The following is a 57671-nucleotide window of genomic DNA, read 5'->3' on the forward strand; positions in this document are numbered from 1 at the left end:
TTTAATTCATACTATTTAAAACTCAGTTGTCTGAGAATTATGTCAATGCTACAGCAGTTCCGAAGGCGGCTCCTGCAATAATTGCGACTTCCAGCCAACCCGGGGCCGCCACAGCTTCCATTTCTTCGAATTGCAAGGACAGTTTCTTTTGCATGTCAGTTCACCTCCTTTGCATGAAGTGTATGGTAACCACGCTTTATTAGAGCAGGGAAACAATCGGTTTAACAATTGGAAGGATGATAATGATCGGTCCCACAATCGGCCAGTATGCTGACATTTCGTTCACCTCCCTTTCAGTGAATTTTCTAAAGGAATCTATAAGAATTGCCTGATGTTCGCTAAGGGTGACTTACAGGAAGATAATCGGGATGATTGGAAGAATAGGGAACATAATTGGAATAAGTTTCACCATGCTGCTGATCACCTCCTTACAGAAAATTTGTGAATATGATTAATAATGTCTATCCTGCTTGTTAAACCAGGCTTTCAACCATTGGGGAACCAGATAGCCTTGGAGTTCATTTATCTTGCTGGAGAGATTATGTTTCATCCATAATCACCTCCCTTCAAGCACCTTTTTGATTAACTGCACCATCTTCTCCACCTCATGCTCTTGAATGATAAATGGCGGGAATAGATGAAATCCTGTTGTTAAATCCGGAGTGTTAAAAGGATATACGATGAGTCCCCGGCGTTTCAGCTTGCTCACAAGTTCTGCAAGTCTTTCGGGCGGAAGGCATGCCCCTGTTTCCTTGTCTGCCGTCAGAGCTACCCCTATCATGAGCCCTTTACCTCGGACCTCCAGAAATAACGGGTGGTTACCTAAGGCTTGCTCAAGAGACTGACGAAGCTGCATTCCCTTTCGTTCAATGGATTCCAGCATTCCCGGCTGCTGAAGCACTTTCACGGTTGCCATACCAGCAGCACACGCGATCGGATTACCGTTTTGTGTAGATAGATGCTCTATATGTGATCCGGCAGAAGCAAAAGCTTGCTGAATCGAATCGCTGAACAAGGTTGCTCCCAGCGGTAAATATCCGCTGTTAATCCCTTTGGACAGACATAGAATGTCGGGAACGACACCGCTATGCTCGAAGCCAAACATCTTACCTGTACGCCCCATCCCGGTCGCAACTTCATCAAATACCAGCAATGTATCGTGCTTCCGGCACAATTCCTGAACCTTGTGGAGATACCGGTCAGGCAAGGGTATAATTCCACCAGAACCAATGATAGGCTCTAACAGGATGCCGGCAATTTCAGACCCTTTCTGTTCGAAGAGCTGCTCCAGCTGCAGTATTTTCTGGTCGAGGCATTCATCCGATATATGACCTGGGGTGCAATGGCTGCACACCGGTACGGGATGGAAGTGGAACCCCGGCACTTTGGGTCCGTAGCTCTCAGAAATTTCCTGATCGATTCCACTTGCACTCATCGAGCCGTAATAGCTGCCGTGATAGGATTTATCCATAACAACAATCAAGGTTTTGCCCGGCTGGTTGCGCAGAGAATAATATTTGCGTATGAGTTTGATTGCCAGTTCCACTGATTCGGAACCCGTGCAGGTATAAGCGACCTTTGATAGATGTGGTGGAGTAATGCTGAGCAATGTTTCGGCGAACTCCAGCGTTGTCGGATTGCTCTGATCTACAGGATTGACATATGGAATCGCATCCAGTTGGTCCACAATAGCTTGCCGAATATCCGGGTGTTGGTACCCCAGCGATATATTCCATAGCCCGCTAATTCCGTCTATATACGTTTTTCCATTCATATCCTGCACATAGATTCCATCTCCGACCGCGAGCGGCGTTATTTCCTCTCCCACTCGCACATCCTTTAAGGGATGGACCATTGGATACGAAGACACTGCGCTTGTGGTTAACATAGGGCAACTCCTTCCTTTCAACCGGCTTTAGCCGACATTTTCTTCAAACAGCCTTCCCGTGCAAACATTGCCTCGGCCTGTGATACAGCTGATGCTGCATACTCGGTTTCAACATGGTATTTCTCGGTAATGTACCGGATTAGCTCCACTTCATCCGCTCCGGCCATGTACCCTTCCAGAATGAGCGCGGTTAGTTCATTGAGCTTCAATATTTTTTGATTCACGGAGTGGAACAGCATCGGCTGATCCTGCATGTAGAACAGAAACACAGTATCTTGCACCGAAGAGTTGGCTGCTCCCTCCACCCCGCTATGTTTCGGCCACAGATGCGTTACGGTTGGTAATGACACCTTGATGTCCTGAATGCCGATTCCCTGGAGGGCTTGTGTATATTTCCTTAAGACCTTGAATAATTGCACCATTTGCATATACCGATGAAGCATGACATGTTTCCTACGTAAATCGCAGTATTGCTGACGATTCATATAGCTTGGCAAGAAGCTGCACTTCGAGCAGGTATCACGGATGTCACAGGTTTGGCAGCCCCTGAGCAGCTGCTCCTGATCACTAGCCACAGATACTTGTGTCAGCAAACTATCGAGCGAATCGTACATATCACCGATGGATGAACAGCCTCGGCACGCCGAGATTTGGTCCTGACCATCCACGAACATCCTTGGCAGCTCCCTTGCCCTGCAATGATGTGCTCCTGACCAGCGGCAGCTGTCGACGATATACGACTGGATCTCGAAGCCGTGCTTAAATTTTCCCTGGCGGCTAAAATGATCCACATCGTTCAGAAACAGCTCCAAATCTTCCTCTGAAGTTATTTCCAGAAACTGCAGCCCGACCTCGTCGCCATTCGGCTCTGATTGAGCAGCTTTCATATAATCCATTCTGCGAATGTGCATAGGCTCGATGTGAAGAAAATCATTCATCTGCAGCTCATATGTACATTCCTCAAGAGGTACAATCTGGTGTGCATTGGACAAATAGTATTGTTGTTGCTCTGCAGTCTGCACGAGCTCATCGAACAGCTCATTGTGCTGCTTCCACACCTCGTCTTGGTCAGCGTAGACTATACCATTCTTTTCTTCCCTATTTACTTGGTTATGTTCAAATAAGAGTGCACTATTTACTCCGGAATACTCCCCCAAGCGATGAACCGAGGATGGATTCCAGGTTCCCTCTGTATATCCGATATGCTTCACGCATCCGCCTGTCGATGAACCAGGATAATGTCCTGTCATAAATGCTATATATCCATTCATCAGCGCCGGTTGCGGCTCATCGGCAGCATACTTCAGTAAATAAGAACGTATTGGTTCGGGTAAAATCACTCGTTCTTGCTCCCGGCCTGGCTGATCCGGCTCGATCCGGACATGATTAGCATCAATAATGTTGTTAGCTGTCCAGGCTGACAACAGCCTTGCGGTATGCTGGGAATCAGCGGTAAGGTCATGAGATGCAGCATAGTCAGTCAGTTTCACCGTTACGTTTAGTCTCTGATCCGGCACTTGGGAATCTTGAAGCGTATCCCCCAGTGAAATTCCTTCCTCGGCCTGCTGCTCAGTCATGAGCAGCGGGATTCGGATAGCGATCTCTGTAATTCCAGCTAGCAGAAGCTGCTGCCATATCCCTTCCTTCACCAACCATTCATATTCCACCTCGACCTGAAAGCCGATACTCCCTTTCACCCGCTCCATAGCTTCAAGAATTTCGCTTCTTACGGATCGGTCATGAAGCAGATGGAATCCTACAATCTGAAGCGTCGCTTTGGATCCTGCGGTTCGAGTAGCTGCCTGGATGGCCAGCTCCAGATCCTGCTGGAATCTGCCAGGCGAATGAATTCGCAGCCCGCCTCTTCCACTGTCCCGCCCCAGAGTATCCGCACACTTGACGGTAAGGATCGGGGTCTGTCTTGCTTGAGCCGCTTCCTCCCAAATGCCCTCGTATTGATCGAGTTCGTATAAGGAAGGTGAATGAGATGCCTCCATCGCGTCCAGATTTCCAGCAGCCTCGTTCCTGCCAAGAAATCCTGCGATATCGCCCCACTCTTCCGGCTCCGATTCGGCTAATGCATATATGACTTGTTCAGGCTCCTGATGGATGATACCGTCAGCTTGTGTCCGCTCTAACTGCTCTTTTCCCTTGACTGAGACATATCCCCCAAACCATACGATGTGAATGCTGTCATCCAGCTCCTTTAGCACCGTGGTTAGTCTGTCGCATAACCGAAGGTTCGCTGCGGTGATGTAAAGTGCGATCCGATCATTTCCGAGTGCAATTAAGTCCTCTGCGGCATCATATATATTCGAAAGGTTCGGTTCCACATATTGAGCAACCGTTGCCCCTTGCTGCTTGAGGTAAGCTCTGACATATCGGCAGTCAAGTTGGTCGCTTGCGGTAAATAATCGTGTAGGATGATGTTCAAAGTAAGCCAGGGTAACTCCATTTCCGAATGATAGCTTCAACACTTTCTCATCTCCTTTCAGGCGGATCAGCCTGCTCGACTTGTTCTTGTTTCTTGTTCTTGTTTCTTGTTCTCCTCTGTTGCCGTTTGTCTCTCGTTGTTTTCCTTGATCTAATCTTAAGCTATTTTTTCCAGTTTTACACCGAAAACCCATATACGTAATCCCACAATCATATTGCGTTATTTCACCGCAACAGATCCGCAAACCGGGTATCCGCAGTACCGCAATCCCGTCTTGCGGTGCTCGTGATTTCCCGCAGGCAGGTCTTCATATGTCTTCATTTTGATGGCTTTGCCAGGCTTTACTTATCCCACGGGAACTTATAATCTGGGAAGCCGCACATCTGGGGTCTAAGCGAATCCCCATTCCAGTTGATTACTTTATAATGGTTCTCACGGGCCCATCGAAATTGCCTTTCATTAATAAATCCGTACGACGGGTGAATAAGATGTGGTGTGACGCCTATTATGGTGTAGAGAATCACATGCTGATCCTCAAATAAGACGAAACGTTAGCACGATAGAAGGCCCCCTCCAAGCTGTACCATGCTGACCGCCTCCTCTGTATCATCTGCACAGCATAGCCTTCCACCGTAAACATTCCCTTCAATATATGTTCTTGTTCGATTACCTTGCAGTGACAACCAACTATAATCAGTAAATAGGTGGATAGGTCATCAAATGTTAAAGCTTGTTGATTTTTTTGGTAATTACCCTAAAATAGGGATAGAACCAAGAGAGTAAGCTCCTAATAAATCGAATAATGTAAATAGAGAGGATTACTAGGGGGAAATAACATTCTTCGTAATACCCGCTGTCCGATTCTTGTATACCATTATTTTTTTGAGGAGTTGTATGTTTCATGGAGGCAAGGAGACTTAGAAGAAGTAAAAAAAGCAGTAAAAGCAATAAAAAGAAATGGATTAGTATATCACTCATAGTCCTAATCATAGCTGGTGCCGGGTTTCTCTTCAGGAAAGAACTATCGTTGTTTGCCTTTAATACGCTGCTAAAAAAAGATGTTAAAACCACATTAGACAAGTCTTACAAACCAGTAGGTTATGAAAAAGAAGATACACCAGCTTTAAAGGGTGAGCCTTTTTCCTTACTTCTGCTTGGGGTTGATCAGCGCGATAATGAGCCTAGTAGATCCGATACTATAATATATTCTGTAATCCGCCCCAAAGATAATAAAGCATTATTAGTATCCATTCCCCGAGACACGTATACAGACATTATTGGTAGAGATGTAACATCTAAGGTCAACTCTGCTTATGCTCATGGAGGAGAGAAAATGAGTATAGACACGGTTGAGAACCTACTAAATAATAAAGTCGATTTTTACGGGACTGTGAACTTTAATGGAGTTATAGACGTCGTAGACGCCGTGGGAGGAGTAAAGCTTCCAATAACCAAATTAATAGAGAATAAAAATCCGCTTCATGAAAAATTAAGGATCGAACCCAATAAACCGATATATTCTGGTCCAGAGGCTTTAAGTTACGTCCGTTACCGTGAGGACTCTGATTTTAAACGTACGGAGCGTCAACGAATTTTTATAAAAGCCTTTATGGAGAAGGTTTTGGAATTAAAAAATATTACCAAAGTTCCTGAATTGATCGAGATTGTTGGTTCCAACTTTTCCACAAATATGGATGCTAATCTTGTATTAGAATTGGCTGAAACGATGTATTTAAATGATACACTACCTGATTTTGAGAGTTATATGTTACAAGGCAATGGGAAAATGAGAGGCTCAACTTGGTACTACGACATTGATTCGGAAGATTTAGAGTACACACAAAACCTAATTTCTAATTGGTTAAACGGGGATATTAATAAACAAGATCTTATCCATCCTAAAGATATGAACTAGGGACTACATATTAAAGAGATAACAATTTATATAGATATGAAAAACTAGTAGGAGCTGTTATGCTTCTGCTAGTTTTTTTGTATCGTCATTGTGAATAATGGATGTTTCTGACTTAGCGATTGTTTCTATTCGCCTTTAGGGTATGGACTTATCTTTTTTGAGCGTCTATAATTACAACTACACTTCAAAAAACGAACATTAAGGCGGTAACCATGAGTAAATATATGTTATTATTTCAAGGGACTTCTTTTTCGAGCAAATCTCCGACTGAAATTCAAGTATTGAAAGACTATCTATACTGCATCAATGCAGATGGCATAATTGAGCGAATTGTGGCTCCGGAAGAGGCCGACTATCAACACCTGCTGGATGCTTACCAAGGCAGCGACAGCTTTCACCGATTAGCAGAAGGGCAGTATTTCTTGCCTGGTTTTGTTGACTTGCATGTTCATGCCCCGCAATGGGCTCAATCCGGAACGGCATTGGACATTCCACTCTATGATTGGCTTAATACCTACACCTTCCCGCTGGAGTCGAAGTTCTCAGATCTTGAATTCGCACAAAAGGTCTACGAGGATGTAGTAAGCACCCTGCTCGCGAACGGAACAACGACAGCCCTTTATTTTGCCACGGTGCATAAGGAAGCCAGCTTGCTGTTAGCTCAAATCTGCGCAAGCAAAGGCCAGCGAGGACTTGTTGGAAAAGTCGTCATGGATGATCCAGAGCAGAATCCGGAATATTACCGCGATGCGGATACATCCACGGCACTAGCCGATACAGAAGAATTTATTATTGCTGTCCAGGAATTGGCCAAAACTACGAAACAAGGCGTATTTCCCGTCGTTACACCACGCTTCATCCCTAGCTGTACCGATGAGGGGCTGAAAGGTTTAGGCGAGCTGGCGGCTAAATACGATACGTATGTGCAGTCCCACTGCAGCGAAAGCGATTGGGCACATGGTTATGTACAGGATCGATTCCAGAAGAATGATGCGTTTGCCCTGCATGATTTTGGCCTGCTGCGGGATAAATCGGTTATGGCTCATTGTAATTTTCTCGATGATCAGGATGTTGAATTATTCGCTGATACTGGCACCGCAATTGCGCATTGCCCGATATCTAACGCCTATTTTGCCAATAGCGTCATTCCGGTTGCCCGCTTCCACGACAAAAATGTCGAGATCGGCCTAGGCTCTGATATATCCGGAGGCTTCTCGCCTAGTCTCTTCGATAATATAAGACAAGCCGTGATCTCTTCGAGAATGCTGGAAGACGGCGTGAACACCTCCCTTCCTGCGAAAGAACGAGGCGTGCCAGAGTCACGCATTACGATTAATGAGGCATTCTACCTGGCTACAGCCGGGGGCGGTGAAAGCCTGAGCTTGCCAATCGGTCGCATTCAAGCAGGTTATGTGTGGGATGTCCAGGTGATTGATACGAAACTTCCGTCCGCCAAGCTGCCGATTTTTGATGAGTTTGAAGATGTACTAGATATTTTTCAGAAGATTATGTATTTGGCAAGACCTGAACATATTCGCGAGGTTTGGGTACAAGGAGTACAGGTTCACACACGTTAACATATAGCAATTAATCCAAACATTCGAGGTGTACATCGGAGTGAAAACACAAGCAGACAATCAAGATCACGTGCAAACCAATTCACCACATCTAACGGTTCAACCGGACGACAAGCTATCCTTCGGAAAATCCGCCATTCTGGGTTTACAGCATGTTATAGCGATGGACGTATATGTCGTTCCTTTTCTGATTGCGATGTTAATCGGCTTGTCGCCCAATCAGTCCAGTGCATTAATTCAGTCCACATTTATTGCGGCCGGGCTTGCCACGATTGTACAAACGTATTTCTGTATGAAGCTGCCGATGGCGCAGGGTCCTTCCTATGTTCCGCTCGGCGCTATTGTCGCGATTTATGCCGCCAGCGGCGGCGGGGAACTCGGATGGAACTCCGTACTGGGCGCGAGCTTGATTGGCGCGGTTCTCGTCGTTATTTTGGGATATACGGGGATCTTCAATAAAATCGTTACCTCCTTCATCCCACCCATTGTCGGGGGCACCATCATTTTCATTGTCGGCCTATCGTTATTGCCTGTTGCCATTCGGGACAATATTTACGGTGCTACGGATGCGACGATTAACCAGAATGTGCTGTTAGCTCTAATCTCCGCAGCTGCACTGATCCTGTTCGTCATCTTGGGTTCTTTGTTCGGTACGCGAGGAGCGATATTCCGAATTACATCCGTTATGATCGCATTGATCATCGGATGTATCTCGGCCAACTTTATGGGTGTGCTAGACTTCAGCGCTGTTGCGAACGCCAAGTGGTTCAGCATGCCGCATATTCCTTTTAAAGATTTTGGCTTTTCGTTCGACTTCTCGGCGATCATCACCATGGTCATTATCTATCTCGTACTGCTCGCGGAAACAACAGGTACATGGTTTGCCATCAGCAACGTCATTGATAAACCACTGACGGATAAGAATATTAACCGGGGGGTCATTGGTGAAGGGATAAGCTGCCTGATTGCTTCTGTACTCGGTTCAACACCGGTCACCGGCTATTCCACCAATGCAGGCATTATCTCCATCACGGGGATAGCCAGTCGTCGAGTCTTTCTTGCCGTAGGCGGATGGTTTGTCCTCTTCGGCTGTTCAGGCAAATTGGCTGCACTGATCTCTTCCATCCCAACGGCCGTCATCGGCGGTGTATTCGCTATCGTCTGCGGGATCATCTCGATTAACGGGATCCAGGTTATGAAGAACGTACAAATCACTGAAAAAGAAATGTACATCATCGCCATCCCGATGATTTTGACGTTAGCGTTAGTGCTCATTCCGAAAGACTTCTTATACACCCTGCCTACATTCGTGCAGTATTTGCTCGGCTCGCCGATTCTGGCTGCTTCGCTTGCAGCGATTCTATTGAATAAATTGCTGCCAAGTAGGAAGTAAGCTGTAGGGAGAGAATATTGGAGTTGTATGTGAGGTAAACAGGGCTGCCCCCAAAGAGACTACGGTTAGCGTAGGCTTTGGGGGTGGTTGAAGAAATTGGCCACATTGTTGGGTCGCCTATCTAAAAGGTGGGTTGGATCCACCATTACCTTTTCAGTGCCATCATGCACAACGGTTGACTATTTTTTAGAACAAAAATAAATCTTGAAGAAAAAACAGCCGATTCTAATAGAGATTCGGCTGTTTTCCATTGCTCTATTCACGGGTTAGTGGATGTTCTAATTCCGCATGGCCCATTAAACTTTCAGCTGCATTTCCGTCAACAAGCAGATCAATACTGGTTACTTCATCAAATTGAAAAAATGTTTCTCTCAGGGCATCGAGGGCTAAAGTCTCTCCTCCAGCTCCTAATCTTGCTTCATCCGGAATATGTACATCTAATGTCAACTTTCCTTGATCAAAACTAGCTGAAAGTAAATCAATGTTATTCCACAAAGGAATCAGTTCTGGTTGATCACTGTTTTGAAGGGCTGCGTAGGTCTTACTGTATTTGTCAGGGTCATCTTCGAATGTAATTTCCTTCCTACTTTGTTCTAGTTGTAATAACTGATCGTCCGCGTAAAAAACCTCAATTTCTTGAGACTCCTCATTCTCCTCGTTCGGGTTAGTTATTGGCGCTGGTGTAGTAGTTGCAGGATCAGAACCCTGCACTGGACCAGAAGAATTAGGTTTGCTACCACAACCCACCACTAGTATGCTTATGGCACAAATTGCGATAGCCAGATAGATTCCTTTTTTCATAGAAGCACATCCTCTTAAATTATTCGCTGTTCTATAATTTCAGATATTCTTTTATTCCATCAACAATGGCTTGCGCCGCTTTATTTTGATTGGTTTCTGACATCATAGCCTCCTCCTCAGACTTGTTACTTAAGAATCCGACTTCCAAGAGTACCGCAGACATTGTGGTTTCTCGGATGACCTGGTAGTTTCCGTTCTTAACTCCACGATCTATAAATCCCAAGGCCGCGATCAATCTTTTATGAATGAGGTTTGCTAGTTCTTTACTACTTTCACGTTGATAATAATATGTTTCAGTTCCCGATATTTGAGGGGCAGCGGTTACGCTGTTCCCGTGTATAGATACAAACACATCTGCCTTTAGATCATTAGCAAGTTTCACTCGTTCCGATCGTGTAGGGTAGATATCCGTTTCACGAGTCATAATCACTTCTATACCAGATTCTTTTTGCAAGAGAGCCTGTACTTTAAGACCTAAAGCAAGAGCAAAAATCTTCTCAGGTTTTTTGGTGAAACTTATAGTACCTGGATCACTTCCGCCATGTCCCGGATCAATAACGACTATTTTTTTGCCACTGCTGACAGGAGTTGCAGGTACAGGATCGTTTACCATACTCAGATCAAGGATGAATTTGCCGGCGATGGTCTGTTGCTCATAATTAACCGAACTAACATTATTTAATTCAATCACGATTCGAACTTGAGCAGGGTCATTTTTGAAAAGAGAATAGCGTATATCGGTAATATTGGGAGAGTTACTCGTATCCAACCTCCCCATGGCTCCGCCAGAGAGTGCTTGTCCCATATCACCCAAGTTGGTAGATGGAAAATCCACGACGATTCGTTCAGGGTTTTGAAGTGTTGTTATGACTGGAGTAACTTCATGGTCTAATGAAACGATAAGCTGGTTATTTGCATAATTTATTTCATGAACTAGATTAGTGGTTGCTTCCATCCCACTCCCATTAGAGGGCTCTGATGGAAGGGATGTATTGCTAGATAAAGTAACAATCTTGTCTTTGTTATTCCAGCCAACTTTCAGCCCCATTTCTTCACTAACAAAACGTAAGGGAACGACAACCGTATTCTTAATCATTTGAGGAGCAATGTTAAGCATCACGGTGTTGTTTTCAACTAGTGCCTCTTCTTTACCAACGGTCAATGATATTGCATTAGAACCTTGTTGAATATGCACATTTTGTGTTTTTTGGTCCCAGTTCACATCGAACTCTAAATTCTCAGCGACTACTCGAATTGGAATCATAATGTTGTTTCGTACATTAACGACTTCTACAGAATTAGGTAACACTAGCTCTTGGCCATCTAAAATAATTTTTGTTTGATTTGTAGCTGCTTGAGTGTGCATGGGAATTAGAAAGAGTAGCAGTGCACTAAACAGTAGCATAATTATAAATTTCTTCATTTTACACCTCGGTTTTAATTTAAGTATTACTAGACTTCTAACTGAAAGACAAGGTTACAATATGATTTTCCATCTATGAAAAGGAATCACAGGAAAATACCCTATTACTTGAACTAATCAATTCAAAAGATTAATAGGGGTCCTTTAATTGAATAGTGAGTTTTTTAGGTTAAACAAAGTATACTATAATATCCCATTCAATAATTTAAAACGCTATAACTTACGTAAAAGTTACGAGGGAAATGGTCCTTATACAAATATATTCTAATTATGGGCATCCAGTAGCAGTTATTGTTCATGAAACGTTAAACAATAGGCTAATTTTCTTTGCCATTCTACTGGTTTACTTAGTACTTAATTAGATAATTCATCCCAGTCACTTGAACTAAATTCTGCAAGGATCTCGTTTGCAATGACACAGCCATCATCGTACCAAGAATCTATTGTTGTATCAGCAGATAATAGAGTATCTAATTCTTTGTACATATGTATTGCCTCCACATAATGTTGAATTCAGAACTCACCCTACCCAGCTTGTCTCAGATTCTCCGATTCTTTACTATCAATCGCAATAAAAATGGATCTTCCCCCACTAGAAGAGCAGCTTGAATGGCATGCAAAAAAGCTCATTCATACTCATGGTTCAAGTCTGAAAGAGCTTTTGAAAGTTTATCAAGTGTTTGGTTTTGTAGCCTGTATTGTACGATATTGTTATTACGATTGTAAATATAGCCTCCTAGATATATTACCCAATAAAAATTACTATTCCATCTCGATGACTAAAAGCAATGGGTACTTCAGTTTCAATTAATTCGATTCTTTCAATAATTTTCAGCTTCTTTTCCTCTGGTAAGTTCTCCTTCGCCCACTCTTTTATTTTTGATAATTCTTCTAAAACAAATGGAAAATCATCTTCAACTAAATCGATCCCAACGGAAAATACTTTAGTCCATTTTAACCCTAATTTTTCGATTGCTGGCTCCCAACATTCATTGAAGAAAGATTCAGCAGCAACAGGGATAAAGAACTTCTCTTCAAATTCATCCTTTGCATCTAAAACCATTGCACTAATTGACATTACTTTCCCCCTCCAAACAATGCATCAAAAATATAACCAGGAAATTCTTTTCTTAATTGTTTCAAGCTATTCTCTACAGCTTGCCTTAATTCAGGAGTATCTCCATCTAATCTAAATATGAATTTACGGATGTCTTTTATTTGATCTAACGAAGGTACATCCGAAGTTCCATCCTTAGTAGCTCGTGTAGCTGTTGCTTCTGCAATATTATTTATTCTTTTTCTTGTTTTACCCAAGATTTGCTTATCCGTAAATTGCTGAGGTGTTTGAGCAGGTAGTCCAGTTTTAGGATTGATGACATCAAGTCCCTTAGCTGCTTTATCTTCATAGAAAATACCATTTTCCAAGTCAATCTCGTCAAATTCTCCAATTGGTTTTCCATTGTGATCAACAATTTCAACTTCTTTTATTGGCTCAGCTTTTTTTGGCCCATCAGCCTTCGGCGCTCCCCCTCCATCTCCCCCCGCATCATGCTTCAGTCCATCATTACCTTTTCTAACTTCATACTTAACCTTTGGACTCAATATATCTTTCGGTTTCATAAGAGGTACTGTTGCACCCGTAGCAATTCCTGCTGCTCCTATGATACTAGCTACATGTTCTGTAGACCAAGCCTTTGTAGGAAAAATGGCTTCTCTAATGGTTCCATGTATTCCAAAGGTCATGCCGTTGGCGAAGTCATTCGGGGAATCAAACAGCTTATCAGCTCTTTCCACATAACCTTGGTAAGCGCCTTTGGGTATGCCAGCTGTCCAGTAATCCAAAAAGCCCCACACCGAAGAATACCGTTTATCATATCTCTCATTGGAAGCATCCATTATTCCGTTTCCTATTTTTTTCAAGCTGCCCCAGGCCTTTTCAAGCCAAGTCTTGGGTTCCTCTGTTCTGCCTACCAGTGCAAGAGGCAATAGCTCTTCATCTACTAATATAAATCGATAAGCAATGCGTTTTAATTCATCACTAATTGAATTCATATATTCAATCGTCAGGTTCATTTCGCTGCGGGCTTTATGAAAGTCTTCAAAAAAACGCTGCCGCGTCGTTCCCTCCCACATCAGCATGGTATTCATTTGATGGTCAAGTGAACTTATCCTCCATCCCATTTGCAGGGACTGTAAACGGAACTTCTCAGCGACTTGAATCAGCAACTCGGGTGGAACCTGGATTTTGGGCATTTATATCACTCCATTATTTGCTAAACAGATTATACCCAAATACAAGTAACTGGAAAACATTCCAAGGTCCTGAATTTAAATGATCTTAGTCATAATTAGGAGTGTAAGATTCGTTAACGTGATTGATTAACAAGAAAAGAACGCGCGTATTTTATGTAAGATAAAAACCAATCAGCTCTTTCAGCTGATCTAGTGTGATCTATTTGATTGTAGGAGATCCGAAGTTATTGCTACCATGTTCATTGTTGAACTAATGAAATGGTAGAGGAGTTATTCATGATGAAAAGAATCGTAACACTGAGTACCCGCAAACTGATTGATACTGCAAAATACGGCGGATGCGGCGCATGCCAGACATCTTGTCAGTCTGCTTGTAAGACTTCTTGCGGTGTTGCAAACCAACGCTGCGAAAACCCAATGAACAAATAGGACTCGTAAATTCTCACCGCCCACTGCGTTAGTAGATGGGCGTTTATTTTTTAACCGTTTCTACTTGCACGTTAAAAGGAGCTTGATTAACAAAGATGATTCATCAATATCAACTGAACGGATACAATATTGTGCTCGACACCTACAGCGGTTCGGTGCATGTTGTTGACGACCTAGCATACAAAATCATTGAACTTTATGAGCATACATCTCCAGAAGAAATCTTGACACTCATGCTGGGGCAATATAAACACGATTCGGACATTACCGAGCATGATATTCGAGAAACCATCGCGGCTATTATGGAGCTTGTAGAGGATGGACAGCTCTTTACCAAGGATGAATATGAGAACCTCTCCATGGATTTAAAAAATCGAAAAACTTATGTCAAAGCGCTTTGCCTCAATGTCGCGCATACCTGCAACCTCTCCTGCGACTATTGCTTCGCCAGTCAGGGGAAATATAACGGCGATCGGGCTATCATGAGTTTTGAGGTTGGACAACGAGCGATCGATTTCCTTCTGGAGAATTCGGGTCATCACCGGAACCTTGACATAGACTTCTTCGGCGGCGAACCACTTATGGCTTGGAAAACCGTTAAGCAGATTGTAGCCTATGCTAGAATCAAGGAACAGGAATATAAGAAGAAGTTTCGTTTCACCTTCACAACGAATGGTATGCTGTTAAGCGATGAGGTCACTGATTTTTTAAACAAGGAAATGTACAACGTCGTATTAAGTCTGGATGGAAGAAAAGAAGTTCATGATCGGCTCCGCACAACCGCTAACGGAAAAGGCAGCTATGAGCATATTGTACCGAAATTTCAGGAATTCGTTCAAAAGCGCGGAGACCAGGAATATTATGTGCGAGGAACCTACACTGGTAACAATGTCGATTTCACGAACGATATTTTTCATATCGCAGACCTTGGCTTTGATAAAATCTCAATGGAGCCGGTTATCTGTGATCCACGAGAGACTTATGCACTAACCGAGGAGGATCTACCGGAAATTTATAACCAATACGAAATTCTGGCCAAAGAAATGATTAAACGCGGGGAACAGGACGAGGGTTTTACCTTCTATCATTACATGCTTGACCTCTCTGAAGGCCCTTGCATTCAGAAAAGAATTACCGGTTGTGGTTCAGGTACGGAATATCTTGCTGTCACGCCTTGGGGGGAGCTCTTCCCTTGCCACCAGTTCGTCGGAGATGAAGAGTACAGCATGGGGAACATCTGGGATGGTATCACAAAACCTGAGCTGCAAAGCCAATTTAAACAGAGCAACTGCTACTCGAAGCCCGAATGCAAGGATTGCTGGGCCAAGCTCTACTGCAGCGGCGGCTGCCCTGCTAATTCCCTGCACGCAACAGGTTCCATTAACGGCACCTACGACTTCAGCTGTGATGTGTTCCGCAAGAGAGTGGAATGCTCCATGATGGTGAAGGTTGCTGAGTCTATGAGAGAGATGGAAAGCGACGTTCAAAGTTAGAACCGTTATAGGGGTTTAACATCTACTAGGTACGATAGATAGCTAACTGAACTGAAAAAGCATAATGACAATGATCATATAGACTCAGATGAAGATCACCCGTAAGGGGTGGTCTTCTATTTGTTTTGAACTTTGATAATTCCTGATAAATATGTGGTAGTCGTATTAAATTTATATTAGTTGATAGATACCCTGGTGTTCACCCAGCTTTGTATTTATAATTACACTGCCATTTTTTTTCTGAATATTTGATCTTTGCCATTTTCCACAAACACCATGTCAGGATTCAAATCCATCAAAATATTGCCGAATATATTAAACAACACCTCCACTCTAAATAAGAGGAAACTAAATCGGCTGCCTTTTCTCTTTTTTGCGAGTTACAAGCGGACAATACAATAACCAAACAACCCATGACGGCAACGTATCGCCAAGCTTTAATATTATTCACCTTCAATTCTATTATATTGAGAATAAAAGTTATTAACGGTCTCTAAATAATAAAGTGTAGATAGATGTATCTACTTCGCTCTCTAATGTAATATCAATTAAATGTATTTTCCTAACATGAGTTATGTGCCGTAAATGAAACTCTTTGGGCTTCCTCTCGTTACAATTCCGCAAAATGAAAACCATTCCCAGCAAATTTATTTGACCAATGGTGTATTTATGCATTAGATTAATATTATAAACTATTTTCCTGAATATGGAACATGGATCTGGAGGGTGATAGCATTGGCTCCTACAGACATCTCAATCAGCACTGAACTCGTTAAATACATAGAAAAAGAAAATTTAAGCATCTCTTCTTTTGCGAACCGTGCAGGAATTAATTCCGGAACGCTCAGCCGTTTCATTAACGGTCAACAACCATTATCCGTTTCTGGCCTTGATTTATTAACTGAAGCGATGAACCTTGAAGAAGGTTACTTTTATACTGCCTACGCTAACGAGTCGTCCCTCAACTGGAGGCGACTTGGTCCTTTTATTATGAGATGTGCTGAACTCGGTAAACTCGATTGTATTACTCAAATTGTAGATATGATGGTTGATGTCCAGACTTATGCTCCCCAACTATTTGATAGTGCAGAAGTGTTATACCATAAAGGTAACCTGGCAGCGGCACTGATCATCTACAAGAAAGTAGCAGAAGGTGAGAAATATCAGAATTCTGAACGATTGGGTTGGTGCCAATATCGCATCTTTACCTGTTCGTTAAACTCCGACCAAGAAAACAACTTAAACTGCACCATCCAGTTTGAGGCCTATGTTCAAAGGCTTCCGGAAGCCGTACAGTTGGATGCTCTAGAAGACCTAACCAATACTCTACTTTCCCTTCAAAAATGGGATAAAGCTAAACACTATGCACGGGAAATGGGGAGAATTTCGAGATTTCTTTATACCGTACATAATCATAAAAAAACTAAAAGTAAGAAGACAAATATACCTCCTAAAAAATCTTTATTCGGTTATATCCTCTACTCTGATTTGATACTAGGCTCAATTGCAGCAGAACAATCTAATTTTGATGAAGCTTTATTTTATGTTTCCTGTTATGAAAATCAATCATGGATTGTGGAATCAGATGAAGTTTCTGAGAATATTAAGAATAAATTTATCAGATGGGCTAAAGGTAATCGCTATCTATATCAATTAATGAATGGTAACTTTCAAGTAATCGACGAGTATATTGAGTATATTTCTTCTCTTGACAATGAAATATTAAGAGCACTCTTTAGAATTGTACACGCAGCTATTGTATATCATTGGAATATTGATAAATATCTAGAACAATATGAGAGTATTATAAAAGAGCATTATGAACAAGGATGCGTGGTAGGAGACTATAATCATCAAATAATAAATGATCGGTTTGCCAAATTTCTCGCCGAAATTGGTGAATATTATATAAATCAAGGGAATATCCATAAGGGCACAAGATATATATTGGATAGTTTAAATATCTCGTATAAAATTAATAATACAGCTAATATAGTAAAGTGCTGTTCGACAATCGAATATATTCGGCATGAGATCGACCCGTTAGATCTACTAAGATACTCCCAATTAATGAAGGAGGTTTTTAATCGTAATGAGAAAAAAGTGGGCGAAAATTCTTAGCTTCATATGTGCATTCGTATTTATTATCAATTTAACTATTCCTCCCAAAGAGGAGCAATTAAAGCCACTTTTTCCTCCCCACATAATTAAAGCAAATAGTCATGGTGAGGGTGGGGGCTGGTAATATCCTGAATTACATCCTTGAAGGAGGTGGCTCTTATGCTGCCTCCTTTGTCATTATCTTGTTTGCGCCAATTTCTCCGCATGCTCCTTCCGAATCTTCATTCATAAATCCCTTCAAATCTCGAAATGATTGCCGCTTAAATTATTCTTTAGGAACCAGCTTGTATCTCCTTCTTTAACCGTCATCATACTATAAAGTTATTGACCCATCGTATATCTATACATTAACTTACTTATATAAGTTATATACCCAAATATGGCATATGCGGATTTGGAGGCGGAGATCTTTGGTACCTACAGACAGAACGGTTAGTACGGAGCTATTGCGTTACTTGAAGAAGGAGAAACTCAGCATTTCCTCTTTTGCGAATATATCGGGAATCAATTCGGGAACCCTTAGCCGCTTCCTCAATGGGAACCAGCCCCTTTCCATTTCAAGTCTGGATTTAATTACTAAAGCTATGAATCTGGAAGAAGGATTTTTTTATCCTCTATATATAAATGAAGAATCAACACCGAACTGGAGACGACTTGGACCGTTTATTAGACGATGCGCCGAGCTAGGGAAACTCCACTGTATCGATCAAGCTGTTGGATTGACCGTAGAGAACCCAACTTATTCATCCTTACTCTTTGATAGCGCTGAAGCACTATTCCACAAGGGCAATCTGGAAGCTGCTCTGATTATATACAAAAAAATTGCCGAAAGTGAAAAACACCAGCATGCTGAACGATTAGCTTTGTGTCAATACCGGATATTTACTTGCTCTCTAAACTCGGACCAGGAAAATAATCTGAACCATACCATACAATTTGAACCTTATGTCAAGCGACTACCTGAAAGTGTACAATTAGATGCGATAAAAGACTTAACCAATACGTTGGTGTCCTTACGTAAAGGGAATAGAGTGAAGTACTATGCTCAGGAAATGGGACGCATCTCCAGAATGCTGTACGCACAAAAACATAATCATAAAAAGCCACATAGGAAGCCTATAGAGCCAGCCAAACCGTTGTTTGGATATATTTTATACTCTGATTTGATGTTAAGCTCCATAGCTGCTGAAAACGATGATTATGATCAAGCACTCTATTATTTATCCTGTTATGAGGATCAGAGCTGGATTGTAGAATCAGATGAAGCCTCCGAACGTACCAAAGAGCAATTCCGTATATGGGCTAGATGTAACCGTTATCTATACGAACTAATGAAAGGTAACATAGACTTACTTGAACCATACATCGAGTATATCTCCACGAGGGAGAACGAAATATTGAGAGCTTTATTTGGTATTATCCAAGCAGCTAATATGTATCATTTTGAAATTGATGAATATCTCGAAAAATTTGAGTATATGATCAAGGACTATCTCAAACAACGAGAACCGGTTGGCACTTATAAAAAGAAAGTAATTGATGACCGCTTTGCTAAATTCCTTACGGATGTCGGCATGTATTATATACGGAAAGGTAACATTCACAAAGGATCAAAATATATACTGGATAGTTTAGAATTCTCATACACCATCAATTTTGAAATTAACATCGTAAGATGCTGCACAACCATGGAGCATATTCAATCTATGCTAAATCATGATGATCTACAAAGGTATGCTGCAATACGAAATCAATTAAAAGTTAGTGGTGTTCTTATTCATCCTTAGCTTTACGGAGGCCTTAGTTGCCAGTAGCTTAACTGCAGCCTCGCATTTTATTGATCTGATATCTGTGAACTAGAGAACAGAGAGAAGAGCCCGGGCTAATGTAAAAATCATTAGCCTGGGCTCTTCATGTTATGTTCTCTATTTTGCCGATACCGACTTCCGTTAATTCTCAAGTCAAAATAAAGTTACTAAATTATCTTTTGTGAATGCAATTTGTAAACTCTCTGACACCCATCGTAATGACTCCTCTTATGTTCCAACATGCTTTCAATATTTAAATGCATATCTTTAAAAAATCGAGCGATACAACTCAGAAGGATTGGATGCTACTCTAGCCGATAGGTGAATCAGCACATCGTCCACGCGGTTCAAAAGCTTCTGAAGCTGCGAGGCGTCCATGTGTTGAAAAATTAAAGCATCATTGCAACCGACCAAAAAATTAACAGTATCAATAAACATCACCTTATCCAAATCCGGGATAGAATTCTGTCCCGTTAGCTGGATGACATCCTGAAGTGAAAAGTAAGATGAAGGAAATATGCAATTATTCTCCTTCATATATAATGCCTTGAGCATGCATCCTAAAGCGCGGTCACTAAACAAGATACATACATGAGCTGAGACCGGATGCATCATCCGGGCTGCTGAGTTCATATAGATCTGTACGAAATGCTGCATCTTAATCATTGATTTGGAATGGATAGTAGATTCCTGAATTTTTAACAGCCTATCTTTGTTATCTTTGCTATCTCTGCATTCGTCGATGGAGGTTAAATGATTCACTTCCGTCAACTCCTATTCGGTTATTGGCGATATCCCAGCTGGACTGAATTCCTTTATCGGATTTTCCAAAATTGCAGGTGCATAAGAAGTAGTTCTAGCTCAGTTCATCAAAAAGAAAAAACATATAGAAATAAATACTCACTTAGGATGAATAAATAAATACAAACTACACACAATATTACCGTATAGTAGTAATTTAATCAAATAACTCATTATCTATGTATTATTATGAATCAAAACATTCCCTACACTTCTATTAAAGAGAGGTGTAACTATGCCTGATGTCTTAAAATTAGTCGGAGCGCGTATAAAGGATCTTCGTAAATTAAGAGGATTATCTCAAGAAGCATTAGCAGAAAAGGCTGGCTTCAATATAAGTTATATAGGTTTTATTGAACGAGCCGAGCGTAATGTTTCCATGATGAATCTAGCGAAGATTGCTAGTGCATTAGATGTTGGAGTGTATGAGCTTTTTACATATTTGAAAGAACAAGAAGAACTGCCTGAGGAATCGAGTATGAAAGATATTATCTCTTTACTAAGAGAACGAGACCCGAAGGATATTGAGATGGTCCGAAATATACTAATTGAAATATTTCGGCGGATTGATGGAAATAGCTAAAAAAGCTGATCGGGCTCCGATCAGCTTTTTTAGAGTTATCACCAAAGATTATAAATTCAATTAAGGAGTTATAACGTGGCTAATCATAATGATAAATCCATAGAGTTCTATCCTTCGGCAGAGCTCTTCGAAATATTCGTAAAGAAAAAAAAGCTCACTCAAGATGAGCTGAGCCTCTATTCTCGTGTCAATCGTTCTTATATTAGTGAGCTAGAGAACGGCGAAAAAGCGCCTACTTTGCTAACGATTACTGCATTAGCAAGGGCGCTTCATGTTAAGGCTTCGGTTTTGATTGAGGGGTATGAGAAGGAGCTGGAGGATTAAAACGTTCTTCTAGTTTGCTGTAGGTTTCTAGACCTCTCTATCCTTCCACTTCTTGTCTGTCCCCTCAATCTATATTTGTACTGAAAAATTTGTTCGAAATAAAGGCAAGTTTCTTGCCTTCCCCATCTCACTCAGCAGATTTCCCATGCTTTCTCGCTGAAAGGACACCAGGTATACGACCAACAGTTCATCTGTATCCTCTTCGGCGGATACATCGAGTTCAAACACGATCAACACATCGTCCTTAACATAAATTCTCCACGCATTCAGCTCTGATCCCTCTTCCATCTCATGCTCAGTTTCATCCAGAAGCATGTATCTTCGGTAGTCGGATAAGTTCCACATGCTCTCATCGAATACGGTAGCTGATCCTCAACCGCCAGCTGAACGAATGCCTTGCCAGCGAGAAAGCGTTGTAGTGATCGATTTTCAAGCTGCCAGTCGGGTGTGTTCCACGCGCACAGATAGATCGATGGATCTTCCTCCTCCAAGTCACGAATTCGAATCCCGTAATATATCACGGATTCCTCTACTTGATAAAAGACCAGAAAAGCCTTGTCCGTCGTAAAACCGTGTCGCTTCAGGATTGAACAATTCATGTAACAGCAGCGGTTCATATTGATTATTGCACCCTTGGGTAATATATGGGGATTGTCCCAAGGTTTTATAATAATTCCGCAGCACAGTCGGTAATGATAAGCCCAGGCTTCGTTCCTTTTGCTGAATATCTGCCTCTGGAATGCCGTGGGCTGCCTTATGATGTTCTCCCAGTACACGGAGAAGCGCTTCGATCTTCGCTCCCCCAAAATCTCTAATATTCTTCTTCTCCATAGAAACCTTAGAATACAAACCAAATAGTATACGATAATTCCCCAATCATTTAACTGCGATCTCTCGTTAAACATCTGGAAGCAGGTAGTTTTACGAAATTAATCAATGTTGATAGTGACTTTAGCAAACATTAAAATCATTTAAAATAAATTTAACTATTATTTCATTTAGTATCGTATTTTGCACATTTACCCAATCAAGCAAAACTAATGAGGCGATTATATTAGCCCCTGGGATATGAATTGAAGCCAAATTAAGTTCTACAACATATATCCCATCGAACAATCTACTTCCCATTTCTAGAAGAAGGTTTCTTCCAATAATAAAAGAAAGTTTGAATTCATCGAATCCTCGTAAGACATGCTGTCACGAAATGAATAATCAATGTGTCCATCCTTAATGTAGAAACATTCAGAAAGTTCAAATACTGAGTGTCAACAGCAAACTTAAATAATAAATTTTAAATTTTCTTATCAAATTCAGTTTTTTTATTTTCAATTAATTTAGTAATCTCATTTAGCAATGTTTTATTATAATTCATTCTAATCTTAGACTCTTCTGGAATAATATACGCCTTACCAAACTGCTTAATTTTCATTAATATAATTAATAGTGATAAATAGAGCTCATCATTAGAAAATGATTTGTTACATTTTTGACAGGTGGGCACTATTCCAAGATTATTAGGATATGGTTTAACAAGAAGTTCTTTGTGTGAACAGTTTTGTTGGCCAACATTGGTCTAGTGGTTACAAACTTATACTTTAAAAGCCCCACATCTTGTATTGTACCTCTTCATCACAGGATATTTGACTTGCGCTTTAAACCGTCGTCTGCCTCTACATAAGACTTGCCTTCGGTGTTATAGGTCACATTAAACACCATATCCGCCAGCCACTTCTTGAAGGACGGATTGTCCGTAAATTGCTTGAAAAGTTCCATGTTATCCGACATGACGCCGAGGATTGCCGTTTGTAGGGCGCGGTCACTTTCCATGCGGGCGTTTTGCTTGTCGGAGTTTTTCATGGCGTTCTGGTACGCCTTATCTTGCGACACCATGCCGGGGATGCGCTGAATCTGAGCCCGAACATTATCTGCGTCTTTCCAGTCAATATTGCCAAATAGATCATTAAATGTAGACAGAATGTTGGTGAGTAAATCAAGCTCGGACGCTTGATTGCCTCCGGTGGCGCCTGTTGGTACTGGGTCAACTTCTGCGTTGGAATCCTCCAACTGGATAGAAACCATAGCCTGAGCCTCGGCTCGGTAACTGTCAAGGTCGATTGCTTCCAAAATACCTGCCGATAGATCTTCTTCTATGGGCGAGGGAAGCTTGGGCAGTAGTAGCCTTAGGAAGATAGCAAGTTTTTCCCATTCGGCATTGCCGTAGGGTAAGATTGCTCCCAAGAAGCCATATGTACGCACAAATCCCTTGGCAGAACCTTTGAACTCCACCTGAGCGTCCTCATCTAAGCCTTTGTACAATGCGGCGCAGGCATCCAATATAGGGTCGAGCTTTTCGCGCTCAGCGCCGTTGAGGTACAGCTCAATAAAGTTATCAACATGGTACCCTGTATAAACCTGATGCTGTTCCATGGCTGCAATCAAGTCGTAGAGTTTGTTTGGATCGGTTTCGTTTGACAGAATCGTTGTGCGGTAATAGCGCGAGAACGACTCTTGAATATCATCCGGTTCGTTGGCAAAGTCCAAAACAAAGGTGTCATGTTTATCTGGATGAGCGCGGTTCAAGCGCGATAGTGTCTGAACCGCCTTGATATCTGTCAAAATCTTGTCCACATACATGGTATGAAGCAACGGTTCGTCATACCCTGTTTGGAACTTATCCGCAACAATTAAAAAGCGATAAGGCTCTGTTTTAAAAGTCTTTTCAATTTGATTGCTGGGGAATCCATTAACAGTAGCCTCGGTCAGCGTTTTTCCGTCATACTCCTTCTCCCCAGAAAAAGCGATGATGGCTTTATATGGACTCTTCCGTGCTGCAAGGCGACGGGTAATGGCGTAGTAATAATCAATTGCCCGTTCGATGCTGGCGGTGACCACCATGCAGCGGGCTTTACTGCCGATTTTCGCCTTGGAGATAACCTGCTCATGGAAATGCTCCACGATGATGTTCACTTTGGTGCTCAACGCAAACTGATCGCTCTCGACAAAAGCGCGGAGGCGTTTCTGAGCCTTTTTCTTATCGAACATTGGGTTTTCGGTGATGGTTTTTGCCAGCTTATAATAGCTCTTAATAGGCGTGTAATATTGCAGCACATCCAAGATGAAACCTTCTTGGATTGCCTGTTTCATGGAATAATTGTGGAATGGAGCGTGTTTCACCGTGCCATCCGGCTGAGGAACAGGAACACCGAACATCTCCAGTGTTTTGTTTTTCGGCGTAGCGGTAAAGGCGAAATAGCTGGCATTGGTCAGCATTTTGCGTCCTTCCATTAGACGGTTGATTTTATCTTCAGTATTATAATCAGGGGTATAGTCGCCGCCAAGGGCAATGTTCATGGAAGCGGACATATTGCCGCTTTGGCTGGAGTGCGCCTCATCAATGATAATGGCAAAATTGCGTCCCTTGTGAGCCGTGCCGATGTCCTCTAAGATGAATGGAAATTTATGAACGGTGGTTATGATGATTTTCTTACCACCGGCAATTGCTTTACGCAGATCTCCAGAATGCTCCGCCCATGCCACAGTGTTGGAAACCTGCATGAACTGCTTGATTGTATCACGGATTTGTTTGTCGAGGTTCACGCGGTCGGTGACTACGATAACCGAGTCAAGGATGTTCCCTCCATTACGCTCCAAGCCCACAAGTTGATGTGCCAGCCACGCGATGGAGTTAGACTTGCCGCTCCCAGCGCTGTGCTGGATTAAATACCGTTGTCCCACGCCGTTCGCCTTTACATTGGCAAGCAAAGACTTAACCACTGTAAGCTGATGATAGCGCGGGAAAATTTGCGTATATGATTTCGCCTTGGTGTCGGGATCAACCCGTTCCACCACTTGAGCGTAATTTTCGATGATATCCGCAAGCTCTGACCTCGTGAAAATCTGCTTCCACAGGTAATCGGTCATAATTCCGTCGGGGTTCGGCGGGTTACCTGCGCCGTCATTATAGCCTTTGTCAAAGGGCAAGAACCATGAGTTTTTGCCACTTAATTTTGTGCAGAATTTCACTCTCGCATCATCTACAGCAAAATGAACCATGCACCGTTTGAACGTAAACAACAGTTCCTTCGGGTCACGGTCGGTTTTATACTGCCAAACGGCGCCATCTACGTCTTGGTTGGTCAGCTGGTTTTTCAACTCGCAAGTGATGACGGGTAGACCGTTGATGAAGATGCAAAGATCCAACGCAAGAGTAGTGCTATCCTTAGAGTACATCAATTGGCGTGTTACACTGAAGACGTTCTGCTCGAACAGCTTCTTTGCCGCCGAATTTTTGTCAGACGGGGTCATATAAAACATAACAAGGTTCGCGGGGTAAATCTTCACGCCGTTGCGAAGCACATCAATTACACCGCGCTTGGCAATTTCCCCGCTTAGGCGGTTGAGAAATTGATTGTATTTTTGTCTACTTTTTTTAATTCCAAGCAACTCCATTTGTTCAGGTTGAGTTGCTTCTAAAAAGCGAAGTAGACGGGCTTCGTCAATGGCATATTCGCGGTTATAGTCGGCATTTTCGCCTTGTTCAAAGCCATTTTGCACGACAAGGTAATTTATAATTAGCGATTCAAATCCCTGTTCATTTATGTTAGTTTTCATGAAATCCCTCCTATTGCGCCATTTGTGGCAATTCATAAACATTAATCAACAGATGCTTAATGAAAATTATCGCCAATTTAGCCTCGTCTTCAGTTGCCTCGTCTAATTCATGTATATACTGATTGCCCAGTTTTCTTATTTTATCTACCCAAGTCCGATTGTGTCGTGATATATAGCCTTGGTTCTCCAAATAGTCTATGTATTTAACAAAACTAAGATTTGATGTTGCCCCTAAATCTGCTGCTATGTGCATTATCATTGTGCGGGCAACCATTATGACCGAATAATAGCAATCACTTGAAAAAGATTTTCTACACTCACGATACATTTTTTCTATTTTTACAGGCAAGTGCTGAATATCTTCAAACGGCAAAAACTGTGATTGAGGTATTATTTTCCCGTCAACTCCAATCGTTATGGGCATATAGCACTCTGGGCACTTGAAAATTTGATATTTAATTGCACCTGTATCTACATCAAATATTCTTGTGTCAGAAGTAGCACGAACTTTAACATTACAATATGGACAACTAAGAGTTTCTTCTTTTTTATCTTTTTGTTTAACCTTTTCCCACTTCCATTCTTTTATTGCAATCAACAAGAATCCTCCTCCGTTTTTTCTACATCCTCATCAGATTCTTCGATATCTTCCGTAAATTCGGTCATCTCCTCATACTGCGGTACTTCTACGCCACGCACATCCATTTTACCGGTGACAACGTCGGAGATGAGGCGAGTGCGATATTCATGGAGGAGGGCGATTTGGGTGTTAATTTTTTCAATTAGTTTATTGACGCCAACACATTGGGAATCAAGTTGTACAACGATGGATTGCTGTTCGGTGATGGGAGGAATCGGAACTTGTATTTGTAGAAATTTATCTATATTCACAACCTTTCTAAGTCCAGAGTATAGCGGCTTTAACCCTTTAACATCATCGATTGCGATGAAGTAGTACTCGAGGAACTTAGGTTCGATGTCACTAATTGAAAACACATCATATGCACCAGTAATCATTCCGTCATTTTTGGATAAACCAACGGTGCGTGGCGTTTCATCGACATCAAATAAGCAGAAAATTATCTGACCAGCACGGACTACCTTATATGTCCCAAAATCGCTCGGAAACTTGCCCTTGCCTGTGCTAACGTCGCGAATAATCACACCGCCTTTTGTGAGAGAAAGCAAATCAAATTCGGCAGACTTATCACCTACAGTATCCTTGCTTTCCGTTAAGAATGTTTTCAGTCTGCGAGTTGACCACGCATCCCTCATTACCGCCTCATTCACCACCGCCCGTTTATGTTCCTGCAACAGCGCAATTTGCTTTTTCTTGGCGTTGATAATACGGTTTATCTGCGACACTTTCCAGTCAAGGAAGCGCACTATCTGATCTTGTTCATTCCGCAGAGGGCAGACAAAACGCATATCAAGAAATCGATCTGGATAGAGTCTCAATCGCGAAGAATTAACGCCTGTCGATCTGCGATTATATTCAGCTTGGTAGACTTCTGTCCTTAAGAGATAGTCAAGGTAATTCGGATTATATGTCTCGTTAATTGGCTTATACACTCCGTATGATGGGCTTACGATTCCTTCGTATTCAGATACCCCCATAGCAGCCATCCAAGCCCACATTGTATTGATAGCAATATACCCTGGTCTGCACAGTTTTTGCCCAATATTGGTTTCAGCAACAAACATATTAACGTTTTTTTGGCTGCGAGGCGTCACACCTGTAATGTGTGATACTGATAGCATTTCTTCATCGCCAGTTATTGAACGCTCATCGACTTCAACGAATGAATGTTTCATTCGTTGTTCTCCCCAGTGCGCTGGAATAGAACCCATGTCTGGCAGATAAGATGCCTTATACGAAGGGTACAACTTCATTCGCTCCATACCAACACCTCCTCAAGCAGCCCATTTGTCTCCGCTTCAAGCGCACGAATATCGGCGACAATCTCGGATTGCTCACGCAGTTGTACAGGCTTATAGAAATGCTTAATGAAACTAATCTCATAGCCGATCTTGGTCTGCTTTTCGTCCACCCATGCATTAGGCACATAAGGCAGCACTTCCTTAGCGATAAACGCATTAATCCCGCCCTCGTAGTCCAGTGGAATCTGCTCAGTATCGGTCAGTTTTTTATCGGCGATGAACTTCCCCTTTTTGTCTTGCAAAGGCTTACCATCCTCACCCAACTGTGGACGTAAAACTGTGACTTTGTAGTAGCCAAATGCACTGTTATCAAAGATTTTGCTATACTCGTTCTCTTCAAAGTTTAAGAACAACTCAATAATTTGGCGGCGTATACCGTCTTTGCCCCCTGTCAATTCGCAATTTTTCTTACCGAGATTTTTACGCAGCGGAGATTTCAAACTGGTTGCATCAATCAATTGAATCTTGCCTTTTCGATTTCCCAATTTGCGGTTAGAAAGTACCCAAATAAACGTGCCGATGCCCGTGTTGTAGAACATATTTTCCGGCAGAGCGATAATCGCCTCCACCAAGTCGCGCTCAATTAAGTAGCGGCGGGCATTACTTTCGCCCTGTCCGGCATCTCCAGTGAACAGGCTCGATCCATTATGTACCTCGGCAATGCGACTTCCAAGTTCCGTGGTTTCCTTCATCTTGCTGACATTGTTGAGCAGGAACAGAAGCTGACCGTCACTGGTACGCGGAATCATGCCAAAATCAGGAATTCCTGCAAAATTGGTGACAAATCGTGGATCCTGAATGCCCTTCTTACCGCCCATCTTTTCAGCATCACTTTTCCAGCTCTTACCGTAAGGTGGATTGGAAAGCATAAAGTCAAACTGACGACTTGGAAAACCATCAGAAGAAAGCGTAGAGCCGTAGGCAATGTTGTCCACCTCTGCCCCACCACCTTTTAAAAGCATATCAGCTTTTGTAATGGCATAGGTTTCGGGGTTGATTTCCTGCCCAAAAAGGTGGATCGACACGGTGCGATTGTTGCGCCGTGCAAGCTCGTGTAGACGGTCTTGGGACACCGTGAGCATACCACCTGTGCCACTTGCGCCGTCGTACACCGAATATGTAGAGTCCTTGATTTGATCCGCGACAGGCAGGAAAATCAAGTCTGCCATAAGTTCCACTACATCGCGTGGCGTAAAGTGTTCACCGGCTTCCTCATTGTTTTCCTCGTTGAAGCGGCGGATTAACTCTTCAAAAATTGTCCCCATTGTATGGTTATTCAGTGCGGGCATACGAATACCGCCGTTGTCATCTAATAACGGGAACGGCGCAAGGTTGATGGTCGGCGAAACAAATTTTTCAATCACCGCGCCGAGGATGTCAGCATCCACCATGGTGTCAATTTGGTTACGGAATTTGAACTTGTCCAATATTTCCTGCACATTGGGCGAAAATCCGTCCAAGTAGTCAATGAAGTCGGCTTTCAACTTCTGCTGGTTGGCGCGACTGGTTAAGTCGCGAAGGCGAAACTCTGACCCATTGCAGAAGGACTGCTTGGCAGTATTGCACAGGGCTTCTGTTTGGTTGGTAACACCTGCGTTGTCAAGTATCTTTTTCATTTTTAGAACTTCATCTTTGGTTTCCTCAAGCACTACATCCAAACGGCGTATAACAGTCATAGGCAATATAACATCGCGGTATTTGCCGCGCACATAAACATCACGAAGGCAATCGTCGGCAATGCCCCAGATGAAACTTACGATTTGATTATAAATTTGATGGTCCATTTATTCTTTCTCCTCCTTATCGGATTGTGATAAAATCTCCGTTATATCCTCAATCCCGCGCATATTTTAACAAGTGCATCTGTTTTCGCCCTTAGTAAGCTTTGTACCTAATAAAGTTAAATCAGCCACATTGTCAATTAATCTCTTAATGATTTCTACACAAGAATCCTGCACTTTTCTTTTCATATAACGAAGAAGATATGATTCTCAAGTAGGATGCATACCTTACTATTATACTTTAAATATACGATGAATGTCCCATCCTACGGCAGCCAGTTCTTCTAAATGCTGCTCACATCCATCTTTATGTGCCGCGACACAAAGCATATGTGTCGGACGCGTCATTCCAACATACGCCATTTTTAAACTACTTTGAAGTGTTGCTCCACGTGGGGGTGTATGGTTGCCTTTTAAATATCCCATGATGGATTGGATGTCATATTGTCTATAAAAAGTTTCAAGATATAAAGTTGCTGTATGTGTTTCACCTTTTACACTATGGACAGTGCAAATATCAATGATGATTTTTTGTGCTTCTCTTTCATGAACATAAGTGTCCTCTTTTTGTTCAGGTGCAAGTTGTATTGCTGCTGGCGCGTCTAGAAATAATTGCAATTCTGGCCTAATTGCAACACCAAATTGCGGACAAACTCGACCGCTAATAAAAGTTCTTATATCACCTGAAATATCCTGATTTCTATGCAATTGTTGACACCATTGAATTAGTTTAAGTTTCAAATCATCATGTAGTACCTTGTGTTCGTTACTCAATAGCTCATTAAATGAGGCCTCAGTAAAATGTACGCGATTGGCTCTTCTGATCCCCAAAATACGTAAACATTTTAATATGGCTCTAATTAAAATTTTCTGAAGTTCAGCTATGGAGTCACGTCGATTATCGTTTGCTACTTTAATGTAATCTAAAAGGCTCTCATAATCTTGTTTTTGTTTTCCGCCCAACTTACCATAAGAATTAAAGTAAGAAGGTATTGTGTGTCTAGAATTTGGCTTACTGACCCATCCAACGGCTTTAAATATTTTCTTATCAGTTCGATGTAAATCTTTTTCAAATATGAGATCTCCAAATTTCGGTATAACTTGAGAAATGGTAGCATCATCAAAAACAATTAGTTTTGGACTTATATTTGGTACTGCTGGATTACCTCGTAGATTCTGAGGTGTCGGACATATTTTCTTGACTCTTTCAGCAATCATTGGAGAAAACCTCTTGCTATCAGAGATGGATAAGTGATTAGTTTGTATTTGCCAAGATGAATTATATATTGCCTGATTACTATCTCCAATTCTCTGAATTATTACTTTTGAGTTGTCAAAAGCTCGATCCAAAATGTCTTGTTGTTTTGTATCAGTGTCCTGCATCTCATCAATAAACACATAAGCAAATCTCTCAGAGATCAAGTCTCTTAGATTTGGAAATTCACGCAGATACCAGTAAGCAAGTGAATAGGCATCATCGTAACAAAGTATACCTTCATTTAATACCTCTTCCTTCAAGGATTTTACATTTAGATAAGTTGGTGTGGTAGGGCCAACAAAATATGTTCCATCGAGTGTTTTGGATATGACATTAAAGTCACTTAAAGAAAATTTTAAATCAGGCAAATATATATTATTTCTTTCTAAGTAACTCTGTGTCCCACGAGAAAGTGTTCGCTTCTTCCTCTCTAAAAATTCCCGGTGAATTTCATTGTCAATTCTAGCAGGTCGTTTACCAAACTTTTTAATGTAGGCTGGTATTGCCAGGAACTTATTTACGAATGATTGAATAGTTCCAAAATGATTTGGATACTTAAATAGTATTTCTGCTTTATCATCTAATCTTTCTCTTATTTCATTTACTGCAACATTTGTATGAGTAAGTACACAAATACCTTTGTTATTCTTCAATGGGAGCTTCTGTGATAATATTGATAACTTAGCAAGCAATGCTGTAGTCTTCCCACTTCCTGGACAAGCCTGAACATCCTTCGATTCCAAACAGCGAATCACAGCACGTCTTTGATCGTCAAAGGATTCTCCAGCAGGAAGCAACACACGCTCAACCAGCTCAATTTCATGATCTTCAATGCTAATGCTAAGCACCTGTCTCAACTCCAGCCCCGCCAGTAGCATATGTAATTGCTTCGACGATATAATTAAGATTCGGGTCTTCTATGACCCGCTTCTTTAAATCTTCCTTATTCTTAGTTTCCTGAAGTATTTTTGCTAGACATTGTGCTACGATTGCTTTAGACACTGAATCTGTAAGCAATATTCCGTGATAAATATTAAATGCGACTTCATCCCGTTTCAGTTCTGCGTTTTCCCATGCTGCTAAATTGTTTTGTACTTCATCGTCACATTCTTTCTGCTTGTCTTCAGTTAAACCGTATTTTTCACTTCCCTCAATTTTTTTGGCATATAGTACAGCCCGATATAATTCATTTGTTAAACAACCTGCAGCCATATCATATTCTAATGTCCAGTACGGGGAGACAAATGCCTTCACGAATTGGCCAGTATAACGGTCAATTTTGATCTGCCGAGGATTCTGTCCGACATAATCCATCGAAGTTTTAGCATCAGCCTTTACGCGTTTATAAATATCCGGCCTTACATCATTGTCCGTAATAACTGCCACAGGAATATTCATCTTTCCTAACGATTCGTCCTGACGTAGAAAAATTCTACTATAACGCAAAAATGCCGTGCTTCCAACGTTAACAATCGTAGCACCATAGTTAGAGAGCGGTCTTCCAATGATCTCGGCTATTGTAGGAATAAGCAGGTTTTCTGCGTCACCTTCAACTAAAATAACTCCCTTTGCAAAAAACAAATTTGCTTTAGTGGAATCCAAAAATCTTTCCAAGAAGGAATAATCGCCTTTGTCCAATTTTGTACTTTTATGATCCATCGAAAAACAAAAGCCATTATTACAAAGTATCAAATTGCTGAGAGAAACTTTGGAAGCTAGTACAGTGCTATGTGTCGTCAGAAGAAGCTGAATACTTTGAGAATCGGCCTCTCTTTGTAAAAATTCAATTAATCGTAGCTGAGCCTGTGGGTGAATATGAGCTTCAATCTCTTCAATCAAAGCAATTTTTATCCCAGTATATTCATCACGATCTAAAAGTAATAGTTCCACTGCGATAAACAGAAGGTTGTGAGATCCAAGTCCGAATTTATTAGAGGATAATTGCAAGCTTAGTTTTTCTAATATAGATCTTAGTCTCATATCAGTCACGGAAAAACTAGAAGTAAGTGGCGAAGTTATAGGTGAAAATTCTTTTAAGTATGTGTTTACTTTCTCAAGTAACAATTTGCCGTTTTGATCATCTAAATCTATTTCTCCGTCAGTACCTTTAAAGTACTGTTCAATCATTTCATTCGCACGAGCCATCGCTTGTTTAAGGTGATGCATATCTTTATCTTCAAATGCTTGATGACTGTCTAAAATTTGCGACAATCGAGAGTTTTTTCTTGGTGTCATTTCATTCTCAGCATCGCGTAAAGGCTTTAGATATGTAGCTTTAAGCAATGCCCTTGCTTCACTGCTCATTTGACTCCCTTCATCATCGCTGCCTGCTTTTACATCAAAAAAGACGCGTCTTCCCTTACGTGTTGCTTTCAAAATCACCTTCAAATAATATTGGTGCACACCATCTAATGTTTCTATACTTAACCATTCGAGAAAGTTCTTTGCTTCAATTGGCTTCATATCCCTAAAAATGCAAATGATTTTCAGTCTATCAGTACGATCTCTTTCTTCTGTTTTATCATTTGGCATATGAAAATCATCGTACTCGATTTTCATGAAGTCGTTGCTTTGTGTAGTTAACACCAACTTGACCGCATCAATAATAGCAGTTTTACCGGCATCATTTTCGCCAACAATCAAGTTTAATCCGGGGTTGAGTTTTAAGCGTAATCCAGGTTGGGAATCATCAGCCCCGCAACCATATTTTCTAAAATTCCAAATACTAAGTTCTGACAAATACATATTTACAAAACTCCTTTCAGGAAATTTTAGGAAGCGCAAATCTTTATCTGTCCCTCAGCTCAAATCAAAGAGATAGCTTAACTCTGACCACTAACGGATGTTCCGTCAGCACGCATATAACCGCTAACTTCATGATCTTCCACATAATGCACACCTGGATCCTCGTACTGATCCGCCATTTCCATATCGTCCGCAAAATAGAATCTGCAAGCATCATGGCACCGATCCCAAGAGTCGCTATGCAAAAAGCATATGGCCGTCTGAATGTTCTGCTCGTAAAAAAGAAAAGCAATGCTGCTACTCCATTGACAATCAACAGCTTGTCACCCATATGTATCTCGTAAGAATGATTCAAGACATAAATGAAACCGCCCCACAGGAGCGTGTTGTACAGCAACCCGAGCCAAAACATCGGGTGCAAGATCATTCGGATAATAACATAAATCTTCCAAATGATTAACAGCACTGCTAGTACCCCTAAGATGAAAGCCTCTTCTCTATCTCCTTCGTCTGCTATACTATGTTATTTGCTGGCAAATCCAGTTAATCACATAGTAACATATTACTATTTATTGCAGTATATGATTCTGTAGAACTATATTATCCACTACAACTAAAAGGCTGTGGACATCATCGTCCACAGCCTTTTACAAGATTTTAAGGATTCGAATCGGTTTATGTAGATGCCCATCGCCTCAAGCACTTACCACCAATGATCAATCAAATATCATATGAATGCCTTCCAATACAATCAGGAAACAACTCCCCCATCCTCCTCGTCAATAACCCGATCAGCAGCTCTTGCTCACTATGAATGAAGAAGTGATCACCGGGCAGCATGTGCAAGTTGAATTCACTTGCCGTCAGCTCTTTCCATGCCTGCAGCTGATGGATGTTCACTTCGGGGTCTCCACTGCCTCCAAAAGCTGTAATTCCGCATGGAAGAGGCGGTCTTTCCTGATAAGTATATGTATCACACAACTGAACATCGGCCCTTAATATAGGCAGAATAAAGTTCATCATATCATCGTTATTCATGATCTCTGCAGGTATTCCGTTCGGTTTACGGAAGAATTGCTTCAGTTCATGTGCAGGAAGGTCGTGGCGCAGCTCCTTTCGATCACTGGCTAATTGGGGTGCACGGTAGGCAGACACGAATAGATGCTGCAACGCTCCAGTCTCCAGCTTCACCAGCTGATGAGCGAGCTCATAACATAATAAGGCTCCCATACTATGACCAAACAGCATGAGCGGTTTGTCAGTGAATGGGACTAGCTCTTTCAATAATGCGGGAACCAGCTTGTCTACCTCTGTATATCTGTCCTCTACAAATCGGCTCCCTCTCCCGGGCAGCTGCCGCCAATACTTCTACTTCCTCAGGAAACAATTCCGCCCATTCATGATAGATGGATACATTGCCGCCAGCATAGGGTAGACAAATCAAGCGCACCGCTGCATTAGGATTCGGCTTCCTGCAGACGATCCATGGGCTGGAGTAATTGAGGGAATAAATATTGTTTCACTCCTCTGCTTCTTCTTCTAACGTTCTCTCTAAAGCATCAAGAGCAACAATTTGACCAAAACGTGGATGAATGGACGCTTGTTCGTCGTCAGGAATCTTATGCTCTACAGGAGGGCTATCGTTTTCGGTTCGGTACTCATTCTCCTCCATTTCGGTTATCATTCGAATTAACTCTGGATTTTTACGATGGTACGTTCGATATTCTTCTTCATACAGAGAAATGGATGGTGTTGTCATTCAAGGGTAGAGTAGAATCATGATAAAAGTTTTGCATAAACTTCTCTAACGCGACTTGGAACGTATAAGACTCGGACTTTGCATTCATAGCCAGGTCCCACTCCATCCCCATTCTCATGGCAGACATGGAAAAGTTAGAGGAACCGACGATAAGGAGCCCTTCACTGTTTTCGTAGTCAAACAAATAGGCCTTTGGATGAAAGGAAGTTCCCATACTACGCCATAATCTTGCCTTCAGTCGAGTATCAATATCACATAATGCCTGCAGACCTTCCGGCTGCGTAACAAATAAATAATCCCCAGCGAGAACCTTTACCTCGGCTCCCCGTTCGATCGCATCTTTCAAATGGGGCGCCAATAAACGCACTCCCGACTGCATAACGAACGAAGTCATAATATAGATTCCGGAAGCATTCTGCATCCCGGTGATTAAATCATCTGCTAAGTTTTCCGTAATCAATTTGACATTAAGCGTTGTCGTCGACATCGATTAGATACACCCGTTCTTGGAATCCGCCTCGAGCTTCCGCCTTCTTCTCTCTCAAGGCTTCAAGCTCTTCCCATGTTGCTCCATGTACCACCGCCAATGACCGGATAACCTCAAGCATATCAGCAAGCTCTTCCAATGACTCCTTTGAGCTTTCAGCGGCAAAGTATTCTTCCGACTCTTCTTTAAGCTTTTATGATCAATTCTTTCTTATACTCTTCCTCATCCAAGATCCGTGTGCGAAATTCTTTGCCTGTAGCTTCAATGACTTGGGGAATCAGATCCCGAACTAGCTTATTGTAAACTGGCATAGATTCTCATCCTTTACATGGTTAATTATGTATTTATATTGTATCATAACAATGAACCGAGTAAGTCTTCCTGAACTCAGCATCAAATAAGGAAAATTGAGAACAAGTAACAATGAAATTCCGTTTTACAGTGAAACGCAATCAAAAAAACCGGTGGTTTACTGCTAGTCCCACTGACGATATTTCGTACAAAGTCAGAGAATCAAGCTCGAGAATGATATAAATTTTTTTACAATTTTTGTCATTAATGACCGCGAGAAATCCAGAATGTGATCTTACTAAAAGAGATATATGCCTAGATGTTGGTGTCTTCTAGTCTCGTCACTCTAGACATCCTTACGGGCCGAAACATGATCATCGATTCTTCACTTGGAAAGTATCATACAAAGACTAATCTTGAGAAAATAGGGACGCGAAGTCCTTCGCGTCCCCATCTTGTCATCGAAATCCTCAATTTTTTGAACCGAGAATTCCCACATTCCACCTTCGCTGCCGAAAATATCTCTAGAAGAAGTGTTAGTATCATATCATTCAATTTTTTTGTGTTTATTTAGTAAATCACTTGTTAGTAATCCTTGCTTGATACGCCCTTTAGCATGAGGATTTCTGGATTTCCGTTTTTCGCTTATTAATTCTGATAGTAAGTTCACTAATTGTTCTTGCTCAAGCTTAGGCATTGCGTAAAAAGTTTGATAATATAATAGCTTCGTCATAATTATTTCTTTGATAAGACTCGATCTAGTACCTTTATACAAGGTTTGGTATTTTCCAATATAACCTTCTAATCTTAAATCACCATATAAACCAGTGAGCACTAGTTTTTCAAAATCGGTTTCAACTTTATCGATTAACTTTGAGATCACTACTTTTAATTTTGGGGAACCTAAATCTTTAACTACAATTGTCTGCATTACAATAGGAATTCCTATTGTAATCATATAGAGTAGTTCGTCATCACTGTCTATTGCTTTACCTTCTTCGATATCCTTTAATGCAAATTCATACAAAACCTTATATAGAAGCCCAATTAACACACAATATTTCTCAACTGATATTTTAAGCGCTTCTAATTTTAATTCCATTTCTACTAATTCACAATTTCTAAGAACATTTGAATAAAGCATTAAATTGTATATAAAATGTTCCTTTATATAATTTTTCCTAGTCTTTTTATATGCTGATGAATCGTCAACAATTATATCATTATCCAGTATAACATCTTTTTCTTCTTCAGATAGTTTCATAGATTCAATCTTTTCAGATACAGCATCATCATCTTTGAAATTGGCTAAAATCTCCCTAACGGGAAGATTTGATAATTTATCAATATCAACAATGTTATCTATTTCTTTAAATGAATTTAATAAGCGTTTCTCAATCAGTTTCAAAATGTCGTAGCTTTTAGTTTTTTGGTTTAATCCAGTATAGTAAACGATTTCATTTGAAAAGCTTAGATAATTATTTTCATGAGTAATGAAATCAAATAGCTCTTTGTCTTCATTCATTTCTAATGCAATAAAGTATTCTAGAAAACAGGTAAATCTAAAATAAATAAATTCATTTACTATGATCAGGATACCTTTATTAAAAAATGTTTGCCTTAAATCATGGTCAATCTCTAGTCCAATTTTATTAAAGTAACTAACATACATTTCTTCAAAAGCAGCTTTCTCAATGTAATACTTATCTCCCCTGATCATTTCTTTAGCTAAATATGTTAGAAAGTCAATCTTAATCTTAAAACCAATTGTCTCATATTTTGATTCGTCGGGATTTAGTTTCTCTAATAAGGTCTCAATAAAATTATCTATAACTGAAGCCTCGTTAACAGGGGTAAAATTGGCTTCTTTTTCGAGTATCCATAGCATCAATGAAACAAACATAGGGGTGCGAGGCAGACCAATTTTTTTAATACTTGTCATTACATTTTCTAGTATTATATCATCATCAATTTTTTTGAATGAAAACCAATTTTTCACTAATTGTCTAATTTGTCCTCTTCTAAAAGAATTAATATAATGAATCGCATATTCAAACCCTAAGTCTGGAATGTCTTTAACATTCATAGTTTGAAGTATATCTTCTTTCATTGTAAGAATAAAACGATTTAGATTATAGGTAGTGGCAAACTCTTGTAACTTCCTTAGATTTTTTTCATTCTTTAAATTGAAATTGTCAACCAGTAGAATACAGTTACCTTTCAAAAGATTCTCATTTACGTCAAAATCATTGATATCGTAATTGATAAGAAAATTCGAAATTGCTTTTTGAAATACATTTTTTCCTTTTGGTATATCATTAAAATCAATAATGATTGGAATCTTTAAATTATCGTGTCTTTTTAAATAATAGTTACAAATATAATTTAATAGAGTTGTCTTCCCCATTTCCTTTTTACCTATAAACAAAACATTATATTCTGCGTTAAGAACTCCATCTAATTCTATGTCTTTATCATCCATAATTTGTTCATTAGCCTTATGACTATTTTCGGGTCTAGATGTTAAGATAGGGGGAACAAATATTTCATTGATGTCTTTAGGTGCCATTGAATCAGAGGCTACTGATAATAGTTTATTATTTATATCAGGAAAAGCCTTATCTTTTAAAATCTTCTTAATTTGAATGTTTTTTTTTAGAAGTGAGTTGTCCCGATTTTTCAATAACGGAAACGACAATTTTCCCTCTTCAGCTACTCTTTCTGCTTTACCAAAAACCCGTCTACCTCCTTCAAAATATTCTCTACATATAATTTCAAGTTCATTGGAGGAAAAATTCAACTTAATAATTGAATAACCATTATATGCCCTCCCTTGGAACAAAGAAGCGCATTTTAAGAAAACAGTATTATGATTATCAAATGCAATCCCCTTATAATTTTGTGTGTGGATGTGGCCTGTTAAAACCAAATTAAATCCAATTATTAATCTATCGTAAACCGATTCTCTATCAAACTCTTTAAGCCATTCCAATGGATGATGTACCATGGCAATTTTATAATCACAACCCATTAAATTATCTATAGCATTATCAACCTGTCTCTCGCCTAGAAGAATTTTCCCGATATCATCATCGCCACCAAAAGCCCCCCATGCCGAATTCAAGCAAGCTAGCCCAATCTTAAAACCATTTTGATTTAATATATATGTAGAAAATAAAGGGTTTCGTGTATGCAAGTAATTAGTTCCTTTATGGATATCTTGAACAAAGCTATGGTATTTATCTAGCCTTACTAAAAGTTGTTTTTGGTTTTCTATCTTATCAATAAACGAATTTAAAACATCCCTATTAGAAAACTTATCAGTCAAATTTCCATCAATAAACTCATTTATTACACTCCTATCAACTTCATGGTTACCAGGGACTATATAAAATTCATTTATTGTTAAACCTGTGGTTTCTAATAAAGGTTTAATAAAGTTCTCTACAGCTAAACTGTAACTTTCTAAATCATCCCCCCTGTTAATTAAATCCCCATTAAAAAAAATATAGTCAAATTTTAAATCTTGTTTTTGGATATCTTCTATTAATGCCTTAAATACAATATTTATATCTTTAGCGTATCTTTTGTCATAGTGCAAATCGGATAAATGCAGAATATTTTTTTCCATAATTTCCTCCTAAATATGTATTAAATAAAACACTGGAGACATACTGTTTTAACAAAACTAAAATTAGGGGTAATAATATGAAACCTAGCAAAATTCTGAGGGGAATAATGGGTATGAAGGATAAAGCTCAAATAAAAAAAAAATTAAAAGAACTTTCTAAGAAGGTCAATGACAATAAAAAAATAGATTAATAACCATAATTTGTCCATTAATAGAAAGGACTTCTTAGAATAATCACCCCATCTATAGATGGTAATTAGCTTGTGCCTTAAATCAATAATTTGGTAGATAGTTCTATGGTATCATATTCCCTAATTTTTGGTATGCAGAAATAAATAAAGTCGATCAAATTTAGGCCTCTGAATATTGAAGCCGTAATCATCCTGGTTCTTCACCCATAGCTCCTTACAAAGCGAGAACTGCACCGTCAGTTCTATATCATCCTTGGCTACGAAGACATTGATAAATAGTTCGCTTTTTTATGATCAGCGGTTCTATCTGGTCTGACTTTGCCTTGGCCAACCGGTTCAAGTCGGTCTGGAAGCAAGGACGACAGCTTGCCAATGAGATCGAAGTCGATAGCCTGCTTGTCACCAGACGAAGATTCCGTAATAAGGTCTCGCTCCCCGTAACTTTTCCTTACTTAGAATTAAATCCGTGTTTGTGTAGTCTTCGCCATCTACGCTTCGATCTCATAACATCCAGTAGATAACGTCATAATGTTCAAGAGGTTGTATCGCCACAATCACTTCATCCGATAAACTCTTGATCATTGGCTCCGCCTTTCATCTTTCGATAATTCCCCTCTAAGATGTGAAGATAGTGTGTGTTCTTAGTAAAGTGTTTTTCGAGCTGAGCCGCCAGGGTTCTGCAAAGATTCGGCCTCTTTAATGTGACTTTTCTTACATTCAGGACTTTACACTTAGTTATAAATGTATGATTCTAATAGGTTTTAACAAATTTTTATGACATAAGAGGGGCGACACAATGAGATTGACATTAAGTAAGAAATTATTTTTGGGGTTTCTAGCAGTCATTATTATCCTGGCAGTCATAGTTGTTATCAGCTATACGAGGATCACGGCTGTGAATACGGTCTATGGAGATTTAATCGATGATAAGGCCCGGAAACTTATTATGATCCAGGAGATGGCGATCGCTATCAAGCAAGAGAAGCTAGCACTTCGTAGCAATTTAATTCTAGGCAACGAGGAATCGTTGCAAGAGATATCCGATTCTCACGACAACTATTTGAAGCTTAGTAAGAATCTCGCAGACATGATCGTTTATCCAGTGGCAAAGAAGCTTCTTAGTGAGCTGAACCAGATCGAGGACCAATTCTATCAGCTGTCCAGCCGCGAGGCGGAATTCAAGAAGCAAGGAAATACTGAAGCGTATATGAACTTGATGAAGACCGAAGGACATAAGATTACCGAGGCATTCGATCAGAAGTCAGTGGAGTTTACCTCTTACCAGCAAAATGTTCTGAATAAAGGACATGAGGATACTCTGGCTACCGTTCAATTGATCAAGACTTGGGTGCTAATACTGGGTATTTTCGCCACTTTATAAGGTGTAGCCATCGCGATTTATTCGGAGGCCGCCAAGAAAATTGCAGCAGGAGACCTGAGATCGGCGAGTTAGCAGCTTCCTTTAATCAGATGTCCGGAAACCTGCAGGAATTGATCCATCAGATCAATTTAAATGCCGAACAAGTGGCGGCAACGGCTGAAGAATTGACGGCCAGCTCTGAGCAGACCTCACTTGCGGCCGAACAGATCGCTGCTTCCATGCAATAGGTAGCAACCGGCGTAGATAATCAGTTTAAAACAATCGGCGAGTCCTCCCATTCGATTAATGAAATGTCCATGGGTACTCGCGAAATCGCCCAAAATACAAAGAGTGCATCCGCTGCAGCAGTCGAGGCTCATGAAAAGGCAGCGGAAGGGGCTCACGCCATTCAAACGGTAGCAGAGCAGATGCAATCCATCCAACATACCTTTGGTGAATTAGATGAAGAGATAAGACGGCTGGGCAATCGTTCGAATGAAATTGGCCAAATAGTAGAAGTGATCAAGGAGATCGCCGCCCAAACGAATCTACTAGCATTAAATGCATCGATCGAAGCGGCTAGAGCAGGGGAATATGGACAGGGATTTGCTGTCGTGGCATCAGAGGTCCATAAATTAGCCGAACAGTCGGCCTTATCCGCACAGCAAGTATCGACCTTAATTAATTCGATCCAGAGCGAAACGAGCCAAACGATTCATTCCATGCAAGTCGCAAGTAAGAAGGTTGCAGCAGGAATCGGTGTAGTAAACACAGCAGGGCAGTCTTTTGAACATATTCAAGAATCGGTTCATGCTGTTACAGCTCAAATCCAGGAAGTATCCTCAGCAGTGCAACAAATGTCTGCAGGAACGGAACAGATGGCTCACTCCATGCAGTATATTACAGAAGTATCGGAGAACACTGCGGCTGGTACGCAGGAAGTAGCTGCCTCTGCAGAAGAACAACAAGCAACCATGAAGGGAATTTCCATCGCCGCTCATTCTTTATCCGATATGGCTGAGCAGCACCGGACAACCTTGGAGAAATTTACTGTTTAGTCCATTTAGTAAGAACAGCGGCCTTCGCGGTTGAAGGACTAGGAAGAATCAGCCTGAGGTACCTACTACTATGACTATGGAGTCAACAAGGTAGTACTCGGTCTCGTGGAGCTTGCAAACGGCAGGGTAAACCCTGCCGTTTGTTACTGCACATAGCTTTGGAAAATAAAAGGCCGTAGATCATATGATCTACGGCCTGTTCAGTATTAAACCTAACACTCTACCCCACACAATTAATGTCATTCATGCGTGCGAGCTTCATAAGATCGGACGCAGACCATCCGATTCTCAAAATAAGAATCCGCAAGCATCATGGCACCGAGCCCAAGAGTCGCTATGCAAATAGCAACGACATATGGTCGTCTGAACGTTCGGCTCGTAAAAAAGAAAAGCGCTGCTGCTACCCCTATGACAATCAACAACTTGTCACCCATATGTATTTCGTAAGAATGATTCAAGACATAAATGAAACCGCCCCATAGGAGCGCGTTGTACAGCAACCCGAGCCAAAACATCGGGTGCAAGATCATTCGGATAATAACATAAATCTTCCAAATGATTAACAGCACTGCTAGTCCCCCTAAGATGAAAGCCACTTCTCTATCCCCTTCGTCTGCATACTATGTGATTTACTGGCAAATCCAGTTAACAACATAGTAATATATTACTATTTATTGCAGTATATGATTCTGTAGAACTATATAATCCAGTACAACTAAAAGGCTGTGGACATCATCGTCCACAGCCTTTTACAAGATTTTACGGATTCCAAGCGGTTTAATTAGATGCCCACAGCATCAAGCACTTAGCGAGCATAGATCGATCAAATATCGTATGAATGTCTTCCAATACAATCAGGAAACAACTCCCCCATCCTCCTCATCAATAACCCAACCAGCAGCTCTTGCTGACTATGAATAAAAAAGTGGTCGCCAGGCAGCATGTGCAAGTTGAATTCACTTGCCGTCAGCTCTTTCCATGCCTGCAGCTGATGGAGGTTCACTTCTGGGTCTGCACTGCCTCCAAAAGCTGTAATTCCACATGGAAGTGGCGGTCTCTCCTGATAAGTATATGTGTCACACAACTGAACATCGGCCCTTAATATAGGAAGGATAAAGTTCATCATATCATCGTTATTCATAATCTCTGCAGGTATTCCGTTCAGCTTACGAAAGAACTGCTTCAGTTCATGGGCAGGAAGGTCGTGGCGCAGCTCCTTTCGATCACTGGCTAATTGGGGTGCACGGTAGGCAGACACGAACAGATGCTGCAATGCCCCAGTCTCCAGCTTCATCAGCTGATGAGCGAGCTCATAACATAATAAGGCTCCCATACTATGACCAAACAGCATAAGCGGTTTGTCAGTGAATGGGACAAGCTCGTTCAATAATGCAGGAATCAGCCTGTCTACCTCTGTATATCTGTCCTCTACAAATCGGCTCCCTCTCCCGGGCAGCTGTATCGCCAATACTTCTAATTCCTTAGGAAACAATTCCGCCCATTCATGATAGATGGAAGCATTGCCGCCTGCATAGGGTAGACAAATCAAGCGTACCGCTGCATTAGGATTCGGCTTCCTGCATACGATCCATGGGCTGGAGTAATTGAGGGAATAAATATCGTTTCACTCCTCTGCCTAGTTTTGCTTAAAGTCCGTGTTCAAAAAGGCCCGTTTTCAGCGAACTTTTTGAACAACCTCTCACAATTAGATTTGAAGCGCTCTATCCACAAGTCTACTGCTAATCCAGACAAGCATGATGGAATAGATGAGCTGCACAAGCATGGTTCCCAGCGAGAAAATAGTCAGTTCAGATAATACATTTGTGGCATGAAACATTTCATACTGATTTAATAGAATAGGTTGAATCCACTCTGTCATCGCTGATGTCAGCATTCCCCATGATGTTAACTTGGAGTAGCCTGCTGTTCCATGAAATAGTGCTTGAAACAGACCTGGTATTAATAGAAAGCCTGCGACCAGGAGCAATCTGAACCGGGTGACACTTTTCCATATAATGACCGCACACATAACTTGGCTGCCTGAGAGAATAGCCATAATCATCGTGCCGAGAAGGATCACCCAAAATTCAGACATAAACCACTGGACAGCTTGAATGATCACATCATTATTCGCTTCCAGTATGAAGCTGTACAGCAAGGCCAATACGCCGTTACAGACGAGAAGAGAAATGAGCATCATAACAATTCCAGCGGCAAACTTGGATGTGACCAGCACTAAGCCTGAATGAGGCAGGTTCAGCCAGTGCGCTAACATCTTATTCTTCCATTCAACGAATATGGAGTAGACTATCCAGACAGGAAGGTAAATAACATGGAATAATATCATCACAAGCATGCTATAGAGTAAGATTTGGGTCTCATCGAGGAAGAATAGGGATGTTGCGCCAAGCAGGATGACGAGTGCATTGATATAGAGCCATATTTTCGCTGCTCTGAATTCTTTAATAAACAACGTTGTCCAAGATGTCATACACAATACTCCCTCATCACATTTAAAATACTTTGTGCACGCTCTTCCCGAATCTCTTCAGCTGAAGCATAATGCATCATCTTTCCTTGTTTCATGAAGATGACATAGTCCAGATACGGTTCCAGCTCGGACACCTCGTGCGAAGAGATAACGATGGTCTGCTGATACACTCCGCCGAAGTGGACAAACATCTTCAGAAGTCCTTCCCTTACGAACGGATCCAGTCCCGATAAAGGTTCATCCAACAGCAGCAGCGGTACCCTGCGTGCCAGTGCGATGGCCGTGTTCAGCCGCATTTTGTTACCCTTCGACAGCTGCCCTACTTTCTGGTTCATATCAAACTCCAGGAACGTCACGATCTCTTCTGCCGCCTCCCTTACGAAGTCCGGATACACCTTCTCGGCGTAATCGACCGTTTCCCGGATCGTATAGAAAGAATAGAAAGACTGATCATCAGCCACATAAGCAATATGCTTGCCCGATTGCCGCGTAACTTTAGACCCATTCAAGGTAACTTGGCCTTCTGTGGGACGCATTAAACCCGCAATCAAGTTAAGTAGCGTGGTCTTGCCGCTGCCATTGAGCCCGAGCAATCCAACAATGCCTTGGTCCGGTAAACGAAGAGAAACATTATGTACAGCCGTGTTGCTGCCCAATCGCTTAGTGACATGATCTAGCTCAACCGTTATTGAATTCTGCTGCAATTATGCCCCACCTTCCTTCTTGATTACTTCGGCAAGCTGCTTCTGGATGTCCTCATCACGAAACCCCATCTGCTTCATCGAGTTATAGAATGCTGTTACCTGGACTTCAGCCATCTGTGACTTTAACTTGTTTATAAATTCAATATCATTCGTAATATATGATCGTTGGCCCCGCTGCTTCTCAACGACACCATCCCGCTCCATATCCATATATGCTCGTTGAATGGTATTGAGGTTTACTCCTAATTCTACCGCTGTTTCTCTTACAGGAGGCAGCTTGTCCCCGGGACGGAGTGTTCCATTACAGACCCGTTGATAAAAATCATTCTTAATTTGTAAATAGATCGGCTGATCATTGGAGAATTTCATTTCATTATTTGCCCTCACTCTACTAGAATCCAGCTAATTGTAGTTTATTCTAAAATATGGTATGAGGCAAACATATTTAAAACAAAAAACGCCCTGCCTTCATATTCATGAAGAGCAGAGCATGATCTCATAAGGCATATAACTAACCTCCTTGTTCCATAGCCTGCGGTCCCCTTCGAATTCCTTTAACACTGAGCACCACAACAAACAAGATTAGAGCGGCTATGGAACCGCTAAGCATTAATAAGGTGGAAATCGTCATGCCACTCGTCAGGAGCAGCGGCACAATCCCGGCGGATATCGGATACAGACCTGTAGATGCTAACGTAAATAAACTCATGCCTCTGCCAAGCTTATCTTGATCCAGACTCAGCTGATACACCGTAACCAGCATCATATTTCCATATGCCGAGCACAGTCCGGTAAATACACTTATGATGATGGCGTAGATAAGTACATTCACGGAACCCAGTCCTACAATTCCTAGACACAGTAATATGAAAGCTGAGTATGCCCATATCGCCATGCTTCCCTTCGGGCGGAACAAACCGAGCAGCACGCCCCCCGCAATGCTTCCCAGAGCGAATGAGGTTTGAAGATAGGTGAGATCCAGTGCACTTCCTCTAAAGACTTCCTTCACTAATGTCGGAAAGGCCACACTCACAGGACCTGAGACGAAGAATGCGGCAATGCCTGCGGTAATGATGATCGAGAGCTTGAAGGAGTCTTTTTTTATGTACACCATACCTTCCTTAATTTCCTTCATCATGGACGGCCTAGCCTGCTCTTGTGCATTAACTGTAAACGGCTCCCGTACGAAAAATAAACAGACCGCTCCTAAAAAAAGCAGCAGACCTAATATAGCAAACGTTAACTGAAAGGAACCAAATGCAATAAGCAGACCTGCAAATGCCGGTCCGGCAAAGCTCCCCAGCTGCTGAATAATAATATTCACACTGTTGGCTACCCGCAGTTGACCAGGCTTCACGATCGTGGGAATGATGGCGCCTGCCGCCGGCCAATAAAAGGCCTCCAATGTACCGAATAAAGCTGCACATGCGAGCAATACCCAGAAGTTTAGCAACCCAAGAATCATAAGTACGGCCATCGTGGCTAATATGAGAAAGCGTATGAAATCAGACAAGAACATAATCTTCGATTTAGGGAAACGATCGGACATGACTCCTCCAACCGACATTAACAACAGTCTGGGAATGGCCGTGACCATCAGGACAAAACCCAGCATAGCCGGCTTGTTCAAATAGTCAACAACATACCAGCCCTCCACCAGCATATACATTGGCGTTGTCAAGCTTGTGAATATGATCGAGAATAGAAAAAATAGAAATGTTCTGTTCTTGAAAACGCTCCGTTCTTCCGATTTGTATACAACGGTCTCTGCAAACGGCTGTGATTTCTCTGTCTCGGTCTCCATAATACCTCCCCCATGTGGTATGAACACCAGGAGCTGACGCCCAAATACCGAATGATCGAATAAGGCTTTGAGCGTCAGTTCATGTTTAAAGATTGTTATCTGGCGACACCAGTGATCACATTTCTCATCAATTGCTCTTTAAATTGCTCACTTAGCGATTGAATCGTTTGTTGCTTGTACATGAGCCGGCTGTAACCGAACCTGACTTGCAGCTCTCCATCCAAAACGATGGCGTTGATATACAGTGTGAACGGAACCGGGAACTTATCACTGAAAGAATTGCCGATCATATGCACCGATTGTTTGAATTGTGTTCCCAAGCTTTGATCAACCCTTCCATGGTAGTTGAAGCTGATCTCCGGCTGTAGCTTAAAGCATGGGAGCTGGCTTGCTTCGGAAGGAGCTAAATATTTAAGAATACTGTATCCGATTCCCTTATTCGGCACCTTGCGCAGTATATCAGTTACTCTGTGTTTCGCCTCCTGCCAATCTGTTGTCGTCATCGGAAGGAGGACAGGAGAATGTGCGTTGAACCATCCAATCGTGCGGCTAACGTCTACTTCCTCCATAATTTCTTCTCGTCCATGGCGCTCCAAATTGATGAACACATGGTCCTGACGACTCCATGTACTGATCGTTAATCCCAGAGCAGTTAGCAGCACTTCATACGGCTCAGCCTGCACGCCTTGCTCCGTGACCTCGAATAACTTGGCCGTCTCCGCGGCGCTCAGAGTGACGAGCTCTACCTCCATATCGCCAAGGGTCATCATCTCTGCCAGCTCCAGATCTTTAGGCAATGAAGTGATGGGAGCTTGCTGCAGCTGGGTCCAATACAGCACTTCCTGCAACAGCTCTTCACTTGCCGCATATTGCTGCAACCTCTCACTCCACTCCTTATAAGAGGTTGTCTTAGGAGGAAGTACAATTGGCTGCTGCGTGGACGCCTGCTGATAAGCTGATATAAAGTCATCGGTCAAAATATTGCCTGACACATCATCCATTACCAGGTGATGGACAGAGATAACTAATATATCCCTGGAATCCATATGGAAAATAGTTGCCTTAACAAGCGGTCCTTCATACAGGTTCGTATTACGGCTTAGTTCATGGATCATCTCGATCATCCGAGCTGATCCATCAGCTTCATCTCTTAGATCTACGGATTGAATACTGTATAGCCCCTCATTGGTTGCGCGAATAAACTGTACGATCTCTCCTTCCTCTTGTTTGAAAATCGTACGCAGTGCGTCATGATGTTTTACCATTTGTGAAATAGCCAGCTCTACCCATCCCTGTTTCCATCCATCATCATTACTAAGCGTTATATTAATGTTCACATCATGAATATGCTCGGGCATCAGCTCGAATAACCAGCGCTGAATTGGAGTGAGCGGAACCTTCCCCTCAACCATGTCTTCCTCATGATGTGTAACGGCAGTCAAATGCGGAATGATCCCGGCAATCGTTGGGTTCGCATACAAATCTCTCATTTGCAGCTTGAGATGCTCCTTATACAGCTTGGCTATCAACTGCATACCCTTAATGGAATCGCCGCCAAGATCGAAGAAGTTATCATTTATTCCTATGCTTTTTCGTTTAAGTAATTCCTGCCAAATACCCGCTATAGTGTGTTCCATTTCCGTTACAGGTGCTGTATAAGCTGTACCCTCTTGCTCGTAATCGAATGTTCTCGGCAATGCCTTGCGGTCTACCTTGCCATTGGCATTCAGAGGGAACTCATCCATGATGATAAATAACGAAGGAACCATATATTCAGGCAGCCTGGTTAAGAGATACTGACGCCATGGGGCTGGTGCTTCATTCGCTTGATGGGTATCAACCACCAGATAAGCAACCAGCTGCTTGTCCTCTGTGACATTCACCACCACATCCTTGACAGCGGGGTGCCCGCCAAGCACAGTCTCAATTTCCCCGAGCTCAATCCGGAAACCGCGAATCTTCACTTGATTGTCTAAGCGATCCAGATATTCAATTCGTCCGTCAGGCATATAGCGTACCAAATCACCGCTCCGGTAAAGACGCTCCTGCCCATCCGCGCTGAACGGATTCGTAACGAACCGTTCGGCCGTCAGCTCCGGACGGTTATAATAAGCCCGCGCCAATCCATCCCCGCCGATATACAATTCACCCGGCACTCCGATGGGAACCATCTGCATCTCCTTGTTCAGCACGTAGGTCTCGGTATTCCCAATCGGTGTGCCAATTGGCACAACATTTGTCTCGAATACCGTCCGGTCAATGGAATAAGTCGCAGCAAACACGGTGGTCTCGGTCGGTCCGTACCCATTGATTAACCGGTGCTCTCCCAAATATTCAACAGCTTTTTTGACATGCCTGACCGATAGCTTTTCCCCGCCAATCAGAATCTTTCGGAAACTGTTTAAACTGCTTACATCCAGGTCTACCAGCGTATTGAATAAGGCTGCCGTCATGAAGGTTACTGTGATCTGCTGTTCCCGGATTAGATCGGACAGCTCCTGCGGATTCAGCAGCACATGCTTCGGCACAATGACCAGCTTAGCGCCGTTCAACAAGGCTGCATAAATGTCGAACGTTGAGCCGTCGAAAGCGTAATTGGAAAGCTGAAGCACGTTGTCCTCAGGTCCAACCTCAATGTACCCGTTATTGCGCACCACTCTGACCACATTGCGGTGCATGGTTAAGATTCCCTTCGGCTTGCCCGTGGAACCGGACGTATACATCACATAGGCCAGATCGTCTCCTGAACCGGGCAGGTTCAGGTTCGTGACCGGCTCTTCGTCAATCCGGTCACGATGCGCATCCAGGCACACGACCTGAACTTCGCCGCAAGGCAGCCTGTCCGCCAGTTCCTGGTGAGTAAGCAGCACCGCAACTTGCGTATCCTCAAACAGGTAGGACAAGCGCTCCGCCGGATAGCTTGGATCAAGAGGAACATAAGCCCCTCCCGCCTTTAGAATTGCAACAATGGCTACATATAAATCCAGATCCCGTTCCAGGGACAGCCCCACCATATCACCAGCTCTCACGCCGATACGGCGCAAATAGTGCGCCAGCTGATTGGCGCGCTGATTCAATTCAAGATAAGTTAATTCACCTGAATGTGACATAAGGGCAATCTGATCTGGTCTAAGCTCCGCCTGCTCTTCGAACAGTGCGTGAAGCGTCTGGTCACGCGGGTAGTCTATCGGATTTTTGCCGAAAACAAGCAGCTCTTCTCTTTCCACTTGTGTAACAAGCTCAAAATCTGACAAGCGGAGGTCGGGTGCAGCCAACACTTGTTCAAGAATATATTCAAAATGCCGAACCATCCGCTCGATGGTTTCACGTTTGAACAGATCTGTATTGTATTCCAGCATGATATTCAGTGTTTCACCTGATGTGATGGTCCAGGTCAGATCCACCTTCGAATTGCTCCAATCCACGTCCTCCTGTGTCACCGTAAGTTCTGGAAGAGTCAACTCAGCAGTGTCCAAGTTCTGAACAACAAATAACGTGTCAAATAGCGGATTACGGCTGAGATCCCTTTTGACTTCAAGCTTTTCTATCAAATCCTCAAAAGGGAAATCCGTATGTTCATAAGAAGAGATAATCCGATCCTTGACTGCACCTAAAAAATCTCGAAATGTCTGGGCCGCTTGCGGGCAGGCCCTGAGTGCAATCGTATTAACGAACATCCCCACAACTCTCTCAATATCTGGCTGGGTGCGTCCGGCAACAGAAGAGCCGACTACCATATCGCTTTGTCCCGTATATTTGTAGAGCATTGTATAGTAGGCAGCCAGCAAGGTCATGAACAAGGTCGTGCTTTCCTTGGAATTCAGCACATTAAGCTGATCCATCAGCTCCGGTTTTATTGTGTAAGAGAACAGCGCTCCGTTAAATTGCTGTACTAGCGGCCGAGAATAATCTGTCGGCAGCTCGAGCACAGGCAATTCTCCTGCAAACTGGTCAAGCCAGTATCGCTCTTGCTGCTTGTAAGCTTCAGATTGTACCAAATGATTCTGCCATGCTGCAAAGTCTTTATATTGAAGCTCTAATGAAGGCAGCGATTCATCCTTATAGAGCTTCGTCAACTCATCAACGATGATGCTGATGGACGAGCCATCTGAAATAATATGATGCATATCCACCATCAGCACATGCTCTTGAGCGGAGATTTCCAGTACCCCAAAACGACATAACGAAGGCATATTTAGCTGAAACGGCCGTACAAAGGAATGGATTATAGCTGATGCAGCCTCTTCGCATTCCGCCTTGTAATACTCAATATCAGGCGTGACCTGTGGTTCAATACGCTGAACCAGTTCTCCGTCAATCATATGGAAGGAGGTTCTCAGCGACTCATGACGATTAACAATAATCTCAATAGCTTGTGTTAACTTCTCGACCTTCAGCGGGCCTGTCATCCGGAAATTCATTGGCATATTATACGTTGTTCTATTAACGTCCAGAAGCTGGATCGTATAGAGCCTTCTTTGTACAGAAGAGACCCCGTAGTAATCTGCCTCCCGAACAGGCTCAATCGAAGGAAGTGCATGCTTATCAGCACCAGCCAAGTAATTGGCCAATTCCTTGATAGTTGGGCGGGCAAATATCTCTCTGATCGGTAGCTTGATTTCCAGACTCTTCAATACTCTTGATGCGAGTAACATGGCTTTAAGAGAGTGTCCGCCTAGCTCAAAGAAATGATCATGTATACCGACCGGTTTAACCTGAAGGATATCCTCCCATATTTCGGCCAGTAACTGTTCGGTTGAATTGGTCGGGGCGGCATATTCTTTTCCTATGGATGCAGGGAGCACAGGAAGAAGTGCTTTTCGGTCAATTTTTCCGTTAGCATTTAACGGCAGCTTCTCCATCACGATATAGGCGGCCGGAACCATATACTCCGGTAATCGGCTGCTCAAATACGCTCTGATCTCATCCGTCTGCGCATCCGCCTCTTCCTTGCCTACCAGATAAGTAACCAGCTGCTTGTCCTCTGTGACATGAACCACCACATCCTTGATAGCAGGATGCTGTCCTATCACCGTCTCAATCTCCCCGAGCTCAATCCGGAAGCCGCGAATCTTCACCTGATTGTCTAAGCGATCCAGATATTCAATTTGTCCATTAGGCATATAGCGTACCAAATCACCGCTGCGGTAAAGACGCTCCTGCCCGTCCGCGCTGAACGGATTCGTAACGAACCGTTCGGCCGTCAGCTCCGGGCGGTTATAATAAGACCGGGCCAATCCATCCCCGCCGATATACAATTCACCCGGCACCCCGATGGGAACCATCTGCATCTGCTTGTTCAGTACGTAGGTCTCGGTATTTCCAATCGGTGTGCCAATCGGTATAACATTCGTATCAAATACCGTCCGGTCAATGGAATAAGACGTTGCAAACACGGTGGTCTCGGTCGGTCCATACCCATTGATTAACCGGTGCTCTCCCAAGTACTCAACGGCCTTTTTAACATGCCTAACCGATAGCTTCTCTCCGCCAATCAGAATCTTTCGAAAACTGTTTAAACTGCTTACATCCAGGTCTACCAGCGTATTGAACAAGGCTGTTGTCATGAAGGTCACCGTGATCTGCTGCTCTCGGATCAGCTCGGACAGCTCCTGCAGATTCAGCAGTACATGCTTTGGCACAATGACCAGCTTGGCTCCGTTCAACAAGGCTGCATAAATATCGAACGTTGAGCCGTCGAAAGCGTAATTGGAGAGCTGAAGCACTTTATCCTCTGGTCCAACTTCAACGTAGCCATTGTTGCGCACCACTTTGATCACATTGCGGTGCATCGTTAAGATTCCCTTCGGCTTGCCCGTAGAACCGGACGTATACATCACGTAGGCCAGGTCGTCTCCTGAACCAGGCAGGTTCAGGTTCGTGACCGGCTCTTCATCAATCCGATCATGGTGTGCATCCAGGCACACGACCTGAACCTGGCCGCAAGGCAGCCTGTCCGCCAGTTCCTGGTGCGTTAGCAGCACGGCGACTTGCGTATCCTCAAACAGGTAGGACAAGCGCTCTGCCGGATAGCTCGGATCAAGAGGGACATACGCCCCTCCCGCCTTCAGAATAGCCAGAATTCCTACATATAAATCCAGATCCCGTTCCATGGACAGCCCCACCATATCACCAGCGCTCACGCCGATGCGGCGCAAATAGTGAGCCAGCTGATTGGCGCGCTGATTCAATTCAAGATAGGTCAGCTCACCGGACTGTGACATAAGGGCAATCTGATCGGGTGCACGCTCCGCCTGCTCTTCGAACAGAGCGTGAAGCGTCCGGTCACGCGGGTAGTCTATCGGATTTTTGCCGAATGCAAGCAGCTGAGCCCGCTCCTCCATAGGCAGGAGATCTAAATCCTTGATCATCCTGCTCGGATCCGCCAAAATTTGGTTCACTAGTTGCTCCAAATGATTGTAAATATGGGCAACCAAGCTCTCGCTGTATACAGCCTTATTAAAGCTGATCTTAAAGGTCAGCTTCTTGCCGGGAAGAATCAGCAGATTAAAGTCATAATTCGTTTGCTCAAAGGTGTGAGCATCTTGGATGACAAATCCCAGCTCGTTCTTCTTCTCCACGGCCTCTGTATCCAGCGGGTAATTCTCAAATGCAACAATATGATTGAATAGCCCTCCCGCCTCCGAGCTGTCATGCTGTATATCTGCCAAGGACAAATAGCTGTATTGTTCTGATTCGGACGAAGCCTGCTGCAGCTTCTGTAATAATTGAAGGAAATGTTCCTCAGGATTGCACTGTACGCGCACAGGGATCGTATTGATAAACAGGCCAACAATCTTCTCCACGTCTCTAACTTCGGATGGTCTGCCCGACACAATCGTGCCAAACACGGCGTCTGTGGTGTTATTGTAGCGCTGCAGCATGATCCCCCAGATGGCACGAAAAACCGTATTCAGCGTAACCTGATTTTTCTTGGCCAGCTGATCTAATCGCGAGGTAACGAATTCGTTCAATTCGTACACAAGCTCCTGCTGAACATAACGGTATTGCTGAGCTTTGCCTTCTCTGAAGGGAATGTCCGACAATTGATCGAAGCCGGCTAAGTAATCCGCCCAGTATTGCTGTGCCAGCTGCGTATTTTGCTTGCCTAGCCAGCGAATATATTCGTGATATGGCGTCACCGCTTCTAGCCTGACCGGTTCCTGATGGAGCGTCTTCTGATACATGGTGAACAGGTCTTCGAGTACAATGCCAAGACACCAGCCGTCCATCAGAATATGATGAAAGCTCCAGATGAGATGATACTGCTCGGAATCTGTCTTTATCACCGAAAGTCTGATTAACAGATCGCTTGATAAATCGAAGCCTAATTCCCTATCCTTCACCTTAAATTGCTCGATATAAGCCTCAGTATCATCCATATGAGAAACATCAATGAAATGAACGGAAGCCTTTCGCTCCTTCAGTACAACCTGAACAGGCTCGGCCATCTTCTCATGCAAGAATACGGTCCGGAAAATATCATATTTCTGAATCACCAGGTTGAAACTCTCTTCCAAGCAAGCTGTATCAATTCGTCCTTCGAGCGTAAAATCGACCTGCTCAAAGTAAGCGTGTTGTCCCTCGTCATGCAAATAGTGAAACAGCATCCCCTTTTGCAGGGGAGACAACTGGTAAATGTCCTTGATATCACTTTTTTTCAACACACAAACACCTCGTTATCACTAGGAATGGGTCGGGCTTCTATATCTTCTCTTTTAAAGTGTCAAAGATGAGATCCAGATCCTCAAACGTAAGATTGTCCATTGAAAAATCACTTGGTGTTCGATCAACTTCATCTTGTCCCATACAGTGAGCCACGATATCCAGCAGCCGCATTTTGTAACGATTCGCTGCTGCTTCCACTGAACTTAGATCAAATTGATGCGGATTATATCCAAAGATGATTCTTAATTTGCCGTTCATAACCATTCCATTGATCGAAAGGGAATAAGGGCTTGTCGTTAAAGGACTGACAGCCTGCCCCGTGGATATGGAGGACTGTCCAAATCCATCGCCGTGTCCCTGCTCGAACTGTCCCAGATAGTTGAAGCTGATCTCTGGCTTAATATGCAGCGGGAGCCGATCCTTGTTCGCGATATGTTTGAGCAGACCATACCCAATCCCCTTGTTCGGCACTTGACGCAGCGTCTCTTTAACCAGCTTGATACCACCCGAAAGACTCTCATAGGGCTCATCAAAAACAACAGGATACATGGTCGTGAACCAACCGACAGTTCGCGTCAAATCAACGCCCTCCATAATCTCTTCGCGGCCATGCCCCTCAAGATCAATGGCAAGAGCGGCTGCCCCGCTCCAATCGCGGACACTAAGCACAAGCGCGGTCAATAGCAAATCATTAATCTCTGTCTGGTATGCCTGATGACTATCGGTTAATAAGCTCCGTGTCTCTTCTTCACTAAGTTCCATGATCACCGAGCCAGAGTCCCCGATTCGGTAAGTAGAGTGGCCATCCCGATCCTTAGCCAGGGGCGCAACCTGTGTTTCCTGAATTTTTGTCCAGTAAGGAAGCTCTGCAAGAAGAGTATCGCCGTCTGCATACTGTTCCAATTCTCTGGCCCAGGTTTGAAAAGATGTCGTCTTCAAAGGCAATTCAATCGGTTGCCCGGCTAATACCTGCTCATAAATCGTATTGAAATCCTCCAGCAGTATTCTCCACGAAATTCCATCGACGACCAAATGATGAATGATGATCAGTAAATGATCCCCATCCTGTGTCCGGAACAAGCCAAGTCGCAGCAGCGGACCTTGCTCAATATGGAGGCTCCTCTGCAATTCGCCAGCCTCTTGCTCAATCTGTTCCCGTACATTTTCTGATTGTGTTAGATCATATACCTTTATATCAAAATGATGGTCATCCAAGCCAAGATTCTGCTGCGTCCATACGTTGTTGACATGGGTATAACGCATGCGTAATGCATCATGATGTCCCACCAGCTCTCTGAATGATTGCTCCACAGCGGCCTCATCATATCCCTCTTCTTTATAGAGAAGCATATCCTGATTCCAATGATGAGGCTCGTCGAATTGCTGGTTAAAGAACCAATGCTGAATCGGTGTCAGCGGCACATCCCCTATCACAGAGCTTTGATCAATCAAGGATTTGGCTGCTTGTAGATATGGCGTTAACTGAAACACAGTCGGATTTTGAAATAGATGGTTAACTTCCAGCTTCAAGTTGTATCGGTGCAGGCGTGCTGCAACCTGGATTGCCTTAATGGAATCTCCACCCAATGTAAAGAAGTTATCATGAATACCGACGGTTTCGACTTGCAGGACTTCTTTCCATACATCAGCCAGCAACTGCTCCTGCTCCGTCCTTGGCGGTAAATAATCTTGCTCCGTAGTCAATGACGGCTCAGGCAGCGCTTTACGGTCGACCTTGCCATTCGCGGTTAAAGGCAGCTGTTCCAGTTCCATCATATATCCCGGCATCATATAGTCCGGTAAGGTACTCGCTAAGTATCGGCGCAGCTCCGACATGCTCACCGGCTGCTTCAACGTTACGTATGCACCAAGCTGAACCTGTCCCTGGGCAGAGGTGTTAGCTATTACAACAGCTTCGTTCACATCAACATGCTTGAGCAGCTGCCCCTCGATCTCGCCAAGCTCAATGCGATAACCGCGGATCTTGATCTGATCATCCGCCCGGCCAACATATTCAAGCACTCCACTTGGTAGCCACCTTGCCAAATCCCCGGTTCTATACATCCTTTCACCGGCGATATAAGGGCTGGTAACGAATACTTCTGCTGTTAAATCAGGCTGATTCAAATAACCTCTGGCAACGCTGTCTCCAGCCACGCATAACTCGCCAACGATCCCAACCGGCTGTAATTGGAGATTTCTGTCCAGAATATATACTTTATTATTAGCAACAGGACGGCCAATCGGAATTGCCGTATCCTCGGGATCAATAAGATGACTTGTAGCACAAACGGTATTCTCCGTAGGGCCATAGTTATTGACAACTTGATATTTCACCTTAGGAATCCGCTGCGCCCTTTCCCCGCCAATGAGCAGCATTCGCAGAGAGCTATTATTAGTTTCCATAAACTGCTCCGCAAACTGTGTCGGCAAGAAACTGATCGTAATGCCTTCCCGCTCATAATATTCATTCAGCAGATGAACATCATAACGAAGCTCTTCCTGAATGATATAGAGTGAAGCGCCTTTAATGAGATAAGGGAAAATCTCCCACACTGAAGCATCAAATCCAAAACCTGCAAATTTGGTGCTTCTATCATTCTCTGTAACTTCAAATGCATGGTTATGCCAAAATGACAGATTGACAA

General features: G+C 42.5%; 41 protein-coding genes and 2 pseudogenes (1 of these 43 running past the window's edge). 13 read left to right on the top strand and 30 right to left on the bottom strand.

Annotated features, from left to right (window positions below):
• Positions 1–556: 556 nt before the first annotated feature.
• Positions 557–1888 carry a daptide-type RiPP biosynthesis aminotransferase gene (gene mpaD / locus ABEQ74_RS28920; protein WP_430125646.1) on the bottom strand — a complete coding sequence of 444 codons (1332 nt, stop codon included), beginning with the start codon at positions 1886–1888 and terminating at the stop codon, positions 557–559.
• 17 nt (positions 1889–1905) lie between these two features.
• Positions 1906–4365: a hypothetical protein gene (locus ABEQ74_RS28925; RefSeq protein WP_430125647.1), complete on the bottom strand. Its 2460-nt coding sequence runs from the start codon at positions 4363–4365 to the stop codon at positions 1906–1908.
• A gap of 858 nt (positions 4366–5223) precedes the next feature.
• Here ABEQ74_RS28925 and ABEQ74_RS28930 point away from each other — a divergent pair.
• From ABEQ74_RS28930 to ABEQ74_RS28940, 3 genes are all read left to right on the top strand, one after another.
• Positions 5224–6237 (top strand): LCP family protein, encoded by a 1014-nt coding sequence (locus ABEQ74_RS28930; protein WP_430125648.1) that lies wholly within the window; start codon positions 5224–5226, stop codon positions 6235–6237.
• 212 nt (positions 6238–6449) lie between these two features.
• Entirely contained in the window at positions 6450–7814 is a 1365-nt protein-coding gene (gene guaD / locus ABEQ74_RS28935) for a guanine deaminase (protein WP_430125649.1), read from the top strand.
• A 40-nt stretch (positions 7815–7854) separates the two neighbouring features.
• On the top strand, positions 7855–9207 hold the full coding sequence (locus ABEQ74_RS28940) for a uracil-xanthine permease family protein (RefSeq protein ID WP_430125650.1): 1353 nt from the start codon (positions 7855–7857) through the stop codon (positions 9205–9207).
• Positions 9208–9462: 255 nt separating this feature from the next.
• Here ABEQ74_RS28940 and ABEQ74_RS28945 read toward each other — a convergent pair whose 3' ends face one another.
• From ABEQ74_RS28945 to ABEQ74_RS28965, 5 genes are all read right to left on the bottom strand, one after another.
• Complete coding sequence (locus tag ABEQ74_RS28945; protein WP_430125651.1) at positions 9463–10008, bottom strand: GerMN domain-containing protein; 546 nt, start codon at positions 10006–10008, stop codon at positions 9463–9465.
• Between the two features lie 31 nt (positions 10009–10039).
• Positions 10040–11431, bottom strand: coding sequence for an N-acetylmuramoyl-L-alanine amidase (locus ABEQ74_RS28950; RefSeq protein ID WP_430125652.1), 1392 nt, complete (start codon positions 11429–11431; stop codon positions 10040–10042).
• Between the two features lie 354 nt (positions 11432–11785).
• A complete protein-coding gene (locus tag ABEQ74_RS28955) occupies positions 11786–11917 on the bottom strand; it encodes a hypothetical protein (protein ID WP_430125653.1) in 132 nt (43 codons plus the stop codon).
• Positions 11918–12176: 259 nt separating this feature from the next.
• Complete coding sequence (locus ABEQ74_RS28960) at positions 12177–12509, bottom strand: hypothetical protein (RefSeq protein WP_430125654.1); 333 nt, start codon at positions 12507–12509, stop codon at positions 12177–12179.
• On the bottom strand, positions 12509–13684 hold the full coding sequence (locus ABEQ74_RS28965; protein WP_430125656.1) for a WXG100 family type VII secretion target: 1176 nt from the start codon (positions 13682–13684) through the stop codon (positions 12509–12511). The genes ABEQ74_RS28960 and ABEQ74_RS28965 overlap by 1 nt, the downstream gene beginning before the upstream one ends.
• Positions 13685–13963: 279 nt before the next feature.
• On the opposite strand from ABEQ74_RS28965, the gene scfA reads away from it, so the two are divergent.
• From scfA to ABEQ74_RS28985, 4 genes are all read left to right on the top strand, one after another.
• Positions 13964–14113 carry a six-cysteine ranthipeptide SCIFF gene (gene scfA, locus ABEQ74_RS28970; RefSeq protein ID WP_082341518.1) on the top strand — a complete coding sequence of 50 codons (150 nt, stop codon included), beginning with the start codon at positions 13964–13966 and terminating at the stop codon, positions 14111–14113.
• Positions 14114–14208: 95 nt separating this feature from the next.
• Entirely contained in the window at positions 14209–15606 is a 1398-nt protein-coding gene (scfB, locus tag ABEQ74_RS28975) for a thioether cross-link-forming SCIFF peptide maturase (RefSeq protein ID WP_430125658.1), read from the top strand.
• Between the two features lie 726 nt (positions 15607–16332).
• The gene (locus ABEQ74_RS28980) at positions 16333–17727 is read left to right on the top strand and encodes a helix-turn-helix domain-containing protein (RefSeq protein WP_430125660.1); all 1395 of its coding nucleotides are present in this window, start codon (positions 16333–16335) and stop codon (positions 17725–17727) included.
• 455 nt (positions 17728–18182) lie between these two features.
• Positions 18183–19514, top strand: a complete 1332-nt coding sequence (locus ABEQ74_RS28985) for a helix-turn-helix domain-containing protein (protein WP_430125662.1) — start codon at positions 18183–18185, stop codon at positions 19512–19514.
• A gap of 288 nt (positions 19515–19802) precedes the next feature.
• Here ABEQ74_RS28985 and ABEQ74_RS28990 read toward each other — a convergent pair whose 3' ends face one another.
• Entirely contained in the window at positions 19803–20297 is a 495-nt protein-coding gene (locus ABEQ74_RS28990) for a hypothetical protein (RefSeq protein WP_430125664.1), read from the bottom strand.
• A gap of 274 nt (positions 20298–20571) precedes the next feature.
• Here ABEQ74_RS28990 and ABEQ74_RS28995 point away from each other — a divergent pair, with 274 nt between their 5' ends.
• Both ABEQ74_RS28995 and ABEQ74_RS29000 read left to right on the top strand, forming a co-directional pair.
• Positions 20572–20919: a helix-turn-helix domain-containing protein gene (locus ABEQ74_RS28995; protein ID WP_430125666.1), complete on the top strand. Its 348-nt coding sequence runs from the start codon at positions 20572–20574 to the stop codon at positions 20917–20919.
• A 75-nt stretch (positions 20920–20994) separates the two neighbouring features.
• Complete coding sequence (locus tag ABEQ74_RS29000) at positions 20995–21243, top strand: helix-turn-helix domain-containing protein (protein WP_430125668.1); 249 nt, start codon at positions 20995–20997, stop codon at positions 21241–21243.
• 69 nt (positions 21244–21312) lie between these two features.
• Here the strand turns inward: ABEQ74_RS29000 and ABEQ74_RS29005 are convergent, their stop codons facing one another.
• From ABEQ74_RS29005 to ABEQ74_RS29070, 14 genes and pseudogenes are all read right to left on the bottom strand, one after another.
• On the bottom strand, positions 21313–21588 hold the full coding sequence (locus tag ABEQ74_RS29005) for a hypothetical protein (RefSeq protein ID WP_430125670.1): 276 nt from the start codon (positions 21586–21588) through the stop codon (positions 21313–21315).
• 147 nt (positions 21589–21735) lie between these two features.
• A complete protein-coding gene (locus ABEQ74_RS29010; protein WP_430125672.1) occupies positions 21736–22074 on the bottom strand; it encodes a hypothetical protein in 339 nt (112 codons plus the stop codon).
• Positions 22075–22872: 798 nt separating this feature from the next.
• Entirely contained in the window at positions 22873–25854 is a 2982-nt protein-coding gene (locus tag ABEQ74_RS29015) for a type I restriction endonuclease subunit R (RefSeq protein ID WP_430125674.1), read from the bottom strand.
• A gap of 10 nt (positions 25855–25864) precedes the next feature.
• The gene (locus ABEQ74_RS29020; RefSeq protein WP_430125676.1) at positions 25865–26452 is read right to left on the bottom strand and encodes a DUF4145 domain-containing protein; all 588 of its coding nucleotides are present in this window, start codon (positions 26450–26452) and stop codon (positions 25865–25867) included.
• Positions 26449–27756, bottom strand: coding sequence for a restriction endonuclease subunit S (locus ABEQ74_RS29025; protein WP_430125678.1), 1308 nt, complete (start codon positions 27754–27756; stop codon positions 26449–26451). The genes ABEQ74_RS29020 and ABEQ74_RS29025 overlap by 4 nt, the downstream gene beginning before the upstream one ends.
• Positions 27744–29579, bottom strand: coding sequence for a type I restriction-modification system subunit M (locus ABEQ74_RS29030; protein ID WP_430125680.1), 1836 nt, complete (start codon positions 29577–29579; stop codon positions 27744–27746). Before ABEQ74_RS29030 ends, ABEQ74_RS29025 begins: the two co-directional genes overlap by 13 nt.
• A 231-nt stretch (positions 29580–29810) precedes the next feature.
• The gene (locus ABEQ74_RS29035) at positions 29811–31682 is read right to left on the bottom strand and encodes a UvrD-helicase domain-containing protein (protein ID WP_430125682.1); all 1872 of its coding nucleotides are present in this window, start codon (positions 31680–31682) and stop codon (positions 29811–29813) included.
• Entirely contained in the window at positions 31675–33579 is a 1905-nt protein-coding gene (locus ABEQ74_RS29040) for an ATP-dependent nuclease (protein ID WP_430125684.1), read from the bottom strand. The genes ABEQ74_RS29035 and ABEQ74_RS29040 overlap by 8 nt, the downstream gene beginning before the upstream one ends.
• Positions 33580–33643: 64 nt before the next feature.
• Positions 33644–34045, bottom strand: a complete 402-nt coding sequence (locus ABEQ74_RS29045; protein WP_430125686.1) for a hypothetical protein — start codon at positions 34043–34045, stop codon at positions 33644–33646.
• 254 nt (positions 34046–34299) lie between these two features.
• Positions 34300–34932 (bottom strand): thioesterase II family protein, encoded by a 633-nt coding sequence (locus ABEQ74_RS29050; protein WP_430125753.1) that lies wholly within the window; start codon positions 34930–34932, stop codon positions 34300–34302.
• Positions 34933–35098: 166 nt separating this feature from the next.
• Positions 35099–35263, bottom strand: coding sequence for a hypothetical protein (locus ABEQ74_RS29055; protein ID WP_430125688.1), 165 nt, complete (start codon positions 35261–35263; stop codon positions 35099–35101).
• A 46-nt stretch (positions 35264–35309) separates the two neighbouring features.
• Positions 35310–35825: a phospholipase D-like domain-containing protein gene (locus ABEQ74_RS29060; RefSeq protein ID WP_430125690.1), complete on the bottom strand. Its 516-nt coding sequence runs from the start codon at positions 35823–35825 to the stop codon at positions 35310–35312.
• Positions 35806–36136 (bottom strand): annotated as a pseudogene (locus tag ABEQ74_RS29065) (nucleoside triphosphate pyrophosphohydrolase). The gene ABEQ74_RS29060 and the pseudogene ABEQ74_RS29065 overlap by 20 nt, the downstream one beginning before the upstream one ends.
• Before the next feature lie 527 nt (positions 36137–36663).
• A complete protein-coding gene (locus ABEQ74_RS29070; protein WP_430125692.1) occupies positions 36664–39747 on the bottom strand; it encodes a metallophosphoesterase in 3084 nt (1027 codons plus the stop codon).
• Between the two features lie 987 nt (positions 39748–40734).
• Here ABEQ74_RS29070 and ABEQ74_RS29075 point away from each other — a divergent pair.
• The 4 genes and pseudogenes from ABEQ74_RS29075 to ABEQ74_RS29090 all read left to right on the top strand — a co-directional run bounded on the left by ABEQ74_RS29075 (position 40735) and on the right by ABEQ74_RS29090 (position 42356).
• Positions 40735–41319 (top strand): MCP four helix bundle domain-containing protein, encoded by a 585-nt coding sequence (locus ABEQ74_RS29075; RefSeq protein WP_430125694.1) that lies wholly within the window; start codon positions 40735–40737, stop codon positions 41317–41319.
• Positions 41283–41399: pseudogene (locus ABEQ74_RS29080) on the top strand (hypothetical protein); the annotation flags it as partial. The gene ABEQ74_RS29075 and the pseudogene ABEQ74_RS29080, both read left to right, overlap by 37 nt.
• Before the next feature lie 9 nt (positions 41400–41408).
• A complete protein-coding gene (locus ABEQ74_RS29085) occupies positions 41409–41546 on the top strand; it encodes a hypothetical protein (protein ID WP_430125755.1) in 138 nt (45 codons plus the stop codon).
• 69 nt (positions 41547–41615) lie between these two features.
• The gene (locus tag ABEQ74_RS29090; RefSeq protein ID WP_430125696.1) at positions 41616–42356 is read left to right on the top strand and encodes a methyl-accepting chemotaxis protein; all 741 of its coding nucleotides are present in this window, start codon (positions 41616–41618) and stop codon (positions 42354–42356) included.
• Between the two features lie 239 nt (positions 42357–42595).
• Here the strand turns inward: ABEQ74_RS29090 and ABEQ74_RS29095 are convergent, their stop codons facing one another.
• The 8 genes from ABEQ74_RS29095 to ABEQ74_RS29130 form a co-directional block, all read right to left on the bottom strand.
• Positions 42596–42925, bottom strand: a complete 330-nt coding sequence (locus ABEQ74_RS29095; RefSeq protein ID WP_430125698.1) for a hypothetical protein — start codon at positions 42923–42925, stop codon at positions 42596–42598.
• 254 nt (positions 42926–43179) lie between these two features.
• Positions 43180–43905, bottom strand: a complete 726-nt coding sequence (locus tag ABEQ74_RS29100) for a thioesterase II family protein (RefSeq protein ID WP_430125700.1) — start codon at positions 43903–43905, stop codon at positions 43180–43182.
• Positions 43906–44061: 156 nt separating this feature from the next.
• Entirely contained in the window at positions 44062–44847 is a 786-nt protein-coding gene (locus ABEQ74_RS29105; RefSeq protein WP_430125701.1) for a hypothetical protein, read from the bottom strand.
• Positions 44844–45551: an ABC transporter ATP-binding protein gene (locus ABEQ74_RS29110; protein WP_430125703.1), complete on the bottom strand. Its 708-nt coding sequence runs from the start codon at positions 45549–45551 to the stop codon at positions 44844–44846. The genes ABEQ74_RS29105 and ABEQ74_RS29110 overlap by 4 nt, the downstream gene beginning before the upstream one ends.
• Positions 45552–45920 (bottom strand): GntR family transcriptional regulator, encoded by a 369-nt coding sequence (locus ABEQ74_RS29115; RefSeq protein ID WP_430125705.1) that lies wholly within the window; start codon positions 45918–45920, stop codon positions 45552–45554.
• 142 nt (positions 45921–46062) lie between these two features.
• On the bottom strand, positions 46063–47355 hold the full coding sequence (locus ABEQ74_RS29120) for an MFS transporter (protein ID WP_430125707.1): 1293 nt from the start codon (positions 47353–47355) through the stop codon (positions 46063–46065).
• 95 nt (positions 47356–47450) lie between these two features.
• Positions 47451–55019, bottom strand: coding sequence for an amino acid adenylation domain-containing protein (locus ABEQ74_RS29125; protein ID WP_430125709.1), 7569 nt, complete (start codon positions 55017–55019; stop codon positions 47451–47453).
• Between the two features lie 40 nt (positions 55020–55059).
• Positions 55060–57671, bottom strand: partial view of an amino acid adenylation domain-containing protein gene (locus ABEQ74_RS29130; protein WP_430125711.1) — the 3' portion only. The gene runs 6448 nt beyond the window's last position; 2612 of the gene's 9060 nt are visible here — the last part of the coding sequence; its start codon lies beyond the right edge, outside the window — the gene reads right to left on this strand; it ends in the stop codon at positions 55060–55062.

It is taken from the genome of Paenibacillus solani (assembly GCF_050475945.1).
Taxonomy (GTDB): Bacteria; Bacillota; Bacilli; order Paenibacillales; family Paenibacillaceae; genus Paenibacillus_AQ; species Paenibacillus_AQ solani_A.

What these genes read in the sequence shown, in the direction of transcription:
- ABEQ74_RS28955 (WP_430125653.1), bottom strand. Translation starts at nt 11,917, where the DNA reads ATGTACAAAGAATTAGATACTCTATTATCTGCTGATACAACAATAGAT.
- scfB (WP_430125658.1), top strand. Translation starts at nt 14,209, where the DNA reads ATGATTCATCAATATCAACTGAACGGATACAATATTGTGCTCGACACC.
- ABEQ74_RS29115 (WP_430125705.1), bottom strand. Translation starts at nt 45,920, where the DNA reads ATGAAATTCTCCAATGATCAGCCGATCTATTTACAAATTAAGAATGAT.
- ABEQ74_RS29060 (WP_430125690.1), bottom strand. Translation starts at nt 35,825, where the DNA reads ATGTCGACGACAACGCTTAATGTCAAATTGATTACGGAAAACTTAGCA.
- ABEQ74_RS28965 (WP_430125656.1), bottom strand. Translation starts at nt 13,684, where the DNA reads ATGCCCAAAATCCAGGTTCCACCCGAGTTGCTGATTCAAGTCGCTGAG.
- ABEQ74_RS29090 (WP_430125696.1), top strand. Translation starts at nt 41,616, where the DNA reads ATGGGTACTCGCGAAATCGCCCAAAATACAAAGAGTGCATCCGCTGCA.
- ABEQ74_RS29025 (WP_430125678.1), bottom strand. Translation starts at nt 27,756, where the DNA reads ATGGAGCGAATGAAGTTGTACCCTTCGTATAAGGCATCTTATCTGCCA.
- ABEQ74_RS29085 (WP_430125755.1), top strand. Translation starts at nt 41,409, where the DNA reads ATGTCCGGAAACCTGCAGGAATTGATCCATCAGATCAATTTAAATGCC.
- ABEQ74_RS29120 (WP_430125707.1), bottom strand. Translation starts at nt 47,355, where the DNA reads ATGGAGACCGAGACAGAGAAATCACAGCCGTTTGCAGAGACCGTTGTA.
- ABEQ74_RS28930 (WP_430125648.1), top strand. Translation starts at nt 5,224, where the DNA reads ATGGAGGCAAGGAGACTTAGAAGAAGTAAAAAAAGCAGTAAAAGCAAT.
- ABEQ74_RS28960 (WP_430125654.1), bottom strand. Translation starts at nt 12,509, where the DNA reads ATGTCAATTAGTGCAATGGTTTTAGATGCAAAGGATGAATTTGAAGAG.
- ABEQ74_RS29055 (WP_430125688.1), bottom strand. Translation starts at nt 35,263, where the DNA reads ATGATAACCGAAATGGAGGAGAATGAGTACCGAACCGAAAACGATAGC.
- mpaD (WP_430125646.1), bottom strand. Translation starts at nt 1,888, where the DNA reads ATGTTAACCACAAGCGCAGTGTCTTCGTATCCAATGGTCCATCCCTTA.
- ABEQ74_RS29105 (WP_430125701.1), bottom strand. Translation starts at nt 44,847, where the DNA reads ATGACATCTTGGACAACGTTGTTTATTAAAGAATTCAGAGCAGCGAAA.
- ABEQ74_RS29030 (WP_430125680.1), bottom strand. Translation starts at nt 29,579, where the DNA reads ATGGACCATCAAATTTATAATCAAATCGTAAGTTTCATCTGGGGCATT.
- guaD (WP_430125649.1), top strand. Translation starts at nt 6,450, where the DNA reads ATGAGTAAATATATGTTATTATTTCAAGGGACTTCTTTTTCGAGCAAA.
- ABEQ74_RS29040 (WP_430125684.1), bottom strand. Translation starts at nt 33,579, where the DNA reads ATGTATTTGTCAGAACTTAGTATTTGGAATTTTAGAAAATATGGTTGC.
- ABEQ74_RS29075 (WP_430125694.1), top strand. Translation starts at nt 40,735, where the DNA reads ATGAGATTGACATTAAGTAAGAAATTATTTTTGGGGTTTCTAGCAGTC.
- ABEQ74_RS28995 (WP_430125666.1), top strand. Translation starts at nt 20,572, where the DNA reads ATGCCTGATGTCTTAAAATTAGTCGGAGCGCGTATAAAGGATCTTCGT.
- ABEQ74_RS29015 (WP_430125674.1), bottom strand. Translation starts at nt 25,854, where the DNA reads ATGAAAACTAACATAAATGAACAGGGATTTGAATCGCTAATTATAAAT.
- ABEQ74_RS29070 (WP_430125692.1), bottom strand. Translation starts at nt 39,747, where the DNA reads ATGGAAAAAAATATTCTGCATTTATCCGATTTGCACTATGACAAAAGA.
- ABEQ74_RS29005 (WP_430125670.1), bottom strand. Translation starts at nt 21,588, where the DNA reads ATGTGGAACTTATCCGACTACCGAAGATACATGCTTCTGGATGAAACT.
- ABEQ74_RS28945 (WP_430125651.1), bottom strand. Translation starts at nt 10,008, where the DNA reads ATGAAAAAAGGAATCTATCTGGCTATCGCAATTTGTGCCATAAGCATA.
- scfA (WP_082341518.1), top strand. Translation starts at nt 13,964, where the DNA reads ATGAAAAGAATCGTAACACTGAGTACCCGCAAACTGATTGATACTGCA.
- ABEQ74_RS28950 (WP_430125652.1), bottom strand. Translation starts at nt 11,431, where the DNA reads ATGAAGAAATTTATAATTATGCTACTGTTTAGTGCACTGCTACTCTTT.
- ABEQ74_RS29010 (WP_430125672.1), bottom strand. Translation starts at nt 22,074, where the DNA reads ATGGAGAAGAAGAATATTAGAGATTTTGGGGGAGCGAAGATCGAAGCG.